55 protein-coding genes (2 of these 55 only partly in view) are annotated in these 56,995 nt (G+C 72.0%); 18 read left to right on the plus strand and 37 right to left on the minus strand.

The genetic code is table 11. From position 1 onward, the window contains the following. On the minus strand, positions 1-3,146 hold the 5' portion of the coding sequence (gene gltB, locus AB0I82_RS08010; protein WP_363256900.1) for a glutamate synthase large subunit. Its footprint begins 1,405 nt before the window's first position; the window shows 3,146 of its 4,551 coding nt (coding positions 1-3,146); its start codon is at positions 3,144-3,146; the stop codon falls past the left edge of the window. Between the two features lie 359 nt (positions 3,147-3,505). Beyond that, the gene (locus AB0I82_RS08015; RefSeq protein WP_363256901.1) at positions 3,506-4,237 is read right to left on the minus strand and encodes a VIT1/CCC1 transporter family protein; all 732 of its coding nucleotides are present in this window, start codon (positions 4,235-4,237) and stop codon (positions 3,506-3,508) included. Positions 4,238-4,552: 315 nt separating this feature from the next. On the opposite strand from AB0I82_RS08015, the gene AB0I82_RS08020 reads away from it, so the two are divergent. The 4 genes from AB0I82_RS08020 to AB0I82_RS08035 all read left to right on the plus strand — a co-directional run bounded on the left by AB0I82_RS08020 (position 4,553) and on the right by AB0I82_RS08035 (position 9,796). Continuing rightward, positions 4,553-5,602, plus strand: a complete 1,050-nt coding sequence (locus AB0I82_RS08020; protein ID WP_363256286.1) for an ADP-ribosylglycohydrolase family protein — start codon at positions 4,553-4,555, stop codon at positions 5,600-5,602. A 287-nt stretch (positions 5,603-5,889) separates the two neighbouring features. Beyond that, positions 5,890-7,206 (plus strand): ADP-ribosylglycohydrolase family protein, encoded by a 1,317-nt coding sequence (locus tag AB0I82_RS08025; protein ID WP_363256287.1) that lies wholly within the window; start codon positions 5,890-5,892, stop codon positions 7,204-7,206. After that, positions 7,203-8,330, plus strand: coding sequence for an ADP-ribosylglycohydrolase family protein (locus AB0I82_RS08030; protein WP_363256288.1), 1,128 nt, complete (start codon positions 7,203-7,205; stop codon positions 8,328-8,330). Before AB0I82_RS08025 ends, AB0I82_RS08030 begins: the two co-directional genes overlap by 4 nt. Beyond that, complete coding sequence (locus AB0I82_RS08035) at positions 8,327-9,796, plus strand: ADP-ribosylglycohydrolase family protein (RefSeq protein ID WP_363256290.1); 1,470 nt, start codon at positions 8,327-8,329, stop codon at positions 9,794-9,796. The genes AB0I82_RS08030 and AB0I82_RS08035 overlap by 4 nt, the downstream gene beginning before the upstream one ends. On the opposite strand, the gene lgt is transcribed toward AB0I82_RS08035, so the two are convergent. The 11 genes from lgt to hisI form a co-directional block, all read right to left on the minus strand. Beyond that, positions 9,793-10,770 carry a prolipoprotein diacylglyceryl transferase gene (gene lgt, locus AB0I82_RS08040; RefSeq protein ID WP_363256291.1) on the minus strand — a complete coding sequence of 326 codons (978 nt, stop codon included), beginning with the start codon at positions 10,768-10,770 and terminating at the stop codon, positions 9,793-9,795. The genes AB0I82_RS08035 and lgt overlap by 4 nt on opposite strands. A 104-nt stretch (positions 10,771-10,874) precedes the next feature. Continuing rightward, positions 10,875-11,645, minus strand: coding sequence for a thioredoxin domain-containing protein (locus AB0I82_RS08045; protein ID WP_363256292.1), 771 nt, complete (start codon positions 11,643-11,645; stop codon positions 10,875-10,877). Positions 11,646-11,752: 107 nt separating this feature from the next. Further along, a complete protein-coding gene (trpA, locus tag AB0I82_RS08050; RefSeq protein WP_363256293.1) occupies positions 11,753-12,565 on the minus strand; it encodes a tryptophan synthase subunit alpha in 813 nt (270 codons plus the stop codon). Continuing rightward, positions 12,565-13,869 carry a tryptophan synthase subunit beta gene (trpB, locus tag AB0I82_RS08055; RefSeq protein WP_363256294.1) on the minus strand — a complete coding sequence of 435 codons (1,305 nt, stop codon included), beginning with the start codon at positions 13,867-13,869 and terminating at the stop codon, positions 12,565-12,567. Before trpB ends, trpA begins: the two co-directional genes overlap by 1 nt. 135 nt (positions 13,870-14,004) lie before the next feature. Beyond that, positions 14,005-14,238, minus strand: coding sequence for a tryptophan synthase subunit(beta) (locus AB0I82_RS08060; RefSeq protein WP_363256295.1), 234 nt, complete (start codon positions 14,236-14,238; stop codon positions 14,005-14,007). Positions 14,239-14,245: 7 nt separating this feature from the next. Beyond that, positions 14,246-15,055 carry an indole-3-glycerol phosphate synthase TrpC gene (gene trpC / locus AB0I82_RS08065; protein WP_030256369.1) on the minus strand — a complete coding sequence of 270 codons (810 nt, stop codon included), beginning with the start codon at positions 15,053-15,055 and terminating at the stop codon, positions 14,246-14,248. A 187-nt stretch (positions 15,056-15,242) separates the two neighbouring features. Beyond that, on the minus strand, positions 15,243-15,683 hold the full coding sequence (locus AB0I82_RS08070) for a DUF2752 domain-containing protein (protein ID WP_363256902.1): 441 nt from the start codon (positions 15,681-15,683) through the stop codon (positions 15,243-15,245). 161 nt (positions 15,684-15,844) lie between these two features. Continuing rightward, positions 15,845-16,081 carry an HGxxPAAW family protein gene (locus AB0I82_RS08075; RefSeq protein WP_030256377.1) on the minus strand — a complete coding sequence of 79 codons (237 nt, stop codon included), beginning with the start codon at positions 16,079-16,081 and terminating at the stop codon, positions 15,845-15,847. A 118-nt stretch (positions 16,082-16,199) separates the two neighbouring features. Beyond that, complete coding sequence (locus AB0I82_RS08080) at positions 16,200-16,853, minus strand: TIGR02234 family membrane protein (RefSeq protein ID WP_363256297.1); 654 nt, start codon at positions 16,851-16,853, stop codon at positions 16,200-16,202. Between the two features lie 171 nt (positions 16,854-17,024). Further along, a complete protein-coding gene (locus tag AB0I82_RS08085; protein ID WP_363256298.1) occupies positions 17,025-18,548 on the minus strand; it encodes an anthranilate synthase component I in 1,524 nt (507 codons plus the stop codon). A gap of 78 nt (positions 18,549-18,626) precedes the next feature. Beyond that, a complete protein-coding gene (gene hisI / locus AB0I82_RS08090) occupies positions 18,627-19,007 on the minus strand; it encodes a phosphoribosyl-AMP cyclohydrolase (RefSeq protein WP_363256299.1) in 381 nt (126 codons plus the stop codon). 220 nt (positions 19,008-19,227) lie between these two features. On the opposite strand from hisI, the gene AB0I82_RS08095 reads away from it, so the two are divergent. Then, on the plus strand, positions 19,228-19,860 hold the full coding sequence (locus AB0I82_RS08095; protein WP_363256300.1) for a TIGR03085 family metal-binding protein: 633 nt from the start codon (positions 19,228-19,230) through the stop codon (positions 19,858-19,860). 36 nt (positions 19,861-19,896) lie between these two features. On the opposite strand, the gene AB0I82_RS08100 is transcribed toward AB0I82_RS08095, so the two are convergent. The 6 genes from AB0I82_RS08100 to AB0I82_RS08125 form a co-directional block, all read right to left on the minus strand. Then, positions 19,897-21,192 carry an ATP-grasp domain-containing protein gene (locus AB0I82_RS08100; RefSeq protein WP_363256301.1) on the minus strand — a complete coding sequence of 432 codons (1,296 nt, stop codon included), beginning with the start codon at positions 21,190-21,192 and terminating at the stop codon, positions 19,897-19,899. After that, the gene (locus tag AB0I82_RS08105) at positions 21,173-22,111 is read right to left on the minus strand and encodes an EamA family transporter (protein ID WP_363256302.1); all 939 of its coding nucleotides are present in this window, start codon (positions 22,109-22,111) and stop codon (positions 21,173-21,175) included. Before AB0I82_RS08105 ends, AB0I82_RS08100 begins: the two co-directional genes overlap by 20 nt. Before the next feature lie 8 nt (positions 22,112-22,119). Next, the gene (locus AB0I82_RS08110; RefSeq protein ID WP_363256303.1) at positions 22,120-22,965 is read right to left on the minus strand and encodes a YggS family pyridoxal phosphate-dependent enzyme; all 846 of its coding nucleotides are present in this window, start codon (positions 22,963-22,965) and stop codon (positions 22,120-22,122) included. Between the two features lie 5 nt (positions 22,966-22,970). Further along, entirely contained in the window at positions 22,971-23,984 is a 1,014-nt protein-coding gene (locus AB0I82_RS08115) for a cysteine synthase family protein (protein WP_363256304.1), read from the minus strand. Between the two features lie 98 nt (positions 23,985-24,082). Continuing rightward, entirely contained in the window at positions 24,083-24,649 is a 567-nt protein-coding gene (locus tag AB0I82_RS08120) for a phosphoribosyltransferase family protein (RefSeq protein WP_363256305.1), read from the minus strand. 265 nt (positions 24,650-24,914) lie between these two features. Continuing rightward, entirely contained in the window at positions 24,915-25,805 is an 891-nt protein-coding gene (locus tag AB0I82_RS08125) for a LysR substrate-binding domain-containing protein (protein ID WP_363256306.1), read from the minus strand. Positions 25,806-25,899: 94 nt separating this feature from the next. On the opposite strand from AB0I82_RS08125, the gene AB0I82_RS08130 reads away from it, so the two are divergent. The 3 genes from AB0I82_RS08130 to AB0I82_RS08140 are packed head-to-tail and all read left to right on the plus strand — an operon-like array spanning position 25,900 to position 29,292. Next, positions 25,900-26,607, plus strand: coding sequence for a succinate dehydrogenase (locus tag AB0I82_RS08130; RefSeq protein WP_363256307.1), 708 nt, complete (start codon positions 25,900-25,902; stop codon positions 26,605-26,607). Between the two features lies 1 nt (position 26,608). After that, positions 26,609-28,555: a fumarate reductase/succinate dehydrogenase flavoprotein subunit gene (locus AB0I82_RS08135; RefSeq protein WP_363256308.1), complete on the plus strand. Its 1,947-nt coding sequence runs from the start codon at positions 26,609-26,611 to the stop codon at positions 28,553-28,555. Then, positions 28,552-29,292, plus strand: a complete 741-nt coding sequence (locus AB0I82_RS08140; RefSeq protein ID WP_363256309.1) for a succinate dehydrogenase/fumarate reductase iron-sulfur subunit — start codon at positions 28,552-28,554, stop codon at positions 29,290-29,292. Before AB0I82_RS08135 ends, AB0I82_RS08140 begins: the two co-directional genes overlap by 4 nt. Before the next feature lie 126 nt (positions 29,293-29,418). Here the strand turns inward: AB0I82_RS08140 and AB0I82_RS08145 are convergent, their stop codons facing one another. Genes AB0I82_RS08145 through hisD form a run of 11 tightly spaced genes read right to left on the minus strand, consistent with a single transcriptional unit; the run spans position 29,419 to position 36,321 of the window. Further along, positions 29,419-30,009 (minus strand): nitrile hydratase subunit alpha, encoded by a 591-nt coding sequence (locus AB0I82_RS08145; RefSeq protein WP_363256310.1) that lies wholly within the window; start codon positions 30,007-30,009, stop codon positions 29,419-29,421. Further along, positions 30,006-30,290, minus strand: coding sequence for an SH3-like domain-containing protein (locus tag AB0I82_RS08150; protein WP_363256311.1), 285 nt, complete (start codon positions 30,288-30,290; stop codon positions 30,006-30,008). The genes AB0I82_RS08145 and AB0I82_RS08150 overlap by 4 nt, the downstream gene beginning before the upstream one ends. Further along, complete coding sequence (locus tag AB0I82_RS08155; protein ID WP_363256312.1) at positions 30,283-30,552, minus strand: hypothetical protein; 270 nt, start codon at positions 30,550-30,552, stop codon at positions 30,283-30,285. Before AB0I82_RS08155 ends, AB0I82_RS08150 begins: the two co-directional genes overlap by 8 nt. 54 nt (positions 30,553-30,606) lie before the next feature. Next, positions 30,607-31,362: an imidazole glycerol phosphate synthase subunit HisF gene (gene hisF, locus AB0I82_RS08160; RefSeq protein ID WP_363256313.1), complete on the minus strand. Its 756-nt coding sequence runs from the start codon at positions 31,360-31,362 to the stop codon at positions 30,607-30,609. Next, positions 31,359-31,757, minus strand: coding sequence for a Rid family hydrolase (locus AB0I82_RS08165; RefSeq protein WP_363256314.1), 399 nt, complete (start codon positions 31,755-31,757; stop codon positions 31,359-31,361). The genes hisF and AB0I82_RS08165 overlap by 4 nt, the downstream gene beginning before the upstream one ends. Positions 31,758-31,772: 15 nt before the next feature. Beyond that, on the minus strand, positions 31,773-32,495 hold the full coding sequence (gene priA / locus AB0I82_RS08170; protein ID WP_052865866.1) for a bifunctional 1-(5-phosphoribosyl)-5-((5-phosphoribosylamino)methylideneamino)imidazole-4-carboxamide isomerase/phosphoribosylanthranilate isomerase PriA: 723 nt from the start codon (positions 32,493-32,495) through the stop codon (positions 31,773-31,775). Positions 32,496-32,500: 5 nt separating this feature from the next. After that, a complete protein-coding gene (gene hisH / locus AB0I82_RS08175; protein ID WP_363256315.1) occupies positions 32,501-33,145 on the minus strand; it encodes an imidazole glycerol phosphate synthase subunit HisH in 645 nt (214 codons plus the stop codon). Further along, positions 33,142-33,306, minus strand: a complete 165-nt coding sequence (locus AB0I82_RS08180) for a hypothetical protein (RefSeq protein WP_363256316.1) — start codon at positions 33,304-33,306, stop codon at positions 33,142-33,144. Before AB0I82_RS08180 ends, hisH begins: the two co-directional genes overlap by 4 nt. Next, a complete protein-coding gene (hisB, locus tag AB0I82_RS08185) occupies positions 33,303-33,896 on the minus strand; it encodes an imidazoleglycerol-phosphate dehydratase HisB (RefSeq protein ID WP_363256317.1) in 594 nt (197 codons plus the stop codon). Before hisB ends, AB0I82_RS08180 begins: the two co-directional genes overlap by 4 nt. Beyond that, on the minus strand, positions 33,893-34,999 hold the full coding sequence (locus tag AB0I82_RS08190) for a histidinol-phosphate transaminase (RefSeq protein ID WP_363256318.1): 1,107 nt from the start codon (positions 34,997-34,999) through the stop codon (positions 33,893-33,895). The genes hisB and AB0I82_RS08190 overlap by 4 nt, the downstream gene beginning before the upstream one ends. After that, positions 34,996-36,321 (minus strand): histidinol dehydrogenase, encoded by a 1,326-nt coding sequence (hisD, locus tag AB0I82_RS08195; protein WP_363256319.1) that lies wholly within the window; start codon positions 36,319-36,321, stop codon positions 34,996-34,998. Before hisD ends, AB0I82_RS08190 begins: the two co-directional genes overlap by 4 nt. 215 nt (positions 36,322-36,536) lie before the next feature. On the opposite strand from hisD, the gene AB0I82_RS08200 reads away from it, so the two are divergent. The 3 genes from AB0I82_RS08200 to ybaK all read left to right on the plus strand — a co-directional run bounded on the left by AB0I82_RS08200 (position 36,537) and on the right by ybaK (position 39,501). After that, on the plus strand, positions 36,537-38,135 hold the full coding sequence (locus AB0I82_RS08200) for an oxidoreductase (RefSeq protein ID WP_363256320.1): 1,599 nt from the start codon (positions 36,537-36,539) through the stop codon (positions 38,133-38,135). A gap of 76 nt (positions 38,136-38,211) precedes the next feature. After that, positions 38,212-38,985 (plus strand): LON peptidase substrate-binding domain-containing protein, encoded by a 774-nt coding sequence (locus AB0I82_RS08205; protein ID WP_363256322.1) that lies wholly within the window; start codon positions 38,212-38,214, stop codon positions 38,983-38,985. Between the two features lie 15 nt (positions 38,986-39,000). Further along, complete coding sequence (ybaK, locus tag AB0I82_RS08210; RefSeq protein WP_363256323.1) at positions 39,001-39,501, plus strand: Cys-tRNA(Pro) deacylase; 501 nt, start codon at positions 39,001-39,003, stop codon at positions 39,499-39,501. Positions 39,502-39,699: 198 nt separating this feature from the next. On the opposite strand, the gene AB0I82_RS08215 is transcribed toward ybaK, so the two are convergent. From AB0I82_RS08215 to AB0I82_RS08230, 4 genes are all read right to left on the minus strand, one after another. Continuing rightward, positions 39,700-40,395, minus strand: coding sequence for a hypothetical protein (locus tag AB0I82_RS08215; RefSeq protein ID WP_363256324.1), 696 nt, complete (start codon positions 40,393-40,395; stop codon positions 39,700-39,702). A gap of 86 nt (positions 40,396-40,481) precedes the next feature. Continuing rightward, positions 40,482-41,279, minus strand: a complete 798-nt coding sequence (locus AB0I82_RS08220) for an ABC transporter permease (protein ID WP_363256903.1) — start codon at positions 41,277-41,279, stop codon at positions 40,482-40,484. A 70-nt stretch (positions 41,280-41,349) separates the two neighbouring features. Further along, complete coding sequence (locus tag AB0I82_RS08225; RefSeq protein WP_363256325.1) at positions 41,350-42,375, minus strand: ABC transporter ATP-binding protein; 1,026 nt, start codon at positions 42,373-42,375, stop codon at positions 41,350-41,352. A 63-nt stretch (positions 42,376-42,438) separates the two neighbouring features. Beyond that, positions 42,439-43,779 (minus strand): NYN domain-containing protein, encoded by a 1,341-nt coding sequence (locus AB0I82_RS08230; protein WP_363256326.1) that lies wholly within the window; start codon positions 43,777-43,779, stop codon positions 42,439-42,441. A gap of 319 nt (positions 43,780-44,098) precedes the next feature. Between AB0I82_RS08230 and AB0I82_RS08235 the strand changes: the two genes are divergently transcribed. Next, complete coding sequence (locus AB0I82_RS08235; protein ID WP_363256327.1) at positions 44,099-44,272, plus strand: hypothetical protein; 174 nt, start codon at positions 44,099-44,101, stop codon at positions 44,270-44,272. A 76-nt stretch (positions 44,273-44,348) separates the two neighbouring features. Here AB0I82_RS08235 and dnaE read toward each other — a convergent pair whose 3' ends face one another. Beyond that, positions 44,349-47,891, minus strand: coding sequence for a DNA polymerase III subunit alpha (gene dnaE / locus AB0I82_RS08240; RefSeq protein ID WP_363256328.1), 3,543 nt, complete (start codon positions 47,889-47,891; stop codon positions 44,349-44,351). A gap of 181 nt (positions 47,892-48,072) precedes the next feature. Between dnaE and AB0I82_RS08245 the strand changes: the two genes are divergently transcribed. The 5 genes from AB0I82_RS08245 (at position 48,073) to AB0I82_RS08265 (ending at position 53,775) form a co-directional block, all read left to right on the plus strand. Then, on the plus strand, positions 48,073-49,407 hold the full coding sequence (locus tag AB0I82_RS08245; protein WP_363256329.1) for a DUF2252 domain-containing protein: 1,335 nt from the start codon (positions 48,073-48,075) through the stop codon (positions 49,405-49,407). Positions 49,408-49,489: 82 nt separating this feature from the next. After that, positions 49,490-50,152 (plus strand): hypothetical protein, encoded by a 663-nt coding sequence (locus tag AB0I82_RS08250; RefSeq protein ID WP_363256904.1) that lies wholly within the window; start codon positions 49,490-49,492, stop codon positions 50,150-50,152. A gap of 86 nt (positions 50,153-50,238) precedes the next feature. Continuing rightward, on the plus strand, positions 50,239-51,069 hold the full coding sequence (locus AB0I82_RS08255; protein WP_363256330.1) for a thioredoxin domain-containing protein: 831 nt from the start codon (positions 50,239-50,241) through the stop codon (positions 51,067-51,069). Between the two features lie 128 nt (positions 51,070-51,197). Continuing rightward, positions 51,198-52,043: a thioredoxin domain-containing protein gene (locus tag AB0I82_RS08260; RefSeq protein WP_363256331.1), complete on the plus strand. Its 846-nt coding sequence runs from the start codon at positions 51,198-51,200 to the stop codon at positions 52,041-52,043. A gap of 91 nt (positions 52,044-52,134) precedes the next feature. After that, on the plus strand, positions 52,135-53,775 hold the full coding sequence (locus AB0I82_RS08265) for an alkaline phosphatase D family protein (protein ID WP_363256332.1): 1,641 nt from the start codon (positions 52,135-52,137) through the stop codon (positions 53,773-53,775). Positions 53,776-53,838: 63 nt separating this feature from the next. On the opposite strand, the gene AB0I82_RS08270 is transcribed toward AB0I82_RS08265, so the two are convergent. After that, positions 53,839-54,468 carry a dienelactone hydrolase family protein gene (locus AB0I82_RS08270; protein ID WP_363256333.1) on the minus strand — a complete coding sequence of 210 codons (630 nt, stop codon included), beginning with the start codon at positions 54,466-54,468 and terminating at the stop codon, positions 53,839-53,841. A gap of 55 nt (positions 54,469-54,523) precedes the next feature. Here AB0I82_RS08270 and AB0I82_RS08275 point away from each other — a divergent pair, with 55 nt between their 5' ends. Further along, entirely contained in the window at positions 54,524-55,600 is a 1,077-nt protein-coding gene (locus AB0I82_RS08275; RefSeq protein WP_363256905.1) for a mechanosensitive ion channel domain-containing protein, read from the plus strand. A gap of 14 nt (positions 55,601-55,614) precedes the next feature. On the opposite strand, the gene AB0I82_RS08280 is transcribed toward AB0I82_RS08275, so the two are convergent. Beyond that, positions 55,615-56,995, minus strand: partial view of a Na+/H+ antiporter gene (locus AB0I82_RS08280; RefSeq protein ID WP_363256906.1) — the 3' portion only. The gene runs 218 nt beyond the window's last position; only the last 1,381 of its 1,599 coding nucleotides appear in the window; its start codon lies off the right edge, out of view — the gene reads right to left on this strand; its stop codon occupies positions 55,615-55,617.

Below are 56,995 nucleotides of genomic sequence, written 5' to 3' on the forward strand. Positions count from 1 at the left end.
CCCGTACCGCCGTCGTGGCCGGAGATCAGGACGACGTCCGCGTGCGCCTTGGAGACACCCGCGGCGACGGTGCCGACGCCGACCTCGGAGACCAGCTTCACGTGAATCCGCGCCTGCGGGTTCGCGTTCTTGAGGTCGTGGATCAGCTGAGCCAGGTCCTCGATGGAGTAGATGTCGTGGTGCGGCGGCGGGGAGATCAGGCCCACGCCCGGCGTCGAGTGCCGCGTCTTGGCGACCCACGGGTAGACCTTGTGGCCGGGCAGCTGACCGCCCTCACCGGGCTTGGCGCCCTGGGCCATCTTGATCTGGATGTCGTCGGAGTTGACCAGGTACTCGCTCGTGACACCGAAGCGGCCGGAGGCGACCTGCTTGATGGAGGAGCGGCGCGCCGGGTCGTACAGGCGCTCCGGGTCCTCGCCGCCCTCACCGGTGTTGGACTTGCCGCCCAGCTGGTTCATGGCGATGGCGAGGGTCTCGTGCGCCTCCTGCGAGATGGAGCCGTACGACATGGCGCCGGTGGAGAACCGCTTGACGATCTCGCTGACCGGCTCGACCTCCTCGATCGGGATCGAGGGGCGGTCCGACTTGAAGCCGAAGAGGCCGCGCAGCGTCATCAGCCGCTCGGACTGCTCGTTGACCCGCTCGGTGTACTTCTTGAAGATGTCGTACCGGCCCGAGCGCGCGGAGTGCTGCAGGCGGAAGACGGTCTCCGGGTCGAAGAGGTGCGGCTCGCCCTCGCGGCGCCACTGGTACTCGCCGCCGATGTCCAGCGCGCGGTGCGCCGGGGCGATCCCGGAGGCCGGGTACGCCTTGGCGTGCCGCTGGGCGACCTCCTTGGCGACGACGTCCAGGCCCGCGCCGCCGATCTTGGTGGCGGTGCCGTGGAAGTAGGTGTCGACGAACTCCTCGTCCAGGCCGACGGCTTCGAAGACCTGCGCGCCGCGGTAGGAGGCGACGGTGGAGATGCCCATCTTGGACATGACCTTCAGGACGCCCTTGCCGAGCGCCTTGATCAGGTTCTTGATGGCGGTCTCGGCCTCGACGCCGGGCAGGAAGGTGCCGGCCCGGACCAGGTCCTCGACGGACTCCATGGCCAGGTACGGGTTGACCGCGGCGGCGCCGTAGCCGATCAGCAGCGCGACGTGGTGCACCTCGCGGACGTCACCGGCCTCGACGAGCAGGCCCACCTGGGTGCGCTGCTTCGTACGGATGAGGTGGTGGTGGACGGCCGAGGTGAGCAGCAGCGACGGGATCGGCGCGTGCTCGGCGTCGGAGTGCCGGTCGGACAGCACGATCAGGCGCGCGCCGTCCTCGATGGCGGCCTCGGCCTCGGCGCAGATCTCCGCGATGCGGGCCGCGAGGGACTCGCCGCCGCCGTGCACGCGATACAGGCCGGAGAGGGTGACGGCCGTCATCCCCGGCATGTCGCCGTCGGCGTTGATGTGGATGAGCTTGGCCAGCTCATCGTTGTCGATCACCGGGAAGGGCAGGGTGACGCTGCGGCAGGAGGCCGCGGTCGGCTCCAGGAGGTTGCCCTGCGGGCCCAGCGAGGAGATCAGCGAGGTGACCAGCTCCTCGCGGATGGCGTCCAGCGGCGGGTTGGTGACCTGCGCGAACAGCTGGGTGAAGTAGTCGAAGAGCAGCCGGGGACGCTCGGAGAGCGCGGCGATCGGCGAGTCCGTGCCCATCGAACCGATGGGTTCGGCACCGGCCTTGGCCATCGGCGCGAGGAGGACGCGCAGCTCTTCCTCGGTGTAGCCGAAGGTCTGCTGGCGGCGGGTGACCGAGGCGTGGGTGTGCACGATGTGCTCGCGCTCGGGGAGGTCCTCCAGCTCGATCTCGCCGGCCTCCAGCCACTCCGCGTACGGGTGCTCGGCGGCGAGGGCGCCCTTGATCTCGTCGTCCTCGACGATGCGGTGCTCGGCGGTGTCCACGAGGAACATCCGGCCGGGCTGCAGGCGGCCCTTGCGGACGACCTTGGAGGGGTCGATGTCCAGGACGCCGACCTCGGAGGAGAGCACGACGAGGCCGTCGTCGGTGACCCAGTAGCGGCCGGGGCGCAGGCCGTTGCGGTCCAGGACCGCGCCGACCTGGGTGCCGTCGGTGAAGGTGACACAGGCCGGGCCGTCCCAGGGCTCCATCATCGTGGAGTGGTACTGGTAGAAGGCGCGCCGGGCCGGGTCCATGGAGGGGGAGTTCTCCCACGCCTCCGGGACCATCATCAGCACGGAGTGCGGCAGCGAGCGGCCGCCGAGGTGGAGCAGCTCCAGGACCTCGTCGAAGGACGCGGAGTCGGAGGCGTCCGGCGTGCAGACGGGGAACAGGCGCTCCAGCGTCTCGGTGGACTCGCCGAAGAGCTTCGAGGCGAGCTGGGACTCGCGGGCCCGCATCCAGTTGCGGTTGCCCTTGACCGTGTTGATCTCGCCGTTGTGCGCGACGAAGCGGTACGGGTGGGCCAGCGGCCAGCTCGGGAAGGTGTTGGTGGAGAACCGCGAGTGGACCAGCGCGATGGCGGTGGCGAAGCGGCGGTCGGACAGGTCCGGGAAGAACGGCTCCAGCTGCCCGGTGGTCAGCATGCCCTTGTACACGATCGTGCGCGCGGACAGCGACGGGAAGTACACGCCGGCCTCGCGCTCGGCGCGCTTGCGCAGCACGAACGCCTTGCGGTCCAGCGCCAGTCCGGTGTTCGCACCGTCCGCGACGAAGAGCTGCGAGAAGGCGGGCATGGTGGCGCGGGCGCCGTTGCCGAGCAGCTGCGGGGCGACGGGCACGACACGCCAGCCGAGGACGTTCAGACCCTCTTCGGACGCGATCGTCTCGATCTTCGAGACGGCGGCGGCCGCGTCCTCGGCGTCCGCGGGCAGGAAGGCGATGCCCGCGGCGTACGCGCCCGCCTCCGGGAGCTCGAAGGTGACGTTCTCGCGCAGGAAGGCGTCGGGAATCTGGAGCAGGATGCCCGCGCCGTCGCCGGAGTCGGGCTCGGAGCCGGTGGCGCCGCGGTGTTCGAGGTTCCGCAGGACGGTCAGGGCCTGCTCGACCAGCGCGTGGCTCGCCTCACCGGTGAGGGTCGCGACAAAGCCGACACCGCAGGCGTCGTGCTCGTTGCGCGGGTCGTACATCCCCTGCTGGGCGGGGCGCCCGTCCATGGGCGACCAGGCGGCGCTGGTAGCGCTGCCGGTGGTCGCGGAGTGCGTGGACGCGGAACGCATCGGCTCTCCCAACGTCGTCGTGGCATGTGCAGTGCCGAGGGACGACGTTGGCCCTCCGCGAAATTTTGCGTGCAGGTTACAGGATGACCCCGATCTCGTGAATCGGATAGGGGCTTCCAACATGCGGACACCGCCCACTTGGCGGTGGATCGAAGTACGCGGTGGGACAGATCATCGTCCGACAGCGCGGATCACCGTGAAGCGACGTTGCCTCCGGCGCCAGAGCCATATGCCCGCTGTACCAAACCTGAAACCGCGAAGTAACAGGTTAATTATGCGTCTGCACGCATAGGGCGTCACCCTACGGCGGTTCCGAACAGTGCGCCCAGGACGTATGTCACACCCGCGGCTGCGCCGCCGAGGGCCAACTGGCGCAGTCCGCTGTACCACCAGGACCGTGCCGTCACCCGGGCAACAACCGCACCGCAGGCAAAAAGTCCCAGGAGTGCGAGCAGCACGGCGGGCCACAGCGCGGAGGCGCCCAGCAGGTACGGCAGGACCGGCAGCAGCGCGCCCAGCGCGAAGGAGCCGAAGGAGGACGCGGCGGCGACCAGCGGCGAGGGCAGGTCGGAGGGGTCAATACCCAGCTCCTCGCGGGCGTGGATCTCCAGCGCCTGCTCCGGGTCCTTGGAGAGCTGCGCGGCCACCTCGCGGGCGAGCCTGGGCTCCACCCCGCGCGACTCGTACAGCGCGGCCAGCTCCGCCTGCTCGTCCTTGGGGTGTTTGCGCAGCTCACGGCGCTCGATGTCCAGCTCGGCCTGGACCAGCTCGCGCTGCGAGGCGACCGAGGTGTACTCGCCCGCGGCCATCGAGAAGGCACCGGCGGCCAGTCCGGCCAGGCCCGTGATGACGATCGTCTGCTGCGAGACCGAACCGCCGGCCACACCCGTCATCAGGGCGAGGTTCGACACCAGGCCGTCCATCGCGCCGAATACGGCCGGCCGCAGCCAGCCGCCGTTCACGTCACGGTGCGTGTGGTTGTCACGGTGGGCAACATGCGTCGAAGCCGACGCGTCCATGACATCAATGACGGACATAGGGACCTCTCCCTCCCTCGCGAGGTGTGGGCCGATGAGCGGCGCTTCCCCCTGCAACACCATTGAAGTTAGGCGCCTCACACCCCTTCGCGCTAGCAAGGAAGGCCGTACTTACCGCTCTGACCTGCGGCTTTACCGAAGCGATCATCCTGAGATCTGGATCACACACACGGTTTGGCAACCCTCGCGATCCGGCCAGTGCGACATCCCTCCGATCCGGCGGGATGTCCCCCTATTCGCGGCAAACCGGCCCTACCATCCCTCAGACGCGTACGCATCCGGACCGGCCGGCGGAAGGGCACGCACATGAGCACACCGCACGCCCCCTCGCCCCTCCCGGTCACCCCGGGTGACCACCCCGCCGAGCTGCGGGACCGGGGCCGCGGCGCGCTCCTGGGCCTCGCCGTGGGCGACGCGCTCGGCGCCCCCGCCGAGAACATGAAGCCCTCACAGATCCGCCGCCGCTGGGGCCGCATCGAAGGCTTCGTCGCGGAGGACCCGGCAGGCACCGATGACACCGAATACGCCATCTTCTCCGGCCTGCTGCTGGCCGAACACGGCTCGGCGCTCACCGTGGCGCACGTCGAGGCCGCCTGGCACCAGTGGATCGCCGACCTGGACGAGGGCCCCTTCCGCGGCGCCGGGTTCAGCGAACGCGGCACCCTGGAGAACCTCCGCCGGGGCCTGGCCGCACCGATTTCCGCCCAGCACCGTCATGCCTGGAGCGACGGACTGGCGATGCGGGCCGCGCCCTTCGGCGTACACGCAGCGGGCCGGCCCGCCGAGGCCGCCCGGCTGGTCGCGGTGGACGGCACGGTCAGCCATGACGGCGAGGGCATCTACGGCGGCCAGGCCGTGGCCGCCGGGGTCGCGGCCGCGATGGTCGCCCGGACCACCGACGCGGTCATCGCCGCCGCGCTCTCCGTCGTCCCCGAGGACTCCTGGACCGCGCGCTCGCTGCGCCGGGCGGTCGCCGCGGCCCAGCGCTCCCGGCTGGACCGCGGCATCACCCGCCTCGGCACCGAGCGCGCGGTGCGCTCCGCCGTCGTCATCGGCGGCTACCCCTGGACCGACCTGGCGCCCGAGGCAGTCGGGCTGGCCTTCGGCGCGTTCGCCGCCGCGGCCGGTGACTTCCCCGCCTCGGTCCTCACCGCCGTCAACATGGGGCGCGACGCCGACACCACGGCGGCGGTCGCCGGCGCCCTCTCCGGAGCGCTGGGCGGCTCCGCCGCCGTACCCGCCGACTGGGCGCGCGTGATCACCCCGGCGCGCGGCAGCTGCCTCCCCTCGATGGCGGGCTACCACGTTCTCGACATCGCGGACCTCCTGACACCCGCGGGCCCGGTGACGTCATGACCGCCTCGGGCCCGGACGGCGGCGCGGTGGGCGCCTTCGGCGCCTTCTCCCCGGACGGCGGCGCGGTGGGCGCCTTCCGCTCGGACGGCGGCGCTGCCGGGGGTGCCGCTGACCCGCCGCTGGCGGCTGCCGCGCCGTCGGGGCCGTTCGCGCAGTTCCCCGCGCCCCTGATCGGCCTCCGGCCTCGTCCTCAAACGCCGGACGGGCTTGATGTCCCACCCAGCTGCGGGCAATCGTGCCGCGAATGCGTGGGGGTCCCTCCCTGCTCCGCAGGAGCTTGGGGGAGGGTGGGCGCAGCGGCACCCCCACCGGCGGGCAGCCGGACGCCCCACCCGCCCCCGGCCGCACCCGCGCCCCCGGCCCTCGCCCGCGACCGCATCCGCGGCCTCCTCCTGGGACTCGCCGCAGGCGACGCCGCCGGCTGGCCCGCGGCCCGGCACCGCGCCGCCCGCATGCCCGAATGGACCCGCCGCCTCACCCGCGAACTCGACACCTTCGCCGAGCAGAACGCCACCACCACCCTCCCCGTCCCCATCGCCCTCAACCAGCCCCCCGAACCCCTCCGCCTGGGCCCCTCCGACGACGCCGAATGGGCCGCCTTCACCGCCGGCTCCGTGCTCACCGCCGCCGGCGAGTTCCTCTCCGACCTCGGCCGCGACCGCCGCATGCGGGCAGCCCTCGACCTCGCCTGGAACGCGCTGGCCTGCGAGATCGCGGCCGCCGCCGACCGCGCGCCCGAAGTCGAGTCAGCCGTACTGCCACTCCGCGCCCGGATCTCCGTACGCGCCGGCCTCGGCAACCTCGCCGCCGGGCTGCGCCCGCCCGCCACCGGCCACGACAACCCGCACTTCTTCGACGACGCGGCCTGCGTACGCGCAGCCGTACTGGCCGTCGTCCACCCCGGCGATCCCGAAGCCGCCGCCGGGCTCGCCGAGTTCGACGCCCGGTACACCCAGGACGGCGACGGCGTGCACGGCGCCCGCGCGATGGCCGCCGCGGTCGCCGCCGCGCTCGGCGGCGCCGACGTGGCCGCGTGCGTCGAAGCCGCCCTCGCCCAGCTCCCCGAGGGCACGGAGATCCGCCGCAACGCCCTGCACGCCGTACGGCTGGCCGAGGCCACCGCCGACGGCCGCCCCGGTGCCGCGTTCGCCCTGATCCCCACCCTGGAACACGAGATCGTCGACCACGTCTACAGCTACGGCATCGCCGCCGCCGAGACCGTGCCCGTCGCCCTCGCGCTGGCCCTCGCGGGCGGCGGCCGGACCGCCGAGGCGGTGCCCGCGGCCGCCTGCCTCTCCCGCGTCGCCGACTCCGCGCCCGCCCTCGCCGGGGCGCTGACCGGCGCCCTCGGCGGGGCCGCCGCGCTGCCCGCCGCCTGGCGCGACGCCTGCCGCACGCTCTCCGGCTGCGCCCTCCCCCGACTGGCCGGCACCGACCTCATAGAGCTGGCCGACCTGCTCGCAGGCACCGAACTGACCACCCCGCAGACGCCCCTGATCGCCCAGCAGGCACCCCTGGCCACCCCGCAGACGCCCGCGATCACTCCGCAGGCGCCCGTGATCACTCCGCAGACGCCCCTGGCGAAAGGACCGGCCGAGCCATGACCGACACCGCGGCACCACCCACCACCACGGCGACGCCCACCGGCCCCTCCCTCGCCGACCGCACGGCAGGCGCCCTCGCCGGAGCCGCGGTCGGCGACGCGCTCGGCGGGCCGGTCGAGGGCTGGAGCCCGGAGCAGATCCGGGAGCGGCACGGCGGCCCGGTCCGCGGCATCGTCGGCCCTTGGTACGAGGACTGGCGCACCGCCCGCCCCCTCGCGCCGTACCACAAGGGCGACGGCCACGTCACCGACGACACCCTCATGACGCACGCGCTGATCAGGGTGTACGAGCAGGTCCGCGACCACCTCGACGCATACGCGGTGGCCGAGCACCTGGTCCCCGACCTGATGACCCAGCCACTTCTCGGCGAGGAAGACGCGTTGCAGGGGCAGCGCCTCGGCCTCCAGCTCGGGGATCCAGCGGGGGTCATCGTCAACTGCGGCGCCGCGATGTACATGGCGCCGGTCGGCCTGGTCAACGCCGGTGACCCGCGCGGTGCTTACGCCGAGGCGCTGGACGTCGCGGGCGCGCACCAGTCCTCGTACGGGCGGGAGGCGGCCGGCGTCCTCGCCGCGTCGGTGGCCGCGGCCTGCACGCCCGGCGCCACGCCCGCCTCCGTGGTCGACGCGGCCCTCGCCCTCGCCAAGGACGGCACCCGCACGGCCATCGAGGCGGTGTGCGAAGTGGCGGTGAAATACGAGGAGTTCGAACCTGCGTTGCCGCAACTGCGGGGCGCGGTCTCCCCGTTCGACACCGTGGGGCCCGAGTACCGCCGCCCCTCGCTCGGCGCCCGGCGGCCCTCCCGGCTGCACTCCATCGAGGAACTCCCCATCGCACTGGGCCTGTTGCTGATCGGCGACGGCGACTACCGCGAGACCGTGCTCGGCGCCGTCAACTACGGCCGCGACTGCGACTCCATCGCCACCATGAGCGGCGCCCTGGTCGGCGCGCTCGGCCACCCCGTACCCGCGGAGTGGACCACGGCCGTCTCCGAGGCCAGCCGCCTGGACCTGAAGGCCCCCGCGGACGCGCTGACCGCTGTGGCCCGCGAGATCCACCACCGCGATCTGGCGCGCCGCCGCGCCCACGAGGCCGCGTTCGCCGCGCTCACGGAGGTCCGATGACGTATCCCCCGGCGCCGCTGCGGGTCACCTGGGTCCAGCCGGAGGACCTGCTCGGCCACGAGCTGCGGCAGGCCGCCGAGGACGGCCGGGACGCCACCGTGATCCGCCGCCGCTGGCACACCGCGGGCGGCGGCGACGCGCCGGAACGGGCCGGTGCCTCGCCCGCCCCGGCTCCGCCACACCTCCGGACGCTCGCCACCGCCCTCCTCGACGACCTGGCCGCGCTGCCCTCCCCGCTGGCCGCCGACGAGCCCACCGATCTGGCGGCCGTCCGGGCCGCCGCCCCGCCTCCGCCGCCCGTCCCCACCGCGCCCGGCCTGCTCCCCCGCCTCGAAGCCGCCTGGCTGGGCCGCGCCGCCGGCTGTCTGCTCGGCAAGCCGGTCGAGAAGCTGCCGCTGGCGGGCATCCGGGAGATCGCCCGGTCGACCGCGAACTGGCCGCTGCACACCTGGTTCACCGAGGCCGGGCTGGATCCCGGTACCGCCGCCCGGTACCCGTGGAACCGCCGCAGCGCCGCCATCTCGCTCGCCGAGAACATCGACGGCATGCCCGAGGACGACGACCTGAACCACCCCGTCCTCGGCCTGCTCCTCCTCCGGCGCCACGGCCACGCCTTCACCACCGCCGACCTCGCCCGGCTGTGGCTGGCGGAGCTCCCGGCGGGCCGGACGTTCACCGCCGAGCGCGTCGCGTACCGCAACCTCCTCGACGGCATCGAACCGCCGGACACCGCCCGCTTCCGCAACCCCTTCCGCGAGTGGATCGGCGCCCTGATCAGGGCCGACATCCACGGCTGGACGCACCCGGGCGACCCGGCCGGGGCCGCGGCCGCCGCCTGGCGGGACGCGGTACTGACCCACACCGCCAACGGCGTGTACGGGGCGATGTTCGTCGCGGCGGCCCTCGCCCGCGCCGCCGCCGGGGACGCGGACGTGCACGCCTGCCTGCGTACCGGCCTCGCCGTCGTCCCGCCGCGCGCCCGGCTGGCCCGGGCCGTGCGCTTCGGTATCGCGGCGGCCGGGGAGGCGCCCGACCGTACGCCGGCCGGCTTCGAGACCGTGGTGGACCGGCTGCACGCCGCGTACGGACAGCACCACTGGGTGCACGTCCTGCCCAACGCCGCCCTGCTCGCCGCCGCCCTCACCCACGCCGACGGGGACTTCACCGGGTCGGTCTGCCGCGCCGTCTCCGGCGGCTGGGACACCGACTCCAACGGCGCGACGGCCGGCTCGCTCACCGGCCTGCTGGCCGGCTCCCCGGAAGCGCTGCCGGCGCGCTGGACGGCCCCGCTGGCCAATCGCCTGGCCACCGGCATCGGCGGCCTGGACGGCATCGGCTTCGACGCCCTGGCCCGCGAGACAGCGGCCCTCGCGGTCACCGCCCCGCCCGACGGAGAAGACGACAAACGGGCCGCGGCCCCCGAGGAGGACCACGACCCGCTGTGCCCGGCGGATGCCCGGGACTAGGACTTCTTGTTACCGGTGCGCTCGGCGTCCTTCGCGGGCGCGGCATCTTCGGCCCGCTCGGCGTCGTCCGCCCGGTCGGCGGGCGCGTCGTCCGCGGCCGGGCTGTCGGCCGGTCCGTCGCCCGCGGCGTCCGCCGCACCGTCCTCCGGCTCGTCCGCTCCCGGCTCGACAACCGCTTCCCGGCCCGGCGACCGCTTCGCCGAGATCACCATGTAGACCAGCGCGAGGACCAGGACGATCAGCGCCGTCCACACGTTCAGCCGCAGCCCCAGGATGTGGTGCGCCTCGTCGACCCGCATGTACTCGATCCACGCGCGGCCCGCGCAGTACGACGCGACGTACAGCGCGAACGCCCGGCCGTGGCCCAGCTTGAACTTCCGGTCCGCCCAGATGACCAGGATCGCGACGCCGATGCACCACAGGGACTCGTACAGGAACGTGGGGTGGTACGTGCCGCCCACGCGCCCGATCGACGGGTCCGAGGAGATCTCCAGCGCCCACGGCACGTCCGTCTTCCGGCCGTACAGCTCCTGGTTGAACCAGTTGCCCCAGCGGCCCATCGCCTGCGCCAGCGCGATGCCCGGCGCGACCGCGTCCGCGTACGCCGGCAGCGGGATGCCCCGGCGGCGGCAGCCGATCCAGGCGCCGACCGCGCCCAGCGCGATCGCGCCCCAGATGCCGAGGCCGCCCTCCCAGACGTAGAGCGCCTTGATCGGGTCGCCGCCCTCGCCGAAGTACGGCTCATACGTCGTGATGACGTGGTACAGCCGCCCTCCGACCAGGCCGAACGGCACCGCCCACACGGCGATGTCGGCGACCGTCCCGCTCCGGCCACCGCGCTGGATCCAGCGCTTGTTGCCGAGCCAGACGGCGATGAAGACGCCGATGATGATGCAGAATGCGTAGCCGCGCAGCGGGATCGGGCCGAGATGCACGACGCCGGTCGACGGGCTGGGAATGAATGCGAGGTCCATGGCAGCCCCGACGCTACCGCGCCGGGCGGGCCGGGCGGCAACCCACCCCGCAACGGCTCAGTAACGACCCCCCGTACGGCACTTCTGCGCCGTGCTTCTCTTCCTCACTTCTTCTTGTTCGCGTCGAGCACCATCTGCTTCAGCTTCTGCGGGGTCACCTGGGCGTTCGGGTCGGCGAAGATGTTCTTCCCATTGAGGATGACGCTCGGGGTGCCCTGCAGGCCGGCGCTCTGGAACGCCTCCTGCGACTTCTGCGCGAAGCCGTTGTACTTCCCGTCCTGCACACAGGAGCGGAAGTCCCCCGTCACCAGGCCCGGGACCTTCCCCGCCAGCTGGATCAGGTACTTCTTGCTCGCATACCGGTCCTCCTGCTCGGGGGGCTGGTTGGTGAACAGCACGTCGTGGTACTCGCGGAACTTGCCGGCCTGCTGCGCGCACAGGGCGGCATTGGCGGCGTTCAGCGAGCCCTTGCCGCCCATGTTGCCGTCGATGAGCAGGGCGAGGTGGTAGTCGGTCCGCAGCTGACCGTTGTCCTCCAGCTCATGGAGGGTCGAGCGGAAGCCCGTCTCGAACTGCTTGCAGGCGGGGCAGCGGAAGTCCTCCCACACCTGCAGCGTGGACGGGGCGCTCTTCTTGCCGACCGTGACCATCGGCTTGTCCCCGCCCGTCGCCCCCTTCGGCGCGGCGACCGGCGCGCTCTTGTCCTCACCCGTCGACGACGCCCAGAGGGCGATGCCGGCGGCCACCGCCAGGACGACGACCACCGCCCCGGCGACCTTCGCCTGCCGGCCGCGCCGGGCGCGGGCCTTTTCCTTCTCGCGCTGTGCCTGCAGCCGCTCGCGGGCGCTGCCATCGGCTCGGGATTTCTGGCTCACACCCGTGGAAAACGAGGCGGAGGGACGCGACTGCGCCCCTCCGCCCCGGTTTTCGCCCTATCGAGGGACCCGCCCGGCGCGCGCTTTACGCGTGCCGGGTGCGGGTGTTACGCCCGTACGCCCTTGGCCAGCTCCCCGGCCAGCTCCCGTACGCCCGCGAGCGCGGCCTCCAGGTCGTCCTCGTGCGCCAGCATCCGCTTCACGAACGCGGAGCCGACGATGACTCCGTCGGCGAACTGCGCGACCTCCGCCGCCTGCTCGGCGTTGGAGACGCCGAGGCCCACGCAGACCGGCAGGTCGGTGGTGGCCCTGGTGCGCGCGACCAGGTCCTGGGCCTCCCGGCCGACGGACTCCCGGGTGCCGGTGACGCCCATCAGCGACGCCGCGTACACAAAGCCCGTACCGGCCGCGGTGATCTTCGCGAGCCGCTCGTCCCGGCTGCTCGGCGCGACCACGAAGACCGTGGCCAGGCCGTGCTCCTCGGCGGCCTTCCGCCACACCTCGGACTCCTCGACCGGCAGGTCCGGCAGGATGCAGCCGGCGCCGCCCGCGGCGGCCAGGTCGGCGGCGAACCGCTCCACGCCGTACGCGTCGACCGGGTTCCAGTACGTCATGCACAGCACCGGCGCGCCAGTGGCGGCGTGCGCCTCGCGGACCGTACGGATCACGTCGACGATCTTGACGCCGCCGCGCAGCGCGATGTCGTCGGCGGTCTGGATGACCGGACCGTCCAGCACCGGGTCGCTGTGCGGCAGGCCGACCTCGACGATGTCGCAGCCGCCCTCCAGCATCGCGGTGACGGCGCGTACCCCGCCGTCCACGGTCGGGAAGCCGGCCGGGAGGTACCCGACCAGGGCCGCGCGGCCCTCGGCCTTCGCGCCGGCCAGTACAGAGCTCAGCAGCTCGACGTTGCCCGCCATCACTTGGTCCCCTCCTGGTGCGCGCCGAGCGCGGTGTCCGTGGCGTCGGTGTCGTCCGCCTCGACCGCGTCGTCGGCGGGCGCGTCGTACAGCCCGAAGTACCGCGCGGCGGTGTCCATGTCCTTGTCGCCGCGGCCGGACAGGTTGACCAGGATCAGCCCGTCCTTGCCCAGCTCGCGGCCCAGCTCCAGCGCACCGGCGAGTGCGTGCGCGCTCTCGATGGCGGGGATGATGCCCTCGGTCTGCGAGAGCAGCCGCAGCGCCTGCATGGCCGCGTCGTCGGTGACGGCGCGGTACTCGGCGCGCCCGACGTCCTTGAGGTAGGAGTGCTCGGGCCCGATGCCCGGGTAGTCCAGGCCCGCGGAGATCGAGTACGGCTCGGTGATCTGGCCGTCCTCGTCCTGCAGGACGTAGGAGCGGGAGCCGTGCAGGATGCCCGGGGTGCCCTCGGTGAGGGTGGCCGCGTGCTCGCCGGTCTCCACGCCGTGGCCGCCCGGCTCGCAGCCGATCAGGCGGACGTCCGCGTCGGGCAGGAAGGCGTGGAAGAGGCCGATGGCGTTGGAGCCGCCGCCGACGCAGGCCACGGCCGCGTCGGGCAGCCGCCCGGCGCGCTCCAGGAGCTGCCGGCGCGCCTCGACGCCGATGACGCGGTGGAAGTCGCGCACGAGGGCGGGGAAGGGGTGCGGCCCGGCGACCGTGCCGAAGAGGTAGTGCGTGCGGTCGACGTTGGCGACCCAGTCGCGGAACGCCTCGTTGATCGCGTCCTTCAGGGTGCGGCTGCCGGACTTCACGGCGATGACCTCGGCGCCGAGCATCCGCATCCGGGCGACGTTGAGCGCCTGCCGCTGGGTGTCGATCTCGCCCATGTAGATGGTGCATTCGAGGCCGAAGAGGGCGCAGGCGGTCGCGGTGGCGACGCCGTGCTGGCCCGCGCCGGTCTCGGCGATGACCCGGGTCTTGCCCATGCGCTTGGTGAGCAGCGCCTGGCCCAGCACGTTGTTGATCTTGTGCGAGCCGGTGTGGTTCAGGTCCTCGCGCTTGAGGAAGATCCGCGCGCCGCCCGCGTGCTCGGCGAACCGCGGCACCTCGGTGAGGGCGCTCGGCCGGCCGGTGTAGTTGACCATCAGGTCGTTGAGCTCGGCGGCGAAGGCGGGGTCCGCCTTGGCCTTCTCGTACTCCTCGGCGACCTCGTCGACCGCGGCGACCAGCGCCTCGGGGATGAACTTGCCGCCGAACGCGCCGAAGTAGCCCTCGGCGCTGGGAATGTGACCCTCGGGGTCCGGGATGAAGAAGTCAGAGGACATCCGACGTACTCCTCGTTCGGGGCGCACGCATACGCCCCGGAAGTCTCGATATCTCGAAATACGGGCATCAAGCTACGTGCCGCGCACCACGGACCCGGGTGTCACACTCCGCCGGAGCACCCGCAGGGTGTCCGGTCAGGCGTGCGAGCCCGCGCGCGGCGCGGCCGTGCGACGCCATCGGCGCCCGTTGATCTGCCCCGGCTCCGAGCCGATGTGGTACCGGACGCGGCGTCCGTGAATGCGGCGTGCCGGAGCCCGGCAGCCGCGCGGCCGGCACCCGCGCCCCAGCGCCGCGTGCGGCAGGCGCGCGGCGCTCACCGCGGCCGGGCGACGGCCCGGGCGCGGCGACTGGGTGCGGACGGCGGTCATTGAGGAGTCAGTCCCGTCCGTGCCGGATGGCCGGGTGCGAGCCCGCCGCGACGAGGTCGGCGACGGCCGTCTTCGGGTCCTTGCCGGTGACCAGCGACTCGCCGACGAGGACGGCGTCCGCGCCCTCGTTGGCGTACGCGATCAGGTCGTGCGGCCCGCGGACACCGGACTCGGCGATCTTGACGATGTGGTCCGGGATCTCGGGGGCGACCCGGCCGAAGTTGCCGCGGTCGACCTTGAGGGTCTTCAGGTCGCGGGTGTTCACGCCGATGATCTTCGCCCCGGCGGCCACCGCGCGCTCGACCTCTTCCTCGTCGTGCGCCTCGACCAGCGGCGTCAGCCCGATCGACTCGGCCCGCTCGATCAGCGAGACCAGCGCTTCCTGCTCCAGCGCGGCCACGATCAGCAGCGCCAGGTCGGCGCCGTACGCGCGGGCCTCCCACAGCTGGTACGCGCTGACGATGAAGTCCTTGCGCAGGATCGGGATGTCGACCTTGGCCCGGACGGCTTCGAGGTCGGCCAGCGAGCCGCCGAAGCGGCGCTGCTCGGTGAGGACGGAGATGACGGCCGCGCCGCCCGCTTCGTAGTCGGCGGCGAGCCCGGCCGGGTCGGCGATGGCGGCCAGCGCGCCCTTGGACGGGCTGGAGCGCTTGACCTCGCAGATCACCCGCACGCTGTCGCCCTTGAGGGCGGCCACGCCGTCCTTGGCGGGGGCGGCCTTCTGTGCCCGCTCCTTCAGCTCGTCGAGGCTGACGCGCGCCTGTCGCTCGGCGAGGTCGGCGCGGACTCCGTCGATGATCTCGTCGAGCACACTCACGCGAGCGGCCTCCTTCTTGAGCGGTGGAGGAAAACTGTCACCCTCGGGGACGCGGTGCGCTCCCAGCAGGCACTCCGATGGTATCCGGCCAGGAGCGGTAGCCCCGCATCCGCCTGTCGGCGGTCCCACAACATGGACAGGTACCGGCCGCGCGAGCGCTCACCGGAAGGCGCGAAAACGGCGCGGATCATGGGGCGAGGGCCGATCCGGCGGGCAGGTTGCGCACCGCCGTGAAGAGCAGCACGACACCGCCGACGAGCCACCAGTGGACCGGTCTCGGCCGCGGCCCGGCGACGGGCAGCCCGCGGCCGGCCCGCACCAGCCAGACCGCCCAGAACACCGCGAACGCCGCGTAGCCGAGCACTGCCAGGGCGTTGGCACCCAGCGCCGCGCCCAGGTCGCCGTGGACCACCGCGTACGCGCTGCGGAGTCCGCCGCACGCCGGGCAGTACAGACCGGTGAACCGCAGCAGCGGGCAGACGGGGTAGTGCCCCGCCTCGTTGGGGTCGACGGCGCCGACGTACGCGAAGGCCGCCAGGACCGCCGCCAGGGCGCCCAGCGGGGGCGCGAGGCGGCGCGCCGCGCCGGTGCGTGCGGCAGGGGGCGGGGGCTGCGGAGTGCGCGCCACGGGTTCCGTCACGGTCCCGATTGTTCCCCGCTATGCGCGAAGGCGCAGCTTTCCCGCCGCCGCACGGGCCGTTCCGCGCCATGAGCGCGGGGCGTGCGGGCGGCCGGGAAAGCCGCGCCTTCGTCGTCGGGCGTCGGGCGCCGGGGCGTCCGGACGGGCGGTCAGCTCTGCTGCGGCGCGGGGCTGCCCTTGGTGCGCTTGGGCTCGGAGCCCAGGCCCGCCATGCGCATCAGGCCGCCGACGACCGCACCGGCGAAGATGAGAACGATGCCGGCCCAGAAGCCGGGCACGTTGGCGAGCACCGTGAAGACGCCCGCGACGCAGAAGCCGATGAACGAAATGATGACGCCGGTCCAGGCAGCCGGGGTGTGTCCGTGGCCGTGGCCATTGCTCGACATGAGTGCTCCTCGTTGCTTTCTCGCGCCTGGGTCGGGGCGCGGCGTTCGCTCGGAATCATTGTCCCTGATGCGCGGGGTGGGCCCGTCATCGGGTCGGTACGGACCGGTGACGCCGCCCCTAGGCGGTGGGGTCCTCGCCCCGGTCCAGCGACTTCCAGATCTCCTCCGGGCGGTCCAGGTCCGGCGGCGCGGCGGCGCGGCGCGCGGCGCGGGGGCCGCCGCCCGCGCGCTCGTAACGCCCGGACATCGCGGGCCAGCGCCGCCCGTACGCCAGCGCCAGCACCCCGGCGACCAGCAGCAGCGCGCCACCGCCCGCGGCCACCCACGGCCAGACGGTGTGCGCGACGTCGTGGACGCCGGCGCCGCTCATGCCGGTGGCGGTGGCGGCCTTGGCCTCCAGCGCGGAGGTGTCGGCGTTGCCCAGGACGGCGCCGACGACGGTGCCGGCGCCGCTCAGCGCCAGCAGCGCGGAGACGGCGACGCGGCCCGCGCCGCGCACGGCGAAGACGGCGACCAGCGCGGCGAGCCCGACCACGGCGAGCGCGCCGGGCACGCCGGTGACGTCCTGGCCCGTCGCCTTCTGCGGGAGCTCGCCCTGGGCGACCACGGCGGTGGCGGTGGCCCAGGTGCGGCCGGAGGAGAGGAGCGCTAGGGCGGCGCCCAGCGCTCCCAGGAGGAGCGCGAAGGCGAGGGGTTTACGCGCGGTCCCGCCTGCGGCGGCGGGGGCGTCCGTCGCGGCGGCGTCGGTACGGGGCTCGGGTACGGCACTCACGTACTCCACTATCGCGTACGTTGCCGGGTGCGCGTCCGCGTGGGGGTACCGACGGCCTCCGGCCGCGGTGTCCTCAATCGCCGGACGGGCTTGATTTTTGCCGCTTCGGTCTTGATTTTGCCGCGTCGGGCTCGATTTCTCCGTCGGACTTGATCAGCCGGGACGCGGGCGTCAGGTGCCCAGGTTGTTCGCCGTATGCACGGCCCTCAGGACCGCCGCTGCCTTGTTGCGGCATTCCGCGTCCTCCGCCTCCGGGTCGGAGTCGGCGACGATGCCTGCGCCGGCCTGGACGTAGGCCGTGCCGTCGCGGAGCAGGGCCGTGCGGATGGCGATCGCGGTGTCGGAGTCGCCGGCGAAGTCCAGGTAGCCCACGCAGCCCCCGTAGACGCCGCGCCGGGTGGGCTCCAGCTCCTCGATGATCTGCAGGGCGCGCGGCTTCGGGGCGCCGGAGAGCGTGCCGGCGGGGAAGCAGGCGGTGAGCACGTCGAAGGCCGTGCGGCCCTCGGCGACCGTGCCGGTGACCGTGGACACGATGTGCATGACGTGGCTGTAGCGCTCGATGGACATGAAGTCCACGACCTCGACGCTGCCGGGCTCGCAGACCCGGCCCAGGTCGTTGCGGCCCAGGTCGACGAGCATCAGGTGCTCGGCGCGCTCCTTGGGGTCGGCGATCAGCTCGTCGGCGAGAGCCTGGTCGAGCTGCGGGGTGCCGCCGCGCGGCCGGGTGCCGGCGATCGGGTGCACCATGGCCTGCCCGTCCTCGACCTTGACCAGCGCCTCCGGGCTGGAGCCGACGACGTCGACGCCGCCCTCGAAGCGGAAGAGGTACATGTACGGGCTCGGGTTCGTGGCCCGCAGCACCCGGTACACGTCCAGCGCGGACGCCGTGCACGGCGTCTCGAAGCGCTGCGAAGGCACGACCTGGAAGGCCTCGCCCGCCCGGATGCGCTCCTTGATGTCCTCCACCGCGTCCTTGAAGGAGTCGCCGCCCCACTTGGCGGTGTACTCGGGCAGCTCGGAGGCAGGGAGCGCGGCGGCGTTCGACGGGGCCGGGCGGCTCAGGTCGTACGCCATGGTGTCCAGCCGGGCCACCGCGTCCGCGTACGCCTCGTCGACCCCGGTGTCCAGGTCGTTGTGGTTGATGGCGTTGGCGATCAGCAGGACCGTGCCGTTCCAGTGGTCCAGTACGGCCAGGTCCGAGGTGAGCAGCATGGTGAGCTCGGGGAGCTGGAGCTCGTCCTCGGTGGAGTCGCCGATCTTCTCCAGGCGGCGGACGATGTCGTAGCCGAGGTAGCCGACCATGCCGCCGGTGAACGGCGGCAGGCCCTGGCCCTCGATCAGGTCGCGCGGGGTGTGCAGCGTCCGGATGGTCTCGCGCAGGGCGGCGAGCGGGTCGCCGCCGGTGGGCACGCCGACCGGCGGGGTGCCGAGCCAGTGGGCCTGCCCGTCGCGGGCGGTGAGGGTCGCGGAGCTGCGGACGCCGATGAAGGAGTACCGGGACCAGCTGCGGCCGTTCTCCGCGGACTCCAGGAGGAAGGTGCCGGGGCGCTCCGCCGCGAGCTTGCGGTACAGGCCCACCGGCGTGTCGCCGTCGGCGAGGAGCCGCCGGGTGACCGGGATGACCCGGCGGTCCATCGCGAGGGTGCGGAAGTTTTCGAGGTCCGGAGTCGCGGTGCCGGTGGTTCCCGTGGTCATGTCAGCGGATCCTAGTAGCGATCAGTGGCGGGGGCGGGGCATGTCCGCGTACTGATCGCTCTCCTCGTTCCGGGCCGTTCAGTCCTTGGCGAGCAGTACGTCCTCGTCGAAGCAGGTCCGGGCGCCGGTGTGGCAGGCCGCGCCGACCTGGTCGACCTTGACCAGCACGGTGTCCGCGTCGCAGTCCAGCGCGACGGACTTCACGTGCTGGACGTGTCCGGAGGTGTCGCCCTTGACCCAGTACTCCTGGCGGCTGCGGCTCCAGTACGTGCAGCGCCCGGTGGTCAGCGTGCGGTGCAGCGCCTCGTCGTCCATCCACCCGAGCATCAGCACCTCACCGGTGTCGTACTGCTGCGCGATGGCCGGGACCAGGCCGTCGGGGGTGCGCTTGAGCCGGGCGGCGATGGCCGGGTCCAGCGAGGCACCGGAGGGGGGCGGGGTGACGGGGCTGCTGCTCATGCCCTCCATTGTGCCGTGCGGCATCATGCGGGCATGAACGACCAGTACCCGCCCCCGGACGACGACAGGGTGGCCAAGGTGGCCACGATCGTGGTGTGCGCGGTCTTCGCGGCGGCCGTTCTGGTGCTGACGGTGATCCTCTTGCACGGGTGACGCGGGGTGCGGAAGGGACCGTGCTCCGTCGTGGCACGGGCGGCGGGGCGGGCCGTAGGGTGAGGCCATGTCGACCCATGCCAAGCGTGAACGACTTCTTCTCGCCGATCTCTTGGAGAGCGCCGGGCCCGACTCGCCGACGCTGTGCGAGGGCTGGACCGCCCGCGACCTGGCCGCCCATGTGGTGGTGCGCGAGCGGCGCGCGGACGCGGCCGGCGGCCTGGTGATCAAGCCGCTGGCGTCCCGGCTGGAGCGGGTACAGGCCGAGTTCGCCGCCAAGCCGTACGAAGAGCTGATCCGGCTGATCAGGACCGGTCCGCCGCGGCTGTCGCCGTACGCCCTGAAGCAGATCGACGAGGCGGCGAACACGGTGGAGTTCTTCGTGCACACGGAGGATGTGCGGCGCGCCCAGCCGGACTGGACGCCGCGCGAGGTGAGCTCCGTCCTCGCCGACGCCCTGTGGTCCCGCATCGAGCGGATGGCCCGGATACTGGGGCGGAAGGCCCCGGTGGGCGTGGTGCTGCGGCGCCCGGACGGGCAGACCGCGGTGGCGCACCGCGGCACGCCGGTCGTCACGGTCACCGGCGAGCCGGGCGAGCTGACGCTGTTCCTGTACGGGCGGCAGGACACCGCCAAGGTCGAGCTGGACGGCGACAAGGACGCGGTGGCCCGGCTGCTGGAGGCCAAGCTGGGGCTGTAGCCCCGGCCCGGATGCGGAGGATTCGGAGAGAGGCCCTCAGGCCGGGCGTCGCGCGTCCGGCCCGAGGGCCTCCATTTCGTCGAGACCCGACTCCTCCGTTTCGTACAGGCCCGTCTCCTCCAGCGTGCGCAGCCGTCGGTAGTCCGTCTCGATCTGCCGCGGGTCGCGGTGGACGAGGTAGCAGATGCCGGGCGAGGTGAGCGAGTCGACGGTGGGGGCGAGGTGGTCGCCGACCTCGACGGAGAGGTGGTGCCCCGCGTACGAGGGCAGCGCGCGGACCTCGTCGAAGCGGGCCAGGGAGACCAGCCGGCCGCCGTGCGGGGAGATCAGCGAGACATAGCGCAGCGGGAGACGCGGCTGGGCCGGGCGGTCCGTGCGCGCCATGAACGCCGCCGGGTCTGCGCAGGCCAGCGCGGTGAGCGCGACGTGGTCGGTGCCGAAGCAGCGGCTGACGACGTGCGGCAGGATGCTGCCGGCGAGCCGGGCGCCGGTCTCGATCAGTACGGGGCCCTCGTCGGTGAGCATGATCTCGGAGTGCGCCGGGCCGTTGCGGATGCCGAGGGCGTCCAGGGCGCCGAGGAGGTACGGGCGGAGCGCGGCGGTGGCCGGCTCGCGCGCGGAGACCGGCTCCTCGTAGTCGTAGACCGGGGCGCCGCCGCGGCCCGGGCGCTTGTGGTAGCGCCAGATCTCGGCGATGTGGTGGCGGCCCGCCACGCTGACCGTGTTGGCGAAGTACTCGGTGCCGGACAGGTGTTCCTGGACGACGACGGTGCGATTGCGGGCGCCGGTGAAGTTCACCGAGCGCAGGATGTGGTCGAAGGCGGTGCACAGCTCCACCGGCCCGGCGCAGAAGAAGACGTTGTCGGTGCCGGCGCTGTCGGCGGGCTTGACGACCACGGGCCAGCGGCCGTGCGCGCGGGCCCAGGCCAGGGCGGTGTCGAAGCGGTGGGTGCGCAGGGTGTCGGGCGCGCGCAGCCCGTGTGCCCGTACGGCCCTGGCCATCTCGTACTTGTCGCGGCGCACGCGGCGGCCGTCGATGACGTTGCCGGGCAGGCCGAGCCGGGCGGAGAGGGCGTCGGCGAGGTCCACGCCGGTCTCGTTGCCGGGGAGGACGCGGGCGGGTGCGTACGGGAGTACGGCGGTGATCAGGGCGTCCAGGTCGCCCTCGTACGTGAACCGGTCGGCGACCGCCTCGGCCGGGAAGGGCGTGCGCAGCAGGCGGTCTCCGATGCCGGGCGCGCTGTCGATGTGGATCGTGGTGACGCCGTGCGCGGCCAGCGCCGCGGGCAGGAAGCGCCCGCTGGAATAGGCGTCAACTACCAGGCAGTGCATGGATCTTCTTGCCTTCCTGGGCCACCGCGGCCGGGGGCGCGCCCCGGCGGGCGAGCAGCCCGAGCCCGATGAGGACGGTGATGACGGCGATGCCGACGGCGGAGGGCACCGAGAACGTCAGCCGTTTGTCGGCCAGTTGGAGGAGGAGGGTCAGGGCGGGCGCGAGGGCGCAGATCATGGAGGCGGTCACCGGGGTCACCCGGCGCACGCCGATCTGCACGAGGACGGCCGGTATGCCGACGCCGATGACGGCGACCACCGCGCCGGGCAGCAGCGCCTCGCCCAGCCGGGCGGTGTCCCCGGTGGCGGCGAGCAGCCAGCCGGCCGCGGCGACCAGACCGAAGCGCAGGCCCATGACGGTCGGGACGTCGACGCCCGCTGCGCCGAGGCGGGCGGAGAAGACGACGTTGGCGGCGCCGCCCGCGCCGGAGGCGACCGCGGCGCACACGCCGAGCGCCATGACGGCGGCGGCCCGGTCGCCGACGCCGCTGCGGCCGTCCAGGGAGGCCCAGACCAGCCCGGCGAGGGCGAGCACGATGCCGAGCGCGGAGAGCAGTTCGCCGGGCAGGACGCGGCCCTTGCGCCACCACAGGTACTGGAGCAGCACGGTGCAGGCCGGGCCGATGGCGATGGAGACGACGTTGGCGACGGCCGGTTCCATGAGCTTGAGCGCGTACAGCAGGGACAGCCAGGTCACCGCGGTGGTGACGTTGAGGACGAGCAGGTCGGCGGCGTGCGCCCGGGCCACGGCGAGGACCCGGGCCGGGCGCGTCCGCAGCAGCGTCAGGCCGCAGAAGAAGACGCCGGTGAGGGTGAAGGCGACCGCGGCGACGCTGCCGGGGTCGAGGTGCTGGAGCCGCTGCGCGGCGAACACATCCACCAGCGCGGAGAACAGGGCGAAGACGAACAGTGCGGCCACGGCGCTCCCTATCGGGTGGCCGACGGGCCGTCAGCCCCGCTGTCCGGTGGACCGTCGGTACGGCCGTCCGGCGGGCCGTCGGCGCGCCGCGGCCGGGGCCGGGGGCCGAAGAGCGCGCGGCCCACCCGTACCAGCGTCGCGCCCTCCGCCACCGCGGCCTCGAAGTCGGCGCTCATGCCCATACTGAGCTGGGTGAGGCCGTGCGCGGCGGCGAGCGAGCGGAGCAGCCGGAAGTGCGGGCGCGGGTCGCGGCCGTACGGCGGCAGACACATCAGGCCGACGACGGGCAGCCCGCACACGTCCCGGCACTCCTTGAGGAAGGCGTCGGCGGCCTCCAGCGGTACGCCGCTCTTGTGCGGCTCGTCGGCGGTGTTGACCTGGACGAAGCAGTCGGGCCTGCGCCCGGTGCGGGCCATCGCGGCGGCGAGGGCCGCGGCCAGCCGCGGGCGGTCCACGCTGTGCAGGACGTCGAAGCCGGTGACGGCCGCCGCGGCCTTCTTGGTCTGCAGCGGGCCGACGAGGTGCAGCCGCAGGTCCGGGTAACGGGCGCGCAGCGGCGGCCACTTGGCGCGGGCCTCCTGGACCCGGCTCTCCGCGAAGTCGCGCTGCCCCGCGTCGATCGTGGCGGCGACGAGGTCGCGCGGGTGGTACTTGCTGACCGCGACGAGCTTCACCGAGCCGGGCTCGCGGCCGGCGCGGCGGCAGGCTTCGTCGAGGCGTCGGTTGAGCACGTCGAGACGCGCGGCGGGGTCCGGGGCCGGTCCCGGGTCGGGACGGTGGCTGTCCGGAGGGCTGCCGTCGGGGGCAGTGCGGTCACGTGCGGTGCGGTCACGTGCGGTGCGGTCGTCGGTCATGGCGCTCACTCCGCCCCTTCCGCGGCGTACGACGCGCCGTCCGCGGCCCCGTCCGCCGCGTCGTCCGTGGCGTACTGCGCGTACCGGCCGTCCCAGACGCTGAAGTACTTCCAGGCGGAGTCGAACAGCACGGTGATCACGACGGCGTCCGGGGGCAGCGTGCGGGCGAGCCGCCGCGCGGCGAAGACATTGCCGCCCGCGGTGGGCCCGACGCACAGGCCCTCCTTCTCGATCAGCTCCTTCATGACCGTCCAGCCGTCGTCCCCGCTGATCAGCTCGACCTCGTCGACCAGCTCCTCGCGCAGATTGGCGGGCACCTTGCCGGGCCCGAGGCCCATCAGGTTGTGCGTGTGGTGGGTGAAGGGCAGCCCGTGCCGCTTGGCGTACAGGGCGGCCGAGCGGTCCACCTCGACGGCGGTGGTGCGCAGCCCGGGGTGGGCGGCCTTGAGGACGTCCGCGATACCGGTGAAGGTGCCGCCGGTGCCGAGAGAGCAGACGAACCGGTCGGGGACGAGGCCCAGCGCGTCCAGCGCGGTGACGATCTCGGTGCCGCAGGAGCGCCAGGCGCGCCAGTTCAGCTCGTTGGCGGACTGGTCCAGGTAGTGGCTGCCGGGGTGCGCGGCGACGTACCGGCGGGCGGTCTCCTCGCCTTCGAGGAGGAAGCCCTCGGGGTCGGTCTCGATGACGGTGCCCCCGAAGGAGGCGATCTGCCGGCGGCGTTCCTCGGTCATGCCGGCCGGCATGACGATGACGACGCGGTAGCCGCGGTCCCGGCCGACCCGGGAGAGGGCCGCGCCGCCGTTTCCGGTGGAGCATTCGACCAGGGTCATTCCCGGGGCGATCGTGCCGGCCCGTTCCAGTTCGTCGAGCATGAAGGTGAAGACCCGGTCCTTGTGACTGCCGGTGGGATTACGGAACTCGCACTTGGCGAATATCCGCGCGGCCCCCGGCTCGGCAGTACTGCGTAGTTCGTACAATTCCGTGTGCCCGACTTCGGCACCGTGCACAAATGCACTCACGTGCGGTTCCCCCGAACCCGTACTGGACAACTTGCTGAATTACGTCATGACCCGAAGAAGAAATGTCCGGACCGCGTCGCAGGACGCTCCGGACCGTGTCAGGACATCACGACGGCGCGCCCGGTCCGTTCGTCGACGTCGATCCGGATGACGGACTTGACCGTGATGCCGAAGCGCTCGGCGACCCTTTCCCGGCCGCCGTTCGCGGGCTTCTCCACCGCCACGACGACCTCGCCGACCCGGGCACCGGCCGCCTGCACGGCCTCGATCAGGGCGATCAGGGTGCCGCCCGTGCTGATCGTGTCGTCCACGATGGTCAGCCGGTCGCCCGGCTCGATGCCGTTGACGTAGAGCGTGCCCTGGAAGTACTCGCTGTCGATCGGCACCGACACGGACCGCTCGCCGAGGTCGTAGGTGTACCAGCGGGCGACCGCCAGCGGCAGCCCCGCGGCGAGCGAGAGCGCCCCGCCGAGAATGGCGCCCTTGTCCTCCTCGACAAGAATCTTGTCCGCGTCGAAGTCGCCCAGTGCAAGCATTCTGCCGGCGGCTTCCGCGAGGACTTCCGGGCGCAGCGCGGGCGATTGGTCCGTGAATTCGTTCACGGTGGTCAGATGGCGTCCCGACTTTACGGTGGGCGCGCCCGCGTAGACCTCTTCGAGCAGCATGTGATGTTCTCCCCCGTTGCTTCCCCCGATTGCCGGCCGCGCATTACTGGACGGCAATTGAGGCATTGGTACCGCGCCGGGCGGGCAACCAGCAACGGCATTTCGGAATTGTGCGTGGAAAACGCCGGTCGAGGAACGGGCCGGCGGGCCGCACGCGCCGCGCGGCCGCCCGCCACCAGGCAGGGCCGCGCCTACCGCCGTACGGCAATATCGCGACGCACTGGCCGAAAACCGGCCGTATGCCCCTGCGCCCGTAGGGGCGGAGCTAGTCGCCGGGCGCCAGGTGGCGTACGAGAATGCGCTGCAGCTCGCGGGCCGCGCGGGGCGGCGAGACGTCCGCGCGGTGCGCGACGGAGATGTTGCGGTGCAGGCCCGGCGCGGCGAACGGGGTGGCGCGCAGCCCGGCCCGCGCGGCGACCATGCTGGGCACGACGGCGCTGCCGAGCCCGGCCCGTACGAAGCCGAGTACCGCGTCCATCTCGCCGCCCTCGACGGTGAAGACCGGCTCGAAGCCGGCCGCGCGGCACGCGGCCACGGTGAATTCCCGCAGGTCGTAGCCGCGCCGGAACATCACCAGCGGATGGTCGCGCAGATCGTCGACGCGGAGGTACTTGCGGCGCACGGGCGGCGGCGCGTCCGGCGCGGAGACCACGACCAGCTCCTCGCGCAGCAGCTCGGCGGTGGTCAGCGCGGGGGCCTGCACCGGCAACGGGGTGATGACGAGGGCGAGGTCCAGCTCGCCCGCGGCCAGTACCCGTACCAGGTCCTGCGAGCCGCTCTCGCGCACCTGGAGGTCGACGCCCGGGTAGCGGTCGTGGAAGGCGCGCAGCACGTCGGGCACGACCGAGGCGCACAGGCTGGGCGGGGCGCCGAGCCGCAGCCGGCCGCGGCGCAGCCCGGCGACCTCCTGGACCTCGCGGCGGGCGGTGTCGGCGTCGGCGAGGATGCGGCGCGCGAACGGCAGCAGCGTCTCGCCCGCGTCGGTGAGCGTGATGTGGCCGCGCGCCCGGTGGAACAGCTCGGCGCCCAGCTCCCGCTCCAGGGACCGGATCTGCTGGGAGAGCGAGGGCTGCGCGACGTGTTCCTGCTCGGCGGCGCGCGTGAAGTGCCGGGTGTCGGCGACGGCCGCGAAATAGCGGAGCTGCTGCAGCTGCATACGGCCACGGTAGTCGGTCGATAGCCGAAGCCTATGGAGATGAGCCGGAGCATGTCTTGGACTGATGGCTGACAACGTCCTTACCGTCGTGCCCATGGCAGTGGACACCCGGACGGACCGACGGCCGTCCTCCTACGCGGGCATCCTGTGGCACTCGACCGTCGGCAAGAAGACGGCGATGGCCGTCAGCGGCATCGTGATGCTGCTGTACTTGGTCGCCCACATGCTGGGCAACCTCAAGATCTTCTTCGGAGCCGCCGAGTTCGACGGTTACGCCCACTGGCTGCGCACCATCGGCGAGCCCTTCCTGCACCACGAGTGGTTCCTCTGGATCGCACGGGTCGTGCTGCTCGCCGCGGTCGTCGTGCACGCGGTCGCCGCGTACCAGCTCAGCCGCCGCGACATCAAGGCCCGGCCGAGCAAGTACGTGCACAAGAAGAAGCGCGCCAGCTACGCCACCCGCACCATGCGCTGGGGCGGCATCATCCTCGGCCTCTTCATCGTCTGGCACATCCTGGACCTGACGACCCTGACGGTGAACCCGCGCGCCGAAGCCGGACACCCGTACGCCAATGTCGTCGCCACGTTCTCCACCTGGTACGGCAACGTCATCTACATCGTCGCGATGCTCGCGCTCGGCCTGCACATCCGGCACGGCTTCTGGAGCGCCGCGCAGACGCTGGGCGCCAACCGTCCGGCGCGCGACCGCACCCTCAAGGCCATCGCCAACCTCCTGGCCCTGGTCCTCACCCTCGGCTTCATCGCCGTCCCCGTCTCCGTGATGACCGGAGTTGTGAGCTGACATGAGCACCTACAGCGAGTACCGGACCGGCGAGCCCGTCGCCGACACCAAGGCACCGGACGGCCCGATCAACGAGCGCTGGGACCGCCGCCGCTTCGAGGCGAAGCTGGTCAACCCCGCGAACCGGCGCAAGCACACCGTCATCGTCGTCGGCACCGGGCTGGCCGGCGGCGCGGCCGGCGCCACCCTGGCCGAACAGGGCTACCACGTCGTGCAGTTCTGCTACCAGGACTCGCCGCGCCGCGCCCACTCCATCGCCGCCCAGGGCGGCATCAACGCGGCCAAGAACTACCGCAACGACGGCGACTCCATCCACCGCCTCTTCTACGACACCGTCAAGGGCGGCGACTTCCGCGCCCGCGAATCCAACGTCCACCGCCTGGCCCAGATCTCCGTGGAGATCATCGACCAGTGCGTGGCCCAGGGCGTGCCCTTCGCCCGCGAGTACGGCGGCCTCCTCGACACCCGCTCCTTCGGCGGCGTCCAGGTCTCCCGTACGTTCTACGCCCGCGGCCAGACGGGCCAGCAGCTGCTGCTCGGCGCGTACCAGGCGCTGAGCAGGCAGATCGCGGCCGGCACGGTCGAGATGCACCCGCGCACCGAGATGCTCGACCTGATCGTCGTCGACGGCCGGGCCCGCGGCATCGTCGCCCGCGACCTGCTCACCGGCCGCATCGACACGTACTTCGCGGACGCGGTCGTCCTGGCGTCCGGCGGCTACGGCAATGTCTTCTACCTCTCCACCAACGCCAAGAACTCCAACGCCACCGCGATCTGGCGGGCGCACCGGCGCGGCGCGTACTTCGCCAACCCCTGCTTCACCCAGATCCACCCCACCTGCATCCCGCGCTCCGGCGACCACCAGTCCAAGCTGACGCTGATGAGCGAGTCGCTGCGCAACGACGGCCGCATCTGGGTGCCCAAGGCCAAGGGCGACACCCGCCCGCCGGCCGAGATCCCCGAGGACGAGCGCGACTACTACCTGGAGCGCATCTACCCCGCCTTCGGCAATCTCGTCCCGCGCGACATCGCCTCGCGCGCCGCGAAGAACGTCTGCGACGAGGGCCGCGGCGTCGGCCCCGGCGGCCAGGGCGTCTACCTCGACTTCTCCGAGGCCATCGCCCGGATGGGCCGCAAGGCGGTGGAGGCCAAGTACGGCAACCTCTTCGACATGTACGCGCGGATCACCGCGGAGGACCCGTACACGACGCCCATGCGCATCTACCCGGCCATCCACTACACGATGGGCGGCCTCTGGGTCGACTACGACCTGCAGACCACCGTGCCCGGCCTCTTCGCCATCGGCGAGGCCAACTTCTCCGACCACGGCGCGAACCGCCTCGGCGCCTCGGCCCTCATGCAGGGCCTGTCCGACGGCTACTTCGTCCTCCCGGCCACCATCAACGACTACCTCGCCCGGCACCCCCACGACGAGGTACCCGATGACCACCCGGCCGTCGTCGAAGCGGTCACCTCCGTCACCGACCGCCTCTACCGCCTCCTCTCCAACAACGGCGACCGCACCCCGGACTCCTTCCACCGGGAGCTGGGCGAGCTGCTGTGGGAGGAGTGCGGCATGGCCCGCACGGAGACCGGCCTGCGCAAGGCCCTGGACCGCATCCCCGAACTCCGCGAGGAGTTCTGGCGCCGCATCAAGGTCCCCGGCTCCGGCCAGGACCTCAACCAGTCCCTGGAAAAGGCCAACCGCATCGCCGACTACTTCGAACTCGCCGAGCTGATGTGCCTGGACGCCCTGCACCGCGCCGAGTCCTGCGGCGGCCACTTCCGCGAGGAAAGCCAGACCGAGGGCGGCGAGGCGGAACGCCGCGACGAGGAGTTCTCCTACGCGGCGGCGTGGGAATTCACCGGCAGCGGCGAGCCGCCCGTGCTGCACAAGGAGCAGCTCGACTTCGAGTACGTCCACCCCACTCAGCGGAGTTACGCGTGAACCTCACCCTGCGCATCTGGCGCCAGTCCGGCCCCGATTCCGCGGGCCGTATGACCGAGTACGACGTGCGGGACATCTCCCCCGAGATGTCCTTCCTCGAAATGCTCGACACGCTCAATGAAGAGCTGATCCTGCGCGGCGACGAGCCGGTCGCCTTCGACCACGACTGCCGTGAGGGGATCTGCGGCGCGTGCGGCATGGTCATCAACGGCGAGGCGCACGGCCCGGAGCGGACCACCACCTGCCAGCTGCACATGCGGCACTTCGACGACGGCGACACGATCGACATCGAGCCGTGGCGCGCCTCGGCGTTCCCCGTCGTCAAGGACCTGGTCGTGGACCGTACGGCGTTCGACCGGATCATCGGGTCCGGCGGCTACATCACGGCCCCGACGGGCAGCGCGCCCGAGGCGCACGCCACGCCGGTGCCGAAGCCGGCCGCCGACACCGCCTTCGAGCACGCGGAGTGCATCGGCTGCGGTGCGTGCGTGGCGGCCTGCCCGAACGGCTCGGCGATGCTCTTCACCTCCGCCAAGGTCGTCCACCTCAACTCCCTGCCGCAGGGCGCCCCGGAACGCGAGTCCCGGGTGCTGGACATGGTCGGGCAGATGGACGACGAGGGCTTCGGCGGCTGCACGAACACGGGCGAGTGCGCGACGGCCTGCCCGAAGGGCATCCCGCTGTTCAGCATCACCAAGATGAACCGCGAGTTCGTCCGGGCGGCCCGCAAGGCCTGACAGACCAGGGTCCGGGCTCCCAGGCCTCCGGGAGTCCGGACCCGCCGGACCGGCGCCGCGGCGGCAACCGACGCTCCGCAGCCGCGGCGCCCCGAGGCGGCGGGCACGTGCGGTGCCCGCCCCCTCTCAGACCGCGGCGGTCCCGATGAGACCCTCCCGGGTGACCAGCCGGGCGAGCGCCTCCTCGTCCAGCCCCTCCGTGCCATCGGGCCGCCGCGGCAGCACCATGTAGCGGCTCTCCGCGCTGGAGTCCCATACGGTGATCCGTACGTCCGCCGGCAGCGCCAGCCCGAACTCGGCCAGCACGGACCGCGGCTCGCGCACCACCCGCGACCGGTACGCCTCGCTCTTGTACCAGGACGGCGACGGCCCCAGCAGCCCGATCGGGTAACACGAACACAGCGTGCAGACCAGCACGTTGTGCTCTGTCTCCGTATTCTCGACGACCTTCAACCGCTGCTCCTGGATGCCGCCGGCCATCGACAGACCGACCTCCGGCAGCGCGGTGTTCGCGTCCGCCAGCAGCCGTTCCCTGAAGCCGGGGTCCGTCCAGGCGCGCGCGGCGATCCGCGCTCCGTTGACCGGCGAAGCGCCGTTCAGCGTCGCGGCGAGGATCGCGTCCAGCTGCGCTTCCTCGACCACGCCCGCCGCGATCAGGCGCTCCTCCAGGTGGCGCACCCGCACCGCCACCGAACTGCTCGCATGCTCCCCGCTCACGCCGGTCCCTCCGTCACCCGCTCGATGTACGACTCCCAGAGGTCGACCGTGACCTCGTGCGTGCCCGCGCCCCACAACTCCCGCGCCGGGAAGGCCACCGTGTAGACGGTCTCGACGCGCGGCTCGGCGGTCCCGGTGGCCAGGTCGTCGGCCAGCGGCCACCGTCCCTGTGCTTCCACGACGCGCCCGACGTGTCCGCGTACGTAACGCGGCGCCCGGGTGTGCCCCTCGGGATCGACGGGACGCACCCGCACCCGCTCCCCCGCCGCGAATTCACTCATCGCCGAGCACCTTCCGCCCGGCGACCAGCGTCTCGATGGCGTGCAGCCACCGCTCGTAGTAGGAAGCCGCCAGATACTCGGCAGGCGCCATCCGCTCCACGGTGTCCCGGAACTCGTCCAGCGTGTAGACGCCATTCCGCACCAACGCGGCGTTCAGCGCAAAAACCCGCGCCTCCCAGTCCGCATGAAACGCCGGCTCGTCCCCCTCGATCTCCAGCACCCCGAACCCGGTCTGCCCACCCACGTCGTTGACTCGGCTCATGGGGGCGACCCTACGGCGGTGAGACGCCTCTGACCAGGAGGTATACCGGCCGCGTCAGCGGACCGGGTGCCCCGCCTCGCGCAGCGTGTTCTTGACCTCGCCGATGCGGAGGTCGCCGAAGTGGAAGACGGAGGCGGCGAGGACGGCGTCGGCGCCGGCTTCGATGGCCGGGGGGAAGTCGGTGAGCTTGCCGGCGCCGCCGGAGGCGATGACCGGGATGGTGACGTGCTTGCGGACGGCGGCGATCATTTCGGTGTCGTAGCCGTCCTTGGTGCCGTCGGCGTCCATGGAGTTGAGGAGGATCTCGCCGGCGCCGAGCTCGGCGGCGCGGTGGGCCCACTCGACGGCGTCGATGCCGGTGCCGCGGCGGCCGCCGTGGGTGGTGACCTCGAAGGACCCCGATTCCGTACGGCGTGCGTCGACCGAGAGGACCAGGACCTGGCGGCCGAAGCGTTCGGCGATCTCGCGGATCAGCTCCGGGCGGGCGATCGCGGCGGTGTTGACGCCGACCTTGTCCGCGCCCGCGCGCAGCAGCTTGTCGACGTCCTCGGTGGTGCGGACGCCGCCGCCGACGGTGAGCGGGATGAAGACCTGCTCGGCGGTGCGGCGGACCACGTCGTAGGTGGTCTCGCGGTTGCCGGAGGAGGCGGTGATGTCGAGGAAGGTCAGCTCGTCGGCGCCCTCCTCGCCGTAGATCTTGGCCATCTCGACCGGGTCGCCGGCGTCGCGGAGGTTCTGGAAGTTGACGCCCTTGACGACCCGGCCGTTGTCGACGTCCAGGCAGGGGATGACTCGGACCGCCAGCGTCATGTGCTCGGCACCTCTCTGAAAGCTTCTAGTTCTACTTGGACCAGGATGCGGGGGTCGACGAAGCCCGAGACCACGACGACGGTCGTGGCGGGGCGGACCGCGCCGAAGAGCTCCTGGTGGGCGCGGGCCGCCTCGTCGATGTCGCGGGTGTGGGCGAGGTAGACGCGGGTGCGGACGACCGCGTCCGCGCCGAGGCCGAACTCCGTGAGGGCGTCCAGCGCCCTGGTGAAGGCGACCCGGGTCTGTTCGTACGGGTCGCCCTCGCCGTACAGGACCGTGCCGTCGAACGGCGTCGTGCCCGCGACCTGGACACGGTCGCCGGCCGCGACGGCGCGCGCCGCCCCGAACGCCTCTTCCCAGGGTCCTTCACCAGGCACGCGCCGTACGTCGGTCATCGGTCCGTCTCCCTGCTAACGGGTGGCCTCCAGGGCCTCTTCCAGGGTGAACGCCTTGGCGTACAGGGCCTTGCCGACGATCGCGCCCTCCACGCCCTCGGGCACCAGCGTCGCGATGGCGCGCAGGTCGTCGAGGGAGGAGACGCCGCCGGAGGCGACGACGGGGCGGTCGGTCGCGGCGCAGACGTTCTTCAGCAGCTCCAGGTTGGGGCCCTGCAGCGTGCCGTCCTTGTTGATGTCGGTGACGACGTACCGGGCGCAGCCCTCGGCGTCCAACCGGGCCAGCGTCTCGTACAGGTCGCCGCCGTCGCGGGTCCAGCCGCGGCCGCGCAGCGTCGTGCCGCGCACGTCCAGGCCCACCGCGATCTTGTCACCGTGCTCGGCGATGATCTTGGCGACCCACTCCGGGTTCTCCAGCGCGGCGGTGCCGATGTTGACGCGCTCGCAGCCGGTGGCCAGCGCCGCGGCCAGCGAGTCGTCGTCGCGGATGCCGCCGGACAGCTCGACCTTGATGTCCATGGAGCGGGCGACCTCGGCGATCTGCGCGCGGTTGTCGCCGGTGCCGAAGGCGGCGTCCAGGTCGACCAGGTGCAGCCACTCGGCGCCCGACTGCTGCCAGGCCAGCGCGGCCTGCAGCGGGTCGCCGTAGGAGGTCTCGGAGCCGGACTCGCCGTGCACGAGGCGGACGGCCTGGCCGTCGCGGACGTCGACGGCGGGCAGCAGTTCGAGCTTGTTCACAGCACTCACAGGGTTTCGATCCAGTTGGACAGGAGCTGGGCGCCGGCGTCGCCGGACTTCTCGGGGTGGAACTGGGTGGCCCACAGCGGCCCGTTCTCCACGGCGGCCACGAAGCGCTCGCCGTGCGTGGCCCAGGTGACCTGCGGCGCGCGCATGGCGGGGTTGCTGACCTCCAGCTCCCACTCGTGCACCGCGTAGGAGTGCACGAAGTAGTACCGGGCGTCCGCGTCCAGGCCCGCGAAGAGCCGCGAGTCCTGCGGCGCATCGACGGTGTTCCAGCCCATGTGCGGGACGACGTCGGCCTTGAGCGGGCCGACCGTGCCGGGCCACTCGTCCAGACCCTCGGTCTCCACGTCGTGCTCGATGCCGCGGCCGAAGAGGATCTGCATGCCGACGCAGATGCCCATGACCGGGCGTCCGCCGGCGAGGCGGCGGCCGACGACCCAGTCGCCGCGCGCGTCGCGCAGGCCCTGCATGCAGGACGCGAAGGCGCCGACGCCGGGGACCAGCAGCCCGTCGGCGTTCATGGCGGTGTCGTAGTCGCGGGTCACCTCGACATCGGCGCCGACGTGGGCCAGCGCCCGCTCGGCGGACCGGATGTTGCCGAAGCCGTAGTCGAAGACGACCACTTTCTTACGAGGCGTGCTCAATTCCAGACCTCCAGCCGGAGAATGCCCGCGACGAGACACAGGGCCGAGCCGATGGCCAGCACCGCGATCAGGCTCTTGGACATCTGCTGCTTCCAGAAGGAGAAGACTCCGCCGAGCAGGAAGAGGCCCACGAGGATGAAGACCGTCGAGAGACCGTTCACAGCGCGCCCTTCGTGGAGGGCAGGATGCCGGCCGCGCGCGGGTCGCGCTCGGAGGCGTACCGCAGCGCCCGGGCCAGCGCCTTGAACTGGCACTCGACGATGTGGTGGGCGTTGCGCCCGTACGGCACGTGGACGTGCAGCGCGATCTGCGCCTGCGCGACGAAGGACTCCAGTATGTGCCGGGTCATCGTCGTGTCGTACGTGCCGATCATCGGCGCGATGTTCTCGGGCTCGGTGTGGATCAGGTACGGGCGGCCCGAAAGGTCCACGGTGACCTGCGCGAGCGACTCGTCCAGCGGGACGGTGCAGTTGCCGAAGCGGTAGATGCCCACCTTGTCGCCGAGGGCCTGCTTGAAGGCGGCGCCCAGCGCGAGGGCGGTGTCCTCGATGGTGTGGTGGGTGTCGATGTGCAGGTCGCCCTCGGTCTTCACGGTGAGGTCGAACAGACCGTGCCGGCCGAGCTGGTCGAGCATGTGGTCGTAGAAGCCCACGCCGGTCGAGACGTCGACCTGTCCGGTGCCGTCGAGGTCGATCTCGACGAGGACGGAGGTCTCCTTGGTCGTGCGCTCGACGCGTCCTACCCGGCTCATGCGCCTGTCTCCTTCATGATCGCGCGCACCGCATCGAGGAACGCGTCGTTCTCGGCCGGGGTGCCGGCGGATACCCGCAGCCAGCCCGGCACTCCGTTGTCACGGACCAGGACGCCCTGGTCGAGGATGGCCTGCCACGCGGCGTGCTGGTCGTCGAACCGGCCGAACTGGACGAAGTTGGCGTCGGAGTCGACGACCTCGCAGCCGATCGCGCGCAGCTCGTCGACGATGCGGTCCCGCTCGGTCTTCAGCTGCTCGACGTACTTCAGCAGCGTATCGGTGTGCTCCAGGGCGGCCAGCGCGGTGGCCTGGGTGACCGAGGAGAGGTGGTACGGCAGGCGTACGAGCTGTACGGCGTCGACCACGGCCGGGTCGGCGGCGAGGTAACCGAGGCGCAGCCCGGCCGCGCCGAACGCCTTGGACATCGTCCGCGAGACGACCAGGTTCGGCCGGCCCTCGATCAGCGGGAGCAGCGAGGGGCGGTGGCTGAACTCGCCGTACGCCTCGTCGATCACCACGAGCGAGGGCTTGGCGGCCTGCGCGGCCTCGTACAGCGCCAGAACCGTTTCCGCAGCCACGGCCGTGCCGGTCGGGTTGTTCGGCGAGCAGATGAAGACCACGTCCGGCTTGCGCTCGGCGATGGCCTTCTTCGCGGCCTCGATGTCGATGGTGAAGTCGTCGTTGCGCGGGCCGGAGATCCACTCCGTGCCCGTGCCGCGCGAGATCAGGCCGTGCATCGAGTACGACGGCTCGAAGCCGATGGCGCAGCGCCCCGGCCCGCCGAAGGTCTGCAGCAGCTGCTGGATGACCTCGTTGGAGCCGTTGGCGGCCCAGACCTGGTCCTTGGTGACCTCGTGGCCGCCGGTGCGGGAGAGGTACCGGGCCAGCTCCGTGCGCAGCTCGACCGCGTCCCGGTCCGGGTAGCGGTTCAGGTCGCGCGCCGCCTCGGTGACCCGCTCGGCGATCCGCTGCACGAGCGGCTCGGGCAGCGGGTACGGGTTCTCGTTGGTGTTCAGGCGTACGGGCACGTCCAGCTGGGGGGCGCCGTACGGGGACTTGCCGCGCAGCTCGTCCCGGATGGGGAGATCGTCGATCCTGGTCACTTGCCCTGCGGGACCTTCCAGTCGAACCTTGCCTTGATGGCCGCGCCGTGTGCCGGGAGGTCCTCGGCCTCGGCGAGGGTCACCACGTGGTGGGCGACCTCGGCCAGTGCGTCGCGGGTGTAGTCCACGACATGGATGCCGCGCAGGAAGGACTGCACGGAGAGCCCCGAGGAGTGGCACGCGCAGCCGCCGGTGGGCAGCACGTGGTTCGAGCCCGCGCAGTAGTCGCCGAGCGAGACGGGCGCGTACGGGCCGACGAAGATCGCGCCGGCGTTGCGGACCCGCGCGGCCACGGCGGAGGCGTCGGCGGTCTGGATCTCCAGGTGCTCGGCACCGTAGGCATCCACCACCTTCAGGCCCTCGTCCAGGCCGTCGACCAGCACGATCGCGGACTGCCGCCCGGCCAGCGCCGGGATGATCCGGTCCTCGATGTGCCGGGTCGCGCGGACCTGCGGGTCCAGCTCCTTCTCGACCCGCTCGGCCAGCTCCTCCGAGGCGGTGACCAGGACGGCAGCGGCCATCGGGTCGTGCTCGGCCTGGCTGATCAGGTCGGCCGCGACGTGCGCCGGGTCCGCCGTGTCGTCCGCGAGGATCGCGATCTCGGTGGGACCGGCCTCGGAGTCGATGCCGATACGGCCCTTGAGCAGGCGCTTCGCGGCGGCGACGTAGATGTTGCCGGGGCCCGTGACGAGGTTCACCGGCAGGCAGTCCTCGGTGCCGTACGCGAACATCGCGACGGCCTGGGCACCACCGGCCGCGTACACCTCGTCCACGCCCAGCAGGGCGCAGGTGGCCAGGATGGTCGGGTGCGGCAGACCGTCGAAGTCGGCCTGCGGCGGCGAGGCGACGGCCAGCGACTCGACGCCGGCCTCCTGCGCGGGCACCACGTTCATCACCACGGACGAGGGGTAGACCGAGCGGCCACCGGGCACATACAACCCGACCCGCTCGACCGGCACCCACCGCTCGGTGACCGTGCCGCCCGGCACGACCTTCGTCGTCACATCCGTACGCCGCTGCTCACGGTGGACCGTGCGGGCCCGCTTGATGGACTCCTCCAGGGCGGCCCGGACCGCCGGGTCCAGCTCCGCCAGCGCGGTCCGCAGTGCCTCGGCGGGCACCCGGACCCGCTCGATCTCGACCCGGTCGAACCGATGGGCGTACTCGATCAGCGCAGCCGTGCCACGATGGCGCACGTCCTCGCAGATGGGCCGCACCTTCTCCAGGGCGGCTTCCACGTCGAACTCGGCACGGGGCAGCAGGTCGCGCAGGGCGCCGCCCTCGGGGAGGGCGGCACCGCGCAGATCGATTCGGGAGATCACCCCTCCAGTGTCTCAGACGCGCTGCCGGTGTCCGCCGCCCGTATCAATCGGTGATACGTAGTGCCCGGGGTGATCCTGGCCACTGGCGTTCACCCGGACACTCAGTGGGAATGGGGTTCACGGGGTGGCATACCGGTACGCCTGGGGCGCCCGGTACGCAGCGAAAGACGGCGGTGCCGGGACGGCACCACCGGGAACGAGAGGGGGAGGCCGCGGTGAGTGACCCCACCGACGGCGACGCGCCGCCGGAGCTGGACCTGACCTCGGCGGAATGGAGCCTGTGGCAGGCGTTCCGCAACGGCAGCACGTGTGATCTGCGCACCGACGACCCGGCGCGCAACGATCCGCACGCCCGCCACGAGTGGGGCCCCGAGCGCACGGTACGCGCCCGGATCATCGCGCTCCTCCTGCTGAACGGCCCGCCGGCCCAGCCCGGCCGGGTCTCCGCGCTGAAGCTCACCGGCGCGTACATCACCGACTCCCTCGACGTCGCGGGCGGCACAATCGAGCCATTTGTCGAGCTGCGCGACTGCCGCTTCGAGAGCGAGATCGTCCTCCCCGAGAGCCGCTTCACGACGCTGCGCATGGTCAACTGCGCCATCCCCCGGCTGGAGGCCGCCCGCCTGCACACCGAGGGTGACCTGCACCTTCCGCGCTGTATCGTCCAGCGCGGCATCCGGCTCACCGACGCCCAGATCGGTACGGACCTGATGCTGAACCAGGCCGTGGTGCACAAGGACCGGCGTGGCCGGTCGATCACCGCGGACGGGCTGAGCGTCGCCCAGGACCTGCAGGCCGAGATGCTGGAGTCGTACGGCGAGCTGTCGCTGCGCGGCGCGTCGATCGGCGTGTCGCTGAGCCTGCGCGGCAGTCGGCTGAGCAATCCGTACGGCCGCCGGGCCCTGAACGCTCCGCAGCTCACCGTGGAGCGCACGCTCTACCTCACCGCCGCCGGCCTCTCCGGCTCGGTCTCCAGCTCGGCCACGCCTCCGTACGGCATCACCACGACGCCGGCGCGCGGCACCCGTATGCAGCGCTTCGAGTGCGAGGGCGGCATGCGGCTGGACGACGGGCGCTTCGGGGACGCCGTCGACCTGGACCAGGCGCGTTTCATACTGGAGTCCGACCAGGAACTGTCCATGCGCCGCATCCAGACCCCCGAGCTGCGCTTTCTGGGCGAGCGCCCGCAGCGCGGCCGGGTCATCCTCTCCGGCGCCCGGGTCGTGAACCTCGTCGACAAGTCGACCAGCTGGCCCGGTCTGGGCGGCCTGTGGATGGCCGGTTTCGCCTACGAGACCCTCATCCCCCGCGGCCACTTCCCGCTCTCGCTGCGCCTGCAGTGGGTCGCGGCGGCCACGCCCGAGTACGCGCCGGAGCCGTACGAGATGCTCGCCGCGGCGCTCCGCCGCAGCGGCGAGGACTCCGACGCGCGCGAGGTCCTCCTCGCCAAGCAGCGCAGACGCCGCGAAACGCTGCCGCTCGCCGCGAAGTCCTGGGGCTTCCTCCAGGACTGGACGGTGGCCTACGGATACCGCCCGGGCCGCGCCGCCGTGTGGATGGCCGTCCTGTGGGCGGTGGGTACGGTCTTCTTCTCGCAGAATCCGCCGCACGCCCTGAAGCCCGGCGAGACGCCGCTGTGGAATCCGTACCTGTACACGCTCGACCTGCTGCTGCCGGTCATCAACCTCAACCAGGACAGTTACTGGCGGCCCGAGGGCGGCTCCCAGTGGGCCGCCGCGGTCATGATCCTGGCGGGCTGGGTGCTGGCCACCACGGTCGCCGCCGGTGCCTCGCGACTGCTTCGCCGCCAGTAGGCCCATGGGGCCGGGAAACACTCCTGTGACGCCCGGCCCCTCCCGGGGCGCCGCCGACCATTTAGGCTTACGGGCTGTGACCTCCGTGCGCCTACCGCTCTTCCCGCTGAACACGGTGCTGTTCCCGGGCCTCGTGCTTCCGCTGAACATCTTCGAGGCGCGGTACCGAGCTCTGATGCGGGACCTGCTCGACCTCCCGGAGGACGAGCGCCGCTTCGGAGTCGTCGCGATCCGCGACGGCCGCGAGGTCGCCGCCACCGCCCCCGGGATGCCCGACAGCACCGCGCTCCCCGACAAGGGCGCGGCGGCCGGCTTCGGCGACGACCCGATCCGTGCCTTCCACCCCATCGGCTGCGTCGCCGACGCGGCCACCATCCAGGAGAAGGGCGCCACCGCGGGCCCGGCCCCCGAGGGGAGCGACGAGAACACCTCGTACGAGGTGCTCACCACCGGCACCACCCGCTTCCGGCTGCTCTCCGTCGACGCCTCCGGGCCCTACCTCACCGGCGAGATCGAGCCACTGGAGGAGGAAGAGGGGGACGGCGCGGGCGCCCTCGCCGTCGGCGTGGAGCGGGCGTTCCGCACGTACCAGAAGAAGCTGGCCTGGGCGAACGAGCGCACGGTGACCAGCTCCCAGGAACTCCCGGACGACCCCGCCGTGCTGTCCTACCTCGTGGCCGCCGCGACCGTCCTGGACGTGCCGCGCAAGCAGCAGCTCCTGGAGGCCGCGGACGTCACGTCCCGTCTCGCACAGGAGCTGAAAATGCTGCGCCAGGAGACCGCGGTGATCGGTAAGCTCCCATCGCTGCCGGCCGTGGACCTCACCCGGCAGCCGACCAGCCCGAACTGACACGAGGACGGGACGTTGGCGAAGAAGTCCAAGAACGGCAAGCAGGGCGGCACCCCCGCGACGGTCGCCCTGACCCAGGCAGGCGTGCCCTTCACCACGCACGCCTACGAGCACGACCCGGCCACCGCCTCGTACGGCGAGGAGGCGGCGCAGGCCCTCGGGATCTCCCCCGACCAGGTCTTCAAGACGCTGCTGGCGGACGTCGACGGCGCGCTGACCGTGGCCGTCGTCCCCGTCTCCGGCTCGCTGGACCTCAAGGCCCTCGCGGCCGCGGTCGGCGGCAAGCGCGCCACCATGGCCGACCCCGCCCTCGCCGAGCGCACCACGGGCTACGTACGCGGCGGCATCTCGCCCCTGGGCCAGCGCAAGAAGCTCCGCACGGTACTGGACGCCTCCGCCGAAGCCCTGACCACGATCTGCGTCTCGGCGGGCCGCCGCGGCCTGGAGGTCGAACTGTCCCCCAAGGATCTGGCGGCCCTCACCGACGCGTCCTTCGCCCCGATCGGCCGCGCCTGAACTGCGGCCGACGAGCCCTCTTTACGCGCCGCGCAGCCGCGACTAGTACCCATAGGGACCCCGCTGAGGAGGCCCCTGTGTCCAAGAAGACGCGCAAGCGCAAGTGGCGCATCAAGAAGGGCCGCGCCAACCACGGCCGCCGGCCGGCGTAGCCATCGCATCCCGCGACCGCGCGCCGTGGCCCCCGCTCCCGGGACGTCAGTCCCTCGGCGGCTGCGGCGCGTGCCAGTCCGGCTCGAACGGCTCCGGGTCGCGCGGGCCGAACATGCCCGTCAGGAACAGCTGTCCCAGCGCCGCGCCGATCGGCCAGGCCAGCAGCGCGCCCTTGGCCTGCAGTCGCAGCGGGGCGTCGAAGGCCACGCCCTTGCCCACCGCCTTGGCCTGCGACACCACGTCCTGCTCCGGGCCCAGCTGCATGCCCAGCCGCCAGGCGAGCACCGAGCCCAGCAGCCCGCCGATCACGAGCGCCACCACCAGCGGCACGCCGCCGCGCCGCCGCCACAGGAAGACCACCGCCGCGCTCAGCACGCCCAACCCCAGCCCGAGGAGCATGAACGTGCCGTCGGCGCCGATCGACTCCTCGCCCTCGGCGTTCTTCAGGTAGACGGCCCGGCCGTCCGAGACCAGCGGCACATGCGGCGCCAGCCACGCCCACAGCACCCCGAGCAGCGCCCCGCACACCGTCATGACCAGCACGACCAGCAGGGCTTCCCGCAGCTCGCTGCGGAGACCGGGGCCGTCGTCCCCGTCCAGGGGACGGGCGCCCGGCCCGCCGTACTCCTGCGGGGGCGTCGGCACGGGCTCCTCCTCGGTGGCGGGCCGGGGCCACGGGGCGCGGGTGTCCCCCGGCTGCTGGTTCGACGGACGGTCGGGCGGGGTCAGCGGTGCACTCACCCCGCCATCGTGCCAGGTCCCGGCCGCACCACCGGCGGCAGGAGTGTCTCCCGGCCCGGTCGGCCCGCCCGACGCGCTCCGCCGGGTCACCGCACCGCCGCCCGGCGGTACGCCCACGTCGCCACGGCCAGCGAAAGCACCCCGACCCCGGCGCACACGCCGAGATCCACGCAGATCAGCAGCCAGTCGGGGTGCGCCTCGAAGCTGTGCGCCAGCGCCTCCACGCCGTACGTGGAGGGCAGCAGATCGCGCGCGTAGTTGATGACGGCGGGCAGCCGGCCGGCCGGGAGCACGCCCAGCAGCAGCGCCGCCGACATGCCCAGCTGGCCGAGGAGCGTGGCCAGTTCCTGGCGGGGCGCGAGCAGCCCGAGCGCGGCGCCCAGACCCGAAAGCGCCGCACCGGAGAGCGGGATGACCGCGATCAGTACCCACAGATGCGTCAGCGGCAGCTGGAAGAGCACGCTGCCGGCCACCGCGGTGACCACCGCGCCGGGGACGGTGAAGGAGGCGTACGCGGCCGCCGCGCCCAGCACCACGGCCGCCGGCGGCACCGGCAGCGTGGCGTAGTGGTCCAGCCCGCCACCGGCCCGCAGCTGTCCGAAGTACTGCGCGAGCAGGTTCAGCGCCACGAACGCCACGACGAGCACGCTGGACCCGGACACCACGGCCCGCGCCTCCTCGGGCCCGTCCGCGACGCCGCGCATCAGGACCATGATGCCGACGGACTGGAAGGTGGCGACGAACAGCAGCGGGATGCGGGCGACCCGGGCCCGGGAGAGCTGCGCGCGGTACACGGCGGCCAGCGCCGGCCACAGCCGCGCGCGCGGCGCCAGCTCGGCCGCCGGGGCATCACCGGCCCCGGCACCGGCCCGCGCGCCGGTCAACGCCTCCGCAGAAGCCGCAGAAACCACACTCACGCCGCGCCGCTCCTCTTCCGTTCCGGCCGGGCCGCTCTCACGCCTTCACCAAGCCTTCCTCAGTCCGCCCGCCGAGGGCGAGGTAGACATCCTCCAGGCTGGGCGTGGCGAGCGTGAAATCGTCCAGGGCCGCGAAGGCGGGCCCGCCGGTGACCGCGGCCACCGCGGCCCGGGCCTCGTCCGGCGCCAGCCGCAGCGTCCAGCGCCGCCCACTCTTGCGCGCATGCTCGCCGAGCCGGGCGACCTCGGGCACGTCCAGCGGGGCGCGGTCGCGCCAGACCAGTTCCACGCGTACTTCCTCGCCGACCATTTCCTTCAGGCCGCCGGGCGTGTCGCAGGCGATGACCCGGCCGCGGTCGATCACCGCGACCCGGTCCAGTACGGTCTCCGCCTCCAGGACGTTGTGGGTGACCAGCAGGACGGTGGCGCCGCGCTCGGCGCGCCGACGGTCCACGGCCGACCACACCGCGCGCCGCGCGAGGGGGTCCATGCCGGTCGTCGGCTCGTCCAGGACCAGCAGCGGGCGCTCGCCCACCAGTACGGTGGCGAAGCAGGCCAGCCGCCGCTGCCCGCCGGACAGCTTCTTCAGCGGGCGTCCGGCAATGTCCGCCAGGCCCAGTTCGTCGAGGACGGCGTCCCGCTCGGCGCGCGCGGCGCGGGTCTCCAGGCCGCGCAGCCGGCCGGTGGTCTCCACGGCGAGCGAGACGGTCATTTCGTCCAGCGCGGTGGACTCCTGACCGAGGTAGGCCAGCAGCCGGGCGGCCCGCTCGGGGTGGCGCACGATGTCGTGGCCGAGCACGGTGACGCTGCCGGAGTCCGGCCGCAGCAGCCCGGTGAGCTGCCGTACCAGGGTGGACTTGCCGGCGCCGTTGGGGCCCAGCAGGCCGAAGATCTCGCCGCCCCGGATGTCCAGGGCGATCCCGTCGCTGGCGCGTACGGCGGGCACGTCGGCAGCGCCTCGCCGCCCGCGCACCGCGGGATACGTCTTGACCAGATCCCGCAGGGCCACGACGGTCCCGCCGTCCGCGGCCTGCTGCGTGCCCGCTGTTGTGCCCGTCCTCACGAGGAACGAGGGTACGCGCCCGTCGTCGGCCCGCCGCCCGCGGGGCGTCCGGCGGCCGCGCGGTCAGTCGGCCGCGGGCGCGTGCTCGGCCGCCGTGCGCAGGTCCACCTCGCGCCAGAACCCGGCCCGGATGGCGTACCGGTCGTGCTCGTCGATCTGGTCGTCCTTGTGCGCGAGCAGCCCGAACCGGGCGGCGTAGCGCAGCAGCTCGCCGTCGATGCGGTGCGGGATGCGCGGGTACTCCGTGGAGAGCTGCTGGAGGTGGGCGGCGTCGCTGAGGCGTTCGGTCCAGCGGCGGGCGAAGACCTGGCCGACCTCGAAGGGGTCGCCGCCGACCGCGGTGATGTCCTCCTCGCGGTCGGCCCAGCGCTGTTCGGCGCTGGTGAGCTGGGCGAGGGTGGGCAGCGAGGCGGTCTCCGGCGGCTCGCCGACCGGCCCGCCGGCCCGCTCCACCCAGCCCTTGTCGGAGGACCAGCGCAGCGTCGCGGCGGCGGGCACGGGGGTGCCGCCGGGCGGTGTCGGGTGGTTCTTGCCGAGGCCCGCGAGGTCCTTGGGGGTGGGCACGCCCTTACCTGCGGCCGCGGCGGCGCCCGCCTCCGTCTCGCGGTCCTCGGCGCAGGTGCCGTCCGCCGTGGTGGGCCCGGCCGGCGCCGCGCCGTCGGGCGCGTCGGCGCGCGGGACGTGCGCGGGCCGGGCCGTGCCGTTGCGTTCGCGGTGGTGGTGCGGGTGGTCGCCGTCCTGGGCGGCCGCCGAGGCGGCAGCGGCGGCGGCGACCGCCGACTCCGGCAGCGGCGCCGAGAGGATCGCGGCGATTTCCGTACGCGGTACGGAGGAGGGCGCGCAGACGCCGCTGATGTCCTTGGCACGCACCGCGCGGGTGATCCACGCGCGGTCCAGCACCCGGCGCTCGTCGGCCTCGGCGACCAGGTCCTCGGACTGGTTGTAGTCCCCGTCGGCGGCCTGGACGGCCCAGAGGTGGACGGCCACGCCGTGCTCCTTGGCCGACATCAGGCCGGGCAGCAGGTCGCCGTCGCCGGTGACCAGAACGATGTCGGAGCAGGCGCGGTTCCTGGCCAGTTCGGTGAGCTCGGCGTGCATCGCCGCGTCCACGCCCTTCTGTGCCCAGCGGCCGTCGCTGCGGGTCAGCGCGCCCAGCCGTACGGTGACCCGGGGCATCACCCGCAGCCTGCGGTGCTCGGGCTGCGGCACCCGGTCGGGGGCGCCGTCGAACCAGTAGATGCGCAGCAGCTGCCGTTCGGTATCGGCTTCGGCGCGCTCGCGCAGGCCCTGGATGAGGGCGGCGTGGTCAACCGTGATCCGGGACCGCGCGGGCTCTCCGGCCAGCAGGCTCGCGGCGGCGCCCAGCAAGTACCCGGCGTCCACCAGGACGACGCAGCGGTCCACGTTCCACCCTCTTCCCTAAAGGTCCTGCGGTCCGGTCGCCCCCCGGCTCGGCCTGTCGGCTGAGGTGTCTTCGGCTCTCGTCGAGTCTGCTTGCTTCGCGTCTGCTGTCTTCGCGTCTGCTGTCTTCGAGTCTGCCCGACCGGGCGGGGGTTATCTGCCGGAACTCGATCATCGGCGTGGCGCATTACGCCGCCGCTGTCGCGATCCCGTCGCCGACACTCCGCCTCACCCAAGAGAATTGCCCGGAATGCATCCTTTTACCCGGCGTGTAACTCTGGCTTCGGCCCCGATCCCAGGATCCCCCTCAGGAGGCATGGTCATGGCCAAGAACAAGAAGACCCAGGACAGCAGCCGGAAGGCCGCCGAACAGGCGGAGCGCGGACAACAGCAGGCCCAGCAGTCGGCGATGGAAGCACGGGCCAAGTCGGCCGTCGAAGCGAACCCGGGCGATGTCGCCCGCAAGCACCGCGAGCGCCGCTTCGGCCACAACTGACGGCCGCCGTACGAAAAGGGGCGCGCCCCGGGGAGCTCCCGGGGCGCGCCCCTCGCGTCGCGTGCGTACCGACCGCTCAGCCCGTCAGGCAGGACGCGCCGAGCAGTACCTTCAGATCGCCGAACAGCGACGGGTCGGCGGTGACGCGGTGCTTGTCCAGGCGCAGCACGGTCGTCTTCTGCGTGCCCTGGAGCTTGATCCGCACCTCCGTGGAGCCGCGGTGCTGGTTCAGTACGTCGCCCAGCTTCTCGACCAGCGGCGGGGTGACCTTGAGCGTCGGGATGGTGATCGTCAGCGGTGCGTTCGCGCCGGCGTCCGAGAGGTCGGGGATCATCATCTCCATGGCGACCAGCCGCGGGACGTCCTCGCGCTTGTCGAGGCGGCCCTTGACGAAGACGATCGCGTCCTCGACGAGCTGGGTGGAGACCAGCTGGTACGTCGCCGGGAAGAACATGCAGTCGATGGAGCCCGCCAGGTCCTCGACGGTGGCGATCGCCCAGGCGTTGCCCTGCTTGGTCATCTTGCGCTGCAGGCCCGAGATGATGCCGCCGATGGTGACGATCGAGCCGTCCGAGTAGTCGCCGCCGGTCAGCTGCGCGATCGCGGCGTCCGCCTTGTCGGACAGTACGTGCTCAAGACCGAACAGCGGATGGTCGGAGACGTACAGACCCAGCATCTCCCGCTCCTGCGCGAGCAGATAGGTCTTGTCCCACTCGACGTCGGAGAACTCCACGTCCAGGCCGAAGCCGGGGCCGCTGTCCTCGGCGGCGTCGCCCATCCCGCCGAAGAGGTCGAACTGCCCCTCGGCCTCCTTGCGCTTCACCTGCACGACGTTGTCGATCATCGTCTCGTAGTGCGCCATCAGGCCCTTGCGGGTGTGGCCCATCTCGTCGAACGCGCCGGCCTTGATCAGCGACTCGGTGGTGCGCTTGTTGCAGACCACCGCCTCGACCTTGTCCAGGTAGTCCGGGAAGGAGGAGAACTTCCCCTTGGACTTCCGGCTGCGGATGATCGCCTCGACGACGTTCGTACCGACGTTCCTGACCGCGGAGAGACCGAAGAGGATCACGTCGTCGCCCTGCGCCGCGAAGTTCGCCTCGGACTCGTTGACGTTCGGCGGGAGGACCTTGATGCCCATCTTGCGGCATTCGTTCAGATAGACCGCCGACTTGTCCTTGTCGTCGCGCACCGAGGTGAGCAGCGCGGACATGTACTCGGCCGGGTAGTTCGCCTTGAGGTACGCGGTCCAGTACGTGACCAGGCCGTACGCGGAGGAGTGCGCCTTGTTGAACGCGTAGCCGGCGAACGGGACCAGCACGTCCCACAGCGCCTGGATCGCCTGGTCGGAGAAGCCGTTCTTCCGGGCGCCGGCCTGGAAGAGGACGAAGTTCTTCTCCAGCTCCTCGGGCTTCTTCTTGCCCATCACGCGGCGGAGGACGTCCGCTTCGCCCAGCGAGTACCCGGCGACGATCTGGGCGGCCTTCTGGACCTGCTCCTGGTAGACGATCAGGCCGTAGGTGAGGCCCAGGACCTCCTTGAGCGGCTCCTCCAGCTCCGGGTGGATCGGCGTGATCTCCTGGCGGCCGTTCTTCCGCTCCGCGTAGTTCGTGTGGGAGTTCATGCCCATCGGGCCCGGGCGGTACAGGGCCGAGACGGCGGAAATGTCCTCGAAGTTGTCGGGCTGCATCTGGCGCAGCAGCGAACGCATCGGGCCGCCGTCGAACTGGAAGACGCCGAGCGTGTCACCCCGGCAGAGCAGCTCGTACGTCTTCGGGTCGTCCAGCGGGATCTCCAGGAGGTCCAGCTTGACGCCCTTGTTGGCCTCCACCATCTTCCGGGCGTCGTCCATGATGGTGAGGTTGCGCAGGCCCAGGAAGTCCATCTTGAGCAGGCCGAGCGACTCGCACTGGGGGTAGTCCCACTGCGTGATCGTCACGCCGTCGGTGTGCCGCGTCCACAGCGGGGCGTGGTCCACGATCGGCTCGCTGGACATGATCACGCCGGCCGCGTGCACACCCATCTGCCGGACCAGGCCCTCCACACCCTTGGCGGTGTCGATGACCTTCTTCACGTCCGGTTCGTTCTCGTACATCGACCGGATCTCGCCGGCCTCGCTGTAGCGCGGGTGCTCCGGGTTGGTGATGCCGTCCAGGTCGATGCCCTTGCCGAGGACGTCGGCGGGCATGGCCTTGGTGAGCCGGTCACCCATGGCGTACGGGTAGCCGAGCACGCGGGCCGAGTCCTTGATCGCGTTCTTGGCCTTGATCTTGCCGTACGTGCCGATCATGGCGACCTTGTCGGCGCCGTACTTCTCCGTGACGTACCGGATCACTTCGACGCGCCTGCGCTCGTCGAAGTCGATGTCGACATCGGGCATGGAGACACGCTCGGGGTTCAGGAACCGCTCGAAGATCAGCCCGTGCTCGATCGGGTCGAGGTCGGTGATGCCCATGGCGTACGCGACGATCGAACCGGCCGCAGAACCACGGCCCGGTCCCACGGCAATCCCGTTGTTCTTCGCCCACATGATGAAGTCCGCGACGACCAGGAAGTACCCCGGGAACCCCATCTGCAGGATGATGTCCATCTCGTACTCGGCCTGCCGCTGCCGGTCCTCGGGGACGCCGCCGGGGAAGCGGCGCGCCATGCCCCGCCGGACCTCCTCCTTGAACCAGGTGACCTCGGTGAAGCCCTCCGGGATGTCGAACTTCGGCATCAGGTCGCGCTTCTCGAACATCCCGGTGGTGTCGATCATGTCCGCGATCAGCCGGGTGTTGTCGCAGCCCTCCTGCCAGGCCTCGGAGGAGTCGATGGCGTACATCTCCTCCGTGGACTTGAGGTAGTAACCGGTCCCGTCGAAGCGGAAGCGGTCGGGATCCGACAGGTTCTTACCGGTCTGGATGCACAGCAGGGCGTCGTGCGCGCTCGCCTCGTGCGAGTAGGTGTAGTGCGAGTCGTTGGTGACCAGCGGCGGGATGCCCAGCTCCTTGCCGATCTTCAGCAGGTCCTCGCGGACCCGCCGCTCGATCTCGATGCCGTGGTCCATCAGCTCCAGGAAGTACCGGTCCTTGCCGAAGATGTCCTGGTACTCGGCCGCCGCCTTCTTGGCCTCCTCGTACTGCCCCAGGCGCAGCCGCGTCTGCAGCTCACCGGACGGGCAGCCGGTCGAGGCGATCAGCCCCTCCGACCACTGCGCGATGGTCTCCTTGTCCATGCGCGGCCACTTCTGCAGCCAGCCCTCCTTGTACGCGTCGGAGGAGAGCCGGAAGAGGTTGTGCAGGCCGGTCTTGTTCGCCGCCCAGATCGTCTTGTGGGTGTAACCACCGGAACCGGAGACGTCGTCGCGCTTCTGGTGCGGCTGGCCCCACTGGATCTTGCGCTTGTGCTTGCGGGAGGCCGGGGCGACATACGCCTCGATGCCGATGATCGGCGTCACACCGGCCTTCTGCGCGCTGTGGAAGAAGTCGTACGCGCCGTGGAGGTTGCCGTGGTCGGACATGGCGATGTGCGTCATGCCCATTTCATTGGCGGCATTGAACATGTCCTTGAGCCGCGCGGCACCGTCCAGCAGCGAGTACTGGGTGTGAACGTGCAGGTGCGTGAACGGCGGCTTGGCCACGGCGAAGGACCTCCGGGAAACAGTCGGCGGGCGAGGGGGTGGACGGTCAGGAAGTCTACGACTCCGGACTGACAATCCGAGCCTCCGCCGGGCACGCGCAGGTAGCCTCGCGCGTTGTCAGTCATGGAACATCCGTCCGGAAATATACGGCCATACCAAGGCCACCAGGAGGCACCCAGCGATGTCGGACCAGCACGTCCCGGCCAAGGACGCAGCAGCACGCGGCGAGGAGATACTCGCCGTCTTCGACACCGCCTTCGGGGAGCTGCTGGCCGCCGACCCCGCGGCCTTCCGGGTGAAGTTCCGCAAGATGGCGGCCTCCGCCTTCGCCTTCTACCGCGGCGCGGCCTGCCTGTTCTACAAGGACCTGGAGGCGGGCAAGGACACCGGCCCGTATCTGGACGACCGGACCGGCCGGGTGTGGATCCACGGCGATCTGCACGCGGAGAACTTCGGCACGTACATGGACGCCACCGGCCGGCTGATCTTCAACGTCAACGATTTCGACGAGGCGTACGTCGGCCCCTTCACCTGGGACCTCAAGCGCTTCGCCGCCTCCGTGGCGCTGATCGGATACGCCAAGGCGCTCAGTGACGAGCAGATCACCGACCTGGTGCGCACGTACGCCACCGCCTACCGGGAGCGCATTCACGCGCTGGCGACGGGCACGAAGAACGACGAGGTGCAGCCCTTCACGCTGGACACGGCGCAGGGGCCGCTGCTGGACGCGCTGCGCAACGCCCGCGCACGGACCCGTTTCGCGCTGCTGGACTCGATGACGGAGATCCGCGACTTCGAGCGGCGGTTCGCGCCGGGCGGCGGCGCCATCGAGCTGGACGCGGCGACGCGGTACAAGATCCTCGCGGCGTTCGACGGCTATCTGGAGACGCTCCCGGAGTCCAGCCTGTCCCGGCCGGACTCCTACCGCGTCAAGGACGTGGTCGGCCGCCGCGGCATCGGCATCGGCTCGGCGGGCCTGCCCTCGTACAACATCCTGCTGGAGGGCAACAGCGACGCGCTGGAGAACGACGTCGTCATCTACATGAAGCAGGCGCAGACCCCGGCGGTCTCCCGGCACGTCACGGACCCCGAGGTGCGCGCGTACTTCCAGCACGAGGGGCACCGCACGGTGATCTCCCAGCGCGCGCTGCAGGCGCACGCCGACCCGTGGCTGGGCTGGACGGAGCTGGACGGCAGCGGCCAGCTGGTCGCCGAGGTCTCGCCGTACGCCGTCGATCTGGACTGGTCCGACATCGACGAGGTCGAGGAGATCGCGGCCGTGGTGGCCGACCTGGGCCGCGCGACGGCCGCGATGCACGCGGCGGCGGACGACGAGAGCGGCCACTCCCTCGTGCCGTTCTCGACGGAGCGGGCGATCGACGCGGCCATCGCCGCCGACGAGGAGGGCTTCCCCGAGCTGCTGGTGGACTTCGCGCACGGCTACGGCTCCCGGGCCCGCCGCGACCACCAGATATTCGTTGACCTCTTCCGCAACGGCCGCATCCCGGGGATGTGATCCGCGGGGCCCGGTTCCGGGCCCCGATTCACAGAAACCCCTTAAGCGGCGCTTATCCGGGCCCATGGCAGACTCGATTTCGATGGACATCTCGGCGGCACACCTGCGGGCACTGCGCGCGGCGCTCTTCACGGCGCTCTGCGTGACGCTGTCCGCTGCCTCTCATGTGCTGCTGTCCCGGATGCCGCTGCCGCTGACCACGGTGGCCGCGCTCGCCGTCGCCGTGTTCGTCCTCGCGTACGCGCTGGCCGGCCGGGAGCGCCGCTTCGGGCCGATCGCCGCGTTGCTCGTACCGCTGGAGCTGGCCGCCGACACGGTGTTCAGCGCCGGTCAGCACGCCTGTTACGGCGCGGCCGGCGGCCCCGTCGCCGGCCCGCTGCGCTCGCTGGGCGTGGACCTGCTGTGCCGCGGCGGCGACGTCGGCGCGCCGCTGGCCCCGGCCGCCGGACACCAGCCCGCCCCCGCCTCCACCTGGCTGCTGCTGCTCGCCGCGCATGTCGCGGTCGGCCTGCTGGCCGCCGCCTGGCTGCGCCGCGGCGAGGCGGCGCTCGCCCAGCTGCTGGGCGCGCTCGCCGTCTTCGCGCTGCGCCCGCTGCTGGTCGCGGTCGCGGTGCTCACCGCGGGCCGCGCCCCGCGCCGCCCGGCCGTGCGCCCCGCGCCGGCCGCCGGCCCCGCCCTCAGTACCCCCCTGCTCGTGCACTGCGTCGTACGCCGGGGACCGCCGGCCTGCTCCCTCGCGGCCTGATCCGCGAGTCACCGGTCCCCTTTTCGTATCCCCGTGCGGGGCGCACGCCGCCCCGGCACACAGCAGACTCCTGGAGCGACACGATCATGAGCAACCGCAACAGCCAGGCGAACAAGCAGGCAGCGCGTGAGCGGCTGCGCGCCGAGCGCGAGCGGCAGGCCAAGAAGGACAAGATGCGCCGTCAGCTGACGGTCGGCGGCGCCATCGTCGTCGTCCTGGCCATCGCCGGCGGCATCGGCCTGGCCGTCGCCAACTCCGGCGGCGGCGACGGCAGCCCGGAGGACACCTGGGCCAACGCCAAGGACGCCAAGCTGGTCAAGCCGGCCAACACCTCCGGCGCCGACGGCACGACCGTCACGATCGGCAAGAAGGACGCCAAGAACACCCTCGCGCTGTACGAGGACCCGCGCTGCCCCGGCTGCGCCAACTTCGAGCAGAACGTCGGCAAGACCGTCGAGAAGGACATCACCGACGGCAAGTACAAGGCCACCTTCCACCTGGGCACGTTCCTGGACGACAACCTCCAGGGCACCGGCTCGAAGAACGCGGTGAGCGCGCTGGGCGCCGCGCTGAACAAGAGCCCCGAGGCGTTCCTCCACCTCAAGGAGGCGCTGTACTCGAAGAAGTACCACCCGGAGGAGACCGGCCCGGACAAGTTCGCCGACGACGCGTACTTGATCGAGGTCGCGAACACGGTGCCCGAGCTGAAGGGCGACAAGGCGTTCCAGAAGGCCCTGAAGGACGGCACGTACGACCGCTGGGCGCTGACGATGTCGGACGCGTTCAACAAGGCCAAGGACGTGCGGAGCACGCCCACGATCAAGCTGAACGACAAGCTCCTCTCGGCCGACGGCCAGAGCGCGCCGTCCACGGTCGATGTGTTCAACTCCCTTGTGGACAAGGGCCTCAAGAAGTAGCGGACACCTCCGCCGCGGCCGGCGGGCGTACGGGCGGCAGCCGTCCCGTACGCCCGCCGGCCGTTGCCGAATCTTGACCCCGCGCCGGCCGGCCCCCGTGGCAGACTCCCCGCCATGGAGGGGACCGCATGAGCAACCGCAACAGCCAGGCCGCCAAGTCCGCAGCCCGGGAGCGCATACGCGCCGAACGGGAGCGGGAGAAGAAGCGCGCGAGGCTCCGCCGTCAGCTCGTCGTGGCCGGTGGTGTGCTCGGCGTCCTGGTGATCGCCGGTGGCATCGGCTACGGCGTCATGAAGGCGAACGAGCCCACCGGCTGGGAAGCCGCCAAAGAGGCCAAGCTGGTCGAGCCCGCACACACGCAGGGCAAGAACGGCACCGAGATCGTCATCGGTGACAAGAGCACCAAGGACACCCTGGAGGTGTTCGAGGACATCCGCTGCCCGGCGTGCGCGTCCTTCGAGCAGTCCACCGGCAAGGTCCTCCAGAAGGACGTCGAGGACGGCCGCTACAAGGTCCGCTTCACGATGTACGCGTTCATCGACGACATGGGCGGCGGCGAGGGCTCCAAGAACGCGCTGAGCGCGCTGGGCGCCGCGCTGGACAAGAGCCCCGAGGCGTTCCTCCAGTACAAGGAGGCGCTGTACTCGGTCGAGAACCACCCCGAGGAATCGGTGGACACCTACGCCAAGGACTCCGCGCTGCTGAAGGTCGCGGAGCAGGTGCCCGCGCTCAAGGGCGACGCGAAGTTCGAGAAGGCGGTCAAGGACGGCACGTACGACCGCTGGGCGATGGAGCTGGCCGGGCTGTTCGGCCGCAAGGGCATCAAGGGCACGCCGACCTTCATGCACGGGGACAAGAAGCTGCAGATGGCGCCGATCCCGCAGCAGCAGATGACGCAGGCGCAGTACAACAAGCTCGCGCAGGCCAACTTCAAGAAGATGATCGACGGGGAGTTCGGCCTGGCGAAGAAGTGACGGCCTGCTTGCGGTGAACGGGGTACGGGTTCACGGATTCGATCGATTCCGTACCCCTGAGAACACTTACTTGCCAGTAGGGTGATCGGCCGTGACCGATCATGACCAGATCTCGCGCCGTACTGCCGTCACGGCCGTAGCCACGACCGCCGCCCTGTTGCCCTTCGGCGCCGCCACCACCGCGCGCGCCGCCGAGCCCGCCGCCGCGTCCCCCTTCCGGCACGGCGTCGCCTCCGGCGACCCGCTGCCCGACGGCGTCCTGCTGTGGACCCGGGTGACCCCGGCCGCCGACGCACTGCCCGGCTCGGGCAAGGGCCCGGCCACCGAAGTGGGCTGGCAGGTGGCCACCGACAAGGGCTTCGCCAAGGTGGTCGCGCGGGGAACCGCGACCACCTCGGCGGCCACCGACCACACCGTCAAGGCGGACGTACGGGGACTGGCGCCCGCCACCACCTACTGGTTCCGCTTCACCGCGCTCGGCGTCCACTCCCCCGTGGGCCGCACCCGCACCGCGCCCGCAGCGGGGACCGCGACGCCGAACGTCCGCTTCGGCGTGGTCTCCTGCGCCAACTGGGAGTCGGGGTACTTCTCGCCGTACCGCCACCTCGCGGCCCGCACCGAGCTGGACGCGGTGCTGCACCTCGGCGACTACCTCTACGAGTACAAGACGGGCGAGTACCCGGCGCTGAAGTACGTGGTGCGCCCGCACTCCCCCGGCCACGAGATCCTCTCGCTGGCCGACTACCGGATCCGGCACGGCGTCCACAAGACCGACCCGGACGCGCAGGCCATGCACGCCACGCACCCGGTGATCGCGATGTGGGACGACCACGAGTTCGCCGACAACGCGTGGCAGGGCGGCGCGTACAACCACACGGCGGGCGCCGAGGGCGACTGGGCGGCGCGGATGGCCGCGGCGAAGCAGGCGTACTTCGAGTGGATGCCGGTACGCCCCTCCACCGCCGGCACCACCTACCGCCGCCTGCAGTTCGGCACGCTCGCCGATCTGCACCTGCTGGACCTGCGCAGCTTCCGGGACGAGCAGGTGCCGGTCGGCAGCGGCAAGGTCGACGACCCCGGCCGCACGCTCACCGGGCGGGCCCAGCTGGACTGGCTGAAGGCGGGGCTGGAGCGCTCGGCGGCGGCCTGGCGGCTGGTCGGCACCTCCGTGATGGTCTCGCAGGTGGCCTTCGGGTCGGTGCCCGCGCATCTGCTGGGGCCGCTCGCCGAGGTGCTCGGCATGCCCAAGGAGGGGCTGGCCACGAACACCGACCAGTGGGACGGCTACACCGACGACCGGCGCGAGCTGCTCACGCACCTCAGCGACCGGTCCATCGGCAACACCGTCTTCCTGACCGGCGACATCCACATGGCGTGGGCCAACGACGTGCCGCTCAAGGCCGCGACGTACCCCTCGCAGGCCCCGGTGGCCACCGAGTTCGTCGTCACCTCGGTCACCTCCGACAACCTGGACGACGTCCTGCACGTCGCCCCGCACACGGTCTCGCTGCCCGCCGCCGCGGCCATACGCGCCGCCAACCGGCATGTGAAGTGGCTGGACATGGACGGCCACGGCTACGGCGTGCTGGACGTCACCGCCGAGCGGACGCAGATGGACTACTACGCCGTCTCCGACAAGGCCGACCAGAACGCCACGGCCTCGTTCGTGCGCGCGTACCGCACGCTCAGCGGCACCCAGCGCGTGGAGCGGGCCGACGGGCCGGTGGTCTGACCGGAGACCGCGTACGGCCGCCGGGCCGCGCCTCGGGGCTCAGGGTTCACAAGAGCTGAGGGCTCACAGGCTCGCGAGGAAGCCCAGCCCCACCTTCCAGGCGCTCTCGGCGGCCTCCTTGTCGTGGTCCGGCAGCCCGTCGTCGGTGAAGAGGTGCCCGGCCCCGGCGTAGCGGTAGACCTCCACGTCGGCGCCGGCCCGCTGCATACGGAGGTACCAGGCGTTCAGCCAGTCGTGCGGCTCGAAGGGGTCGGGGTCGGCGACGTGCAGCTGGACCGGCAGGTCGTCCACCGAGGCGTCGTCGGCGATGTCGGACGTGCCGTGCATCAGCAGCAGTCCGCGCGCCTTCTCGTCGCCCAGCGCCAGGTTCTGCGCGACGGAGCCGCCGAAGGACAGACCGGCGTAGACCAGCCCGCGGTCCGAGTACGGGGCCGCGGCCACCACCGCGCGCCGCAGCAGCTCGTCCTTGCCGATCTCCTCCTTGATCTCGATGCCGTCCTCGATGGTGTCGGCGGTGCGGCCGTCGAACAGGTCAGGAACGATCACTTCATGGCCTGCAGCGCGCAGTCGCTCGGCCGCCTCTTGTACGGCCGGCCGCAGCCCGTACACAGAATGGAACAAAATGACGGTTTGAGTCGCCGCAGAGCCGGTCACTGGATTCACTTCCCTGTCGATGGATCGCACTCCTTCCATCGTGCCAGTTACCGTCGACAGGAAGCGGACCCCGACCAGGAGGATTCACGTGTCCATGGAGGACGTACTGCGTCCGCTGATCGTCGTGGGCGGCTCGGTCGCCCTCACGCTCGCCCTGGGGTGGGCGGCCGATCTGGCGATGCGCCGGGCCGACGCCGCGCGCCCGGACACCCCGCTGTGGGGGCTGCTGCGGCGCTGCCGGATACCGCTCCAAGTGGTGCTGCTGACGGCGCTGTTGCGCGGGACGTTCGACCGCACCCGGCTCAAGATCATCGATGACCACAGCGCCGGGATCGGGCAGCTGCTCTCCCTCGTCCTGATCGCCGCCACCGCCTGGCTGGCGATAAAGGTCTCGGCGGCGATCGTGGAGTCCTCGTACTCGCGGTACGCGGCGGGCGCCCGCGACGCCGCCCGGGTCCGCCGGGTCCGTACGCAGGTCACGCTGATCCAGCGGGTGGTCACCGCGGTCGTCACGGTCGTCGCCGTCGCCGCGATGCTGCTGACCTTCCCGGAGATGCGCGCGGTCGGTACCTCGATGCTGGCCTCGGCCGGTGTGCTGGGCATCGTCGCCGGTGTCGCGGCGCAGTCCACGCTCGGCAACCTCTTCGCGGGCCTGCAGATCGCCTTCGGCGACATGGTGCGGATCGGCGACACGGTCGTGGTGGACGGCGAGTGGGGCACGGTCGAGGAGATCACGCTGACCTTCCTGACCGTACGGACCTGGGACGAGCGCCGGATCACCATGCCGGTCTCGTACTTCACCAGCAATCCGTTCGAGAACTGGTCGCGCGGCGGCGCGCAGATGACCGGCACCGTCTTCTTCCAGCTCGACCACCGCGCGCCCATCGAGGAGATGCGCGAGAAGCTGACGGAGATCCTGAAGAACTCCGACGCCTGGGACGGCCGGGACCAGACCCTGGTGGTCACCGACACCACGCCCACCACGATCGAGGTGCGGGCGCTGGTGACCGCGCGCGACGCGGACGCGATCTGGACGGTGCGCTGCGAGGTGCGCGAGCAGATGATCACGTGGCTGCGGGACGCGCACCCGTATGCGCTCCCGCGCGTCGCGACGGCCCCGGCACCCACCCTGGAGCCCGCGCCGGAGCCCCGTCCCTCCCTTGAGAAGTAGCGTTTCAGCCGGGATCAGGAGGGCGGCGTGCTGCGCATGCTCCGTACGTCCAGGTGCCGCAGCACCCGGTCGACCACCTCCGGGTCCGAGCCGGGCTCGCTGCGCGCCGCGAGCACTTCGTGGCGCGCGGCCGACAGCAGCTCGCCCTGGATGCGCTGGACCTTCTTCACGCGCGCGATGCGCCTGTCGTAGCCCTCGCGCCGCTCGTCGTCCACGATGTCCGGCGAGATGCGGGCGCCCATCTCGTACGTGCTCCGGGACAGCCGCTCCACGACCTCGTCGGACAGCTCCTCCTCCGCCAGCACCTCCTTCAGCCGCTGCCGGGACGCCTTGACCACCCGGACCGCCAGCTCGCGCTCCAGCGCGTCCTCGGCGTCCGTGTCGGCCCGCACCCCCAGCTTCTTGACCAGGAAGGGCAGCGTCAGGCCCTGTACGACGAGGGTGGCCAGCACCACGGCGAAGGCGATGAAGAGGATCTCGTCGCGGGCCGGGAACGCCGCTCCGCCGTCGATCTCGTACGGGATGGCCAGCGCCAGCGCCACCGAGGCCACCCCGCGCATCCCCGACCACCACATCACGATGGTCTCCCGCCAGCTGGTCGGGATCTCCTCCGCGATGCGGTGCCGGTGCATCCGCTTGGCCAGCCAGGCGGCCGGCAGCAGCCACAGCAGCCGCAGGCCCACCACGACCGCGATGACGGCGGCGCAGGCGCCCAGCAGCTGCTGCCAGTGCCCGGCCGCGGTGCCGAAGATGTTGTGCAGCTCCAGGCCGATCAGGCCGAACGCGACGCCGGTGACGAGGGTGTCGACGACCTCCCAGAAGGTGTGCCCGGCGAGCCGGCCCATCACGTCGTCGGCGTCGGCGGCGTAGTGCGCGAGGAAGAGCGCGGCGGTGAGCACGCCCAGTACGCCGGAGCCGTGCAGCTCCTCGGAGAGGACGTACGCCACGAACGGCACCAGCAGCGACAGGCCGACCTGGAGGGTGGCGTCGTCGACCACGTCCATCAGCTTGTTGGCCAGCCAGCCGAGCACCACGCCGACCACTATCGCCACGACGGCGGAGAGCACGAGCATGCCGACCGCGGCCGGTGCCGAGAAGGTGCCGGAGACCGCGGCGGCCAGCGCCACGTGGTACAGCACGATCGCGGTGACGTCGTTGAACAGGCCCTCGCCCTCCAGGATCGACACCAGTCGGCGGGGCAGCCCGAGCTTGCCGGCGACCGCGGTCGCGGCGACCGGGTCCGGCGGCGCGACCAGCGCGCCCAGGACGACGGCGGCGGCCACCGGCAGGCCGGGGACGACGCTGTGCGCGACGGCGGCGACGGCCGCGGTGGTCGCGAACACCAGCGCCACCGCGAGCAGGAAGATCGGCCGGATGTTGGCGGTGAACTGGCGC

Source organism: Streptomyces sp. NPDC050315, from assembly GCF_040655775.1.
In the GTDB taxonomy this organism is placed as follows: Bacteria; Actinomycetota; Actinomycetes; order Streptomycetales; family Streptomycetaceae; genus Streptomyces.

Coding starts and splice junctions, on each gene's coding strand:
- AB0I82_RS08020 (WP_363256286.1), top strand. CDS start 4,553: ATGAGCACACCGCACGCCCCCTCGCCCCTCCCGGTCACCCCGGGTGAC.
- AB0I82_RS08030 (WP_363256288.1), top strand. CDS start 7,203: ATGACCGACACCGCGGCACCACCCACCACCACGGCGACGCCCACCGGC.
- AB0I82_RS08035 (WP_363256290.1), top strand. CDS start 8,327: ATGACGTATCCCCCGGCGCCGCTGCGGGTCACCTGGGTCCAGCCGGAG.
- lgt (WP_363256291.1), bottom strand. CDS start 10,770: ATGGACCTCGCATTCATTCCCAGCCCGTCGACCGGCGTCGTGCATCTC.
- trpA (WP_363256293.1), bottom strand. CDS start 12,565: ATGGCGGGCAACGTCGAGCTGCTGAGCTCTGTACTGGCCGGCGCGAAG.
- trpB (WP_363256294.1), bottom strand. CDS start 13,869: ATGTCCTCTGACTTCTTCATCCCGGACCCCGAGGGTCACATTCCCAGC.
- AB0I82_RS08060 (WP_363256295.1), bottom strand. CDS start 14,238: ATGACCGCCGTCCGCACCCAGTCGCCGCGCCCGGGCCGTCGCCCGGCC.
- AB0I82_RS08075 (WP_030256377.1), bottom strand. CDS start 16,081: ATGTCGAGCAATGGCCACGGCCACGGACACACCCCGGCTGCCTGGACC.
- AB0I82_RS08085 (WP_363256298.1), bottom strand. CDS start 18,548: ATGACCACGGGAACCACCGGCACCGCGACTCCGGACCTCGAAAACTTC.
- hisI (WP_363256299.1), bottom strand. CDS start 19,007: ATGAGCAGCAGCCCCGTCACCCCGCCCCCCTCCGGTGCCTCGCTGGAC.
- AB0I82_RS08095 (WP_363256300.1), top strand. CDS start 19,228: ATGTCGACCCATGCCAAGCGTGAACGACTTCTTCTCGCCGATCTCTTG.
- AB0I82_RS08100 (WP_363256301.1), bottom strand. CDS start 21,192: ATGCACTGCCTGGTAGTTGACGCCTATTCCAGCGGGCGCTTCCTGCCC.
- AB0I82_RS08110 (WP_363256303.1), bottom strand. CDS start 22,965: ATGACCGACGACCGCACCGCACGTGACCGCACCGCACGTGACCGCACT.
- AB0I82_RS08120 (WP_363256305.1), bottom strand. CDS start 24,649: ATGCTGCTCGAAGAGGTCTACGCGGGCGCGCCCACCGTAAAGTCGGGA.
- AB0I82_RS08125 (WP_363256306.1), bottom strand. CDS start 25,805: ATGCAGCTGCAGCAGCTCCGCTATTTCGCGGCCGTCGCCGACACCCGG.
- AB0I82_RS08130 (WP_363256307.1), top strand. CDS start 25,900: ATGGCAGTGGACACCCGGACGGACCGACGGCCGTCCTCCTACGCGGGC.
- AB0I82_RS08135 (WP_363256308.1), top strand. CDS start 26,609: ATGAGCACCTACAGCGAGTACCGGACCGGCGAGCCCGTCGCCGACACC.
- AB0I82_RS08150 (WP_363256311.1), bottom strand. CDS start 30,290: ATGAGTGAATTCGCGGCGGGGGAGCGGGTGCGGGTGCGTCCCGTCGAT.
- AB0I82_RS08155 (WP_363256312.1), bottom strand. CDS start 30,552: ATGAGCCGAGTCAACGACGTGGGTGGGCAGACCGGGTTCGGGGTGCTG.
- hisF (WP_363256313.1), bottom strand. CDS start 31,362: ATGACGCTGGCGGTCCGAGTCATCCCCTGCCTGGACGTCGACAACGGC.
- AB0I82_RS08165 (WP_363256314.1), bottom strand. CDS start 31,757: ATGACCGACGTACGGCGCGTGCCTGGTGAAGGACCCTGGGAAGAGGCG.
- hisB (WP_363256317.1), bottom strand. CDS start 33,896: ATGAGCCGGGTAGGACGCGTCGAGCGCACGACCAAGGAGACCTCCGTC.
- AB0I82_RS08235 (WP_363256327.1), top strand. CDS start 44,099: ATGGCCAAGAACAAGAAGACCCAGGACAGCAGCCGGAAGGCCGCCGAA.
- AB0I82_RS08245 (WP_363256329.1), top strand. CDS start 48,073: ATGTCGGACCAGCACGTCCCGGCCAAGGACGCAGCAGCACGCGGCGAG.
- AB0I82_RS08250 (WP_363256904.1), top strand. CDS start 49,490: ATGGACATCTCGGCGGCACACCTGCGGGCACTGCGCGCGGCGCTCTTC.
- AB0I82_RS08255 (WP_363256330.1), top strand. CDS start 50,239: ATGAGCAACCGCAACAGCCAGGCGAACAAGCAGGCAGCGCGTGAGCGG.
- AB0I82_RS08260 (WP_363256331.1), top strand. CDS start 51,198: ATGAGCAACCGCAACAGCCAGGCCGCCAAGTCCGCAGCCCGGGAGCGC.
- AB0I82_RS08270 (WP_363256333.1), bottom strand. CDS start 54,468: ATGGAAGGAGTGCGATCCATCGACAGGGAAGTGAATCCAGTGACCGGC.
- AB0I82_RS08275 (WP_363256905.1), top strand. CDS start 54,524: ATGGAGGACGTACTGCGTCCGCTGATCGTCGTGGGCGGCTCGGTCGCC.